Source organism: Rhodococcoides fascians A25f (assembly GCF_000760935.2).
GTDB lineage: Bacteria > Actinomycetota > Actinomycetes > Mycobacteriales > Mycobacteriaceae > Rhodococcoides.
This window is the reverse complement of the sequence record NZ_CP049744.1, coordinates 1,947,844-2,005,185: the sequence shown is the minus strand read 5'-3', so window position 1 is coordinate 2,005,185 and position 57,342 is coordinate 1,947,844. Positions and strand designations below refer to the sequence as shown.

Annotated in this window: 53 protein-coding genes and 1 pseudogene (2 of these 54 cut by a window edge); 27 read left to right on the top strand and 27 right to left on the bottom strand. The window is 61.4% G+C overall.

The window, feature by feature from the left end; genetic code table 11:
* From BH93_RS09600 to BH93_RS09560, 9 genes are all read left to right on the top strand, one after another.
* Positions 1–116, top strand: the 3' end of a protein-coding gene (locus BH93_RS09600) for a VOC family protein (protein ID WP_037171334.1). The gene continues 235 nt to the left of window position 1, outside the view; the window shows 116 of its 351 coding nt (coding positions 236–351); the start codon falls outside the window, past its left edge; it ends in the stop codon at positions 114–116.
* A gap of 169 nt (positions 117–285) precedes the next feature.
* Complete coding sequence (locus tag BH93_RS27795) at positions 286–972, top strand: excalibur calcium-binding domain-containing protein (RefSeq protein WP_037171442.1); 687 nt, start codon at positions 286–288, stop codon at positions 970–972.
* Between the two features lie 86 nt (positions 973–1,058).
* Positions 1,059–2,228: a hypothetical protein gene (locus BH93_RS09590; protein WP_052064808.1), complete on the top strand. Its 1,170-nt coding sequence runs from the start codon at positions 1,059–1,061 to the stop codon at positions 2,226–2,228.
* 91 nt (positions 2,229–2,319) lie between these two features.
* Positions 2,320–3,624, top strand: a complete 1,305-nt coding sequence (locus tag BH93_RS09585; protein WP_052064807.1) for a T3SS (YopN, CesT) and YbjN peptide-binding chaperone 1 — start codon at positions 2,320–2,322, stop codon at positions 3,622–3,624.
* Between the two features lie 92 nt (positions 3,625–3,716).
* A complete protein-coding gene (locus BH93_RS09580) occupies positions 3,717–4,736 on the top strand; it encodes an AurF N-oxygenase family protein (RefSeq protein ID WP_037148333.1) in 1,020 nt (339 codons plus the stop codon).
* Between the two features lie 37 nt (positions 4,737–4,773).
* Positions 4,774–6,372, top strand: a complete 1,599-nt coding sequence (locus BH93_RS09575) for an FAD-dependent oxidoreductase (RefSeq protein ID WP_052064806.1) — start codon at positions 4,774–4,776, stop codon at positions 6,370–6,372.
* 211 nt (positions 6,373–6,583) lie between these two features.
* The gene (locus BH93_RS09570) at positions 6,584–7,393 is read left to right on the top strand and encodes a hypothetical protein (RefSeq protein WP_037171332.1); all 810 of its coding nucleotides are present in this window, start codon (positions 6,584–6,586) and stop codon (positions 7,391–7,393) included.
* A 90-nt stretch (positions 7,394–7,483) separates the two neighbouring features.
* Positions 7,484–8,785, top strand: a complete 1,302-nt coding sequence (locus BH93_RS09565; RefSeq protein WP_155290839.1) for a DUF2786 domain-containing protein — start codon at positions 7,484–7,486, stop codon at positions 8,783–8,785.
* A gap of 20 nt (positions 8,786–8,805) precedes the next feature.
* Positions 8,806–10,422: an AMP-binding protein gene (locus BH93_RS09560; protein ID WP_037171329.1), complete on the top strand. Its 1,617-nt coding sequence runs from the start codon at positions 8,806–8,808 to the stop codon at positions 10,420–10,422.
* A 10-nt stretch (positions 10,423–10,432) separates the two neighbouring features.
* Here BH93_RS09560 and BH93_RS09555 read toward each other — a convergent pair whose 3' ends face one another.
* From BH93_RS09555 to BH93_RS09545, 3 genes are all read right to left on the bottom strand, one after another.
* On the bottom strand, positions 10,433–12,028 hold the full coding sequence (locus BH93_RS09555) for an ABC-F family ATP-binding cassette domain-containing protein (protein WP_037171326.1): 1,596 nt from the start codon (positions 12,026–12,028) through the stop codon (positions 10,433–10,435).
* An 89-nt stretch (positions 12,029–12,117) separates the two neighbouring features.
* On the bottom strand, positions 12,118–12,819 hold the full coding sequence (locus BH93_RS09550; RefSeq protein WP_037171325.1) for an aminoglycoside 3'-phosphotransferase: 702 nt from the start codon (positions 12,817–12,819) through the stop codon (positions 12,118–12,120).
* A complete protein-coding gene (locus BH93_RS09545) occupies positions 12,816–13,493 on the bottom strand; it encodes a SanA/YdcF family protein (protein ID WP_052064819.1) in 678 nt (225 codons plus the stop codon). Before BH93_RS09545 ends, BH93_RS09550 begins: the two co-directional genes overlap by 4 nt.
* Before the next feature lie 316 nt (positions 13,494–13,809).
* On the opposite strand from BH93_RS09545, the gene BH93_RS09540 reads away from it, so the two are divergent.
* A complete protein-coding gene (locus BH93_RS09540) occupies positions 13,810–15,183 on the top strand; it encodes a dicarboxylate/amino acid:cation symporter (protein WP_037171322.1) in 1,374 nt (457 codons plus the stop codon).
* 60 nt (positions 15,184–15,243) lie between these two features.
* Here BH93_RS09540 and BH93_RS09535 read toward each other — a convergent pair whose 3' ends face one another.
* The 3 genes from BH93_RS09535 to BH93_RS09525 all read right to left on the bottom strand — a co-directional run bounded on the left by BH93_RS09535 (position 15,244) and on the right by BH93_RS09525 (position 16,979).
* Positions 15,244–15,639, bottom strand: a complete 396-nt coding sequence (locus BH93_RS09535) for a hypothetical protein (RefSeq protein ID WP_037171321.1) — start codon at positions 15,637–15,639, stop codon at positions 15,244–15,246.
* A gap of 13 nt (positions 15,640–15,652) precedes the next feature.
* A complete protein-coding gene (locus BH93_RS28280) occupies positions 15,653–16,225 on the bottom strand; it encodes a DUF3558 domain-containing protein (RefSeq protein ID WP_080738894.1) in 573 nt (190 codons plus the stop codon).
* Between the two features lie 64 nt (positions 16,226–16,289).
* Positions 16,290–16,979, bottom strand: coding sequence for a DUF998 domain-containing protein (locus BH93_RS09525; protein ID WP_037171428.1), 690 nt, complete (start codon positions 16,977–16,979; stop codon positions 16,290–16,292).
* Between the two features lie 108 nt (positions 16,980–17,087).
* On the opposite strand from BH93_RS09525, the gene BH93_RS09520 reads away from it, so the two are divergent.
* Positions 17,088–17,429 (top strand): ArsR/SmtB family transcription factor, encoded by a 342-nt coding sequence (locus tag BH93_RS09520; protein ID WP_032379688.1) that lies wholly within the window; start codon positions 17,088–17,090, stop codon positions 17,427–17,429.
* Positions 17,430–17,432: 3 nt separating this feature from the next.
* Complete coding sequence (locus BH93_RS09515; protein WP_037171316.1) at positions 17,433–17,918, top strand: SRPBCC family protein; 486 nt, start codon at positions 17,433–17,435, stop codon at positions 17,916–17,918.
* Positions 17,919–17,983: 65 nt separating this feature from the next.
* On the opposite strand, the gene BH93_RS09510 is transcribed toward BH93_RS09515, so the two are convergent.
* The 3 genes from BH93_RS09510 to BH93_RS09500 all read right to left on the bottom strand — a co-directional run bounded on the left by BH93_RS09510 (position 17,984) and on the right by BH93_RS09500 (position 20,847).
* Complete coding sequence (locus tag BH93_RS09510; RefSeq protein ID WP_052064803.1) at positions 17,984–18,811, bottom strand: LppP/LprE family lipoprotein; 828 nt, start codon at positions 18,809–18,811, stop codon at positions 17,984–17,986.
* A 332-nt stretch (positions 18,812–19,143) separates the two neighbouring features.
* Positions 19,144–19,701, bottom strand: a complete 558-nt coding sequence (locus BH93_RS09505) for a hypothetical protein (RefSeq protein ID WP_037171315.1) — start codon at positions 19,699–19,701, stop codon at positions 19,144–19,146.
* A gap of 114 nt (positions 19,702–19,815) precedes the next feature.
* Positions 19,816–20,847 carry an SMP-30/gluconolactonase/LRE family protein gene (locus BH93_RS09500; protein ID WP_037171314.1) on the bottom strand — a complete coding sequence of 344 codons (1,032 nt, stop codon included), beginning with the start codon at positions 20,845–20,847 and terminating at the stop codon, positions 19,816–19,818.
* 87 nt (positions 20,848–20,934) lie between these two features.
* On the opposite strand from BH93_RS09500, the gene BH93_RS09495 reads away from it, so the two are divergent.
* Positions 20,935–21,588 carry a DedA family protein gene (locus BH93_RS09495; RefSeq protein WP_037171313.1) on the top strand — a complete coding sequence of 218 codons (654 nt, stop codon included), beginning with the start codon at positions 20,935–20,937 and terminating at the stop codon, positions 21,586–21,588.
* Between the two features lie 4 nt (positions 21,589–21,592).
* Here BH93_RS09495 and BH93_RS09490 read toward each other — a convergent pair whose 3' ends face one another.
* Complete coding sequence (locus BH93_RS09490) at positions 21,593–21,853, bottom strand: LuxR C-terminal-related transcriptional regulator (protein WP_037171312.1); 261 nt, start codon at positions 21,851–21,853, stop codon at positions 21,593–21,595.
* A gap of 172 nt (positions 21,854–22,025) precedes the next feature.
* Here BH93_RS09490 and BH93_RS09485 point away from each other — a divergent pair, with 172 nt between their 5' ends.
* Positions 22,026–23,273 carry a TetR family transcriptional regulator C-terminal domain-containing protein gene (locus BH93_RS09485; RefSeq protein ID WP_037171425.1) on the top strand — a complete coding sequence of 416 codons (1,248 nt, stop codon included), beginning with the start codon at positions 22,026–22,028 and terminating at the stop codon, positions 23,271–23,273.
* Between the two features lie 18 nt (positions 23,274–23,291).
* Here BH93_RS09485 and BH93_RS09480 read toward each other — a convergent pair whose 3' ends face one another.
* From BH93_RS09480 to BH93_RS09470, 3 genes are read right to left on the bottom strand one after another with little or no spacing between them, the layout of a single operon-like run.
* Positions 23,292–24,503, bottom strand: a complete 1,212-nt coding sequence (locus tag BH93_RS09480) for a Fic family protein (RefSeq protein WP_037171309.1) — start codon at positions 24,501–24,503, stop codon at positions 23,292–23,294.
* Positions 24,504–24,561: 58 nt separating this feature from the next.
* Entirely contained in the window at positions 24,562–25,341 is a 780-nt protein-coding gene (locus BH93_RS09475; protein ID WP_037171424.1) for a hypothetical protein, read from the bottom strand.
* A gap of 17 nt (positions 25,342–25,358) precedes the next feature.
* Positions 25,359–25,862: a hypothetical protein gene (locus tag BH93_RS09470; RefSeq protein ID WP_037171307.1), complete on the bottom strand. Its 504-nt coding sequence runs from the start codon at positions 25,860–25,862 to the stop codon at positions 25,359–25,361.
* Positions 25,863–25,977: 115 nt separating this feature from the next.
* On the opposite strand from BH93_RS09470, the gene BH93_RS09465 reads away from it, so the two are divergent.
* Both BH93_RS09465 and BH93_RS09460 read left to right on the top strand, forming a co-directional pair.
* Positions 25,978–27,480, top strand: coding sequence for a type I restriction-modification system subunit M (locus tag BH93_RS09465; protein ID WP_037171306.1), 1,503 nt, complete (start codon positions 25,978–25,980; stop codon positions 27,478–27,480).
* Positions 27,481–27,542: 62 nt separating this feature from the next.
* Positions 27,543–27,878 carry a hypothetical protein gene (locus BH93_RS09460; RefSeq protein WP_155290837.1) on the top strand — a complete coding sequence of 112 codons (336 nt, stop codon included), beginning with the start codon at positions 27,543–27,545 and terminating at the stop codon, positions 27,876–27,878.
* Here BH93_RS09460 and BH93_RS09455 read toward each other — a convergent pair.
* Positions 27,862–28,104 (bottom strand): ArsR/SmtB family transcription factor, encoded by a 243-nt coding sequence (locus BH93_RS09455; protein ID WP_371128986.1) that lies wholly within the window; start codon positions 28,102–28,104, stop codon positions 27,862–27,864. The genes BH93_RS09460 and BH93_RS09455 overlap by 17 nt on opposite strands.
* Positions 28,105–28,270: 166 nt before the next feature.
* On the opposite strand from BH93_RS09455, the gene BH93_RS09450 reads away from it, so the two are divergent.
* The 3 genes from BH93_RS09450 (at position 28,271) to BH93_RS09440 (ending at position 31,535) form a co-directional block, all read left to right on the top strand.
* Positions 28,271–29,317 (top strand): SDR family oxidoreductase, encoded by a 1,047-nt coding sequence (locus BH93_RS09450; RefSeq protein ID WP_037171304.1) that lies wholly within the window; start codon positions 28,271–28,273, stop codon positions 29,315–29,317.
* A gap of 81 nt (positions 29,318–29,398) precedes the next feature.
* Complete coding sequence (locus BH93_RS09445; protein WP_037171423.1) at positions 29,399–30,688, top strand: MFS transporter; 1,290 nt, start codon at positions 29,399–29,401, stop codon at positions 30,686–30,688.
* A 55-nt stretch (positions 30,689–30,743) separates the two neighbouring features.
* On the top strand, positions 30,744–31,535 hold the full coding sequence (locus tag BH93_RS09440) for an acyl-CoA thioesterase (RefSeq protein ID WP_037171302.1): 792 nt from the start codon (positions 30,744–30,746) through the stop codon (positions 31,533–31,535).
* Here BH93_RS09440 and BH93_RS09435 read toward each other — a convergent pair.
* The 4 genes from BH93_RS09435 to BH93_RS09420 all read right to left on the bottom strand — a co-directional run bounded on the left by BH93_RS09435 (position 31,523) and on the right by BH93_RS09420 (position 36,004).
* The gene (locus tag BH93_RS09435) at positions 31,523–33,001 is read right to left on the bottom strand and encodes a mannitol dehydrogenase family protein (protein WP_052064801.1); all 1,479 of its coding nucleotides are present in this window, start codon (positions 32,999–33,001) and stop codon (positions 31,523–31,525) included. The two genes, BH93_RS09440 and BH93_RS09435, sit on opposite strands and share 13 nt — an antisense overlap.
* A 102-nt stretch (positions 33,002–33,103) precedes the next feature.
* The gene (locus BH93_RS09430) at positions 33,104–34,075 is read right to left on the bottom strand and encodes an ABC transporter substrate-binding protein (RefSeq protein ID WP_037171300.1); all 972 of its coding nucleotides are present in this window, start codon (positions 34,073–34,075) and stop codon (positions 33,104–33,106) included.
* A 55-nt stretch (positions 34,076–34,130) separates the two neighbouring features.
* Positions 34,131–35,228: an ABC transporter permease gene (locus BH93_RS09425; protein WP_052064800.1), complete on the bottom strand. Its 1,098-nt coding sequence runs from the start codon at positions 35,226–35,228 to the stop codon at positions 34,131–34,133.
* Positions 35,225–36,004, bottom strand: a complete 780-nt coding sequence (locus tag BH93_RS09420) for an ATP-binding cassette domain-containing protein (RefSeq protein WP_037148364.1) — start codon at positions 36,002–36,004, stop codon at positions 35,225–35,227. Before BH93_RS09420 ends, BH93_RS09425 begins: the two co-directional genes overlap by 4 nt.
* Positions 36,005–36,409: 405 nt before the next feature.
* Between BH93_RS09420 and BH93_RS09415 the strand changes: the two genes are divergently transcribed.
* Both BH93_RS09415 and BH93_RS09410 read left to right on the top strand, forming a co-directional pair.
* Positions 36,410–37,135, top strand: a complete 726-nt coding sequence (locus BH93_RS09415; protein ID WP_037171418.1) for an SDR family oxidoreductase — start codon at positions 36,410–36,412, stop codon at positions 37,133–37,135.
* 31 nt (positions 37,136–37,166) lie between these two features.
* Positions 37,167–38,174: a LacI family DNA-binding transcriptional regulator gene (locus BH93_RS09410; protein ID WP_032379702.1), complete on the top strand. Its 1,008-nt coding sequence runs from the start codon at positions 37,167–37,169 to the stop codon at positions 38,172–38,174.
* On the opposite strand, the gene BH93_RS09405 is transcribed toward BH93_RS09410, so the two are convergent.
* Entirely contained in the window at positions 38,159–38,713 is a 555-nt protein-coding gene (locus BH93_RS09405) for an AAA family ATPase (RefSeq protein ID WP_165712677.1), read from the bottom strand. The genes BH93_RS09410 and BH93_RS09405 overlap by 16 nt on opposite strands.
* A 101-nt stretch (positions 38,714–38,814) precedes the next feature.
* Between BH93_RS09405 and BH93_RS09400 the strand changes: the two genes are divergently transcribed.
* From BH93_RS09400 to BH93_RS09380, 5 genes are all read left to right on the top strand, one after another.
* A complete protein-coding gene (locus BH93_RS09400) occupies positions 38,815–39,819 on the top strand; it encodes a LacI family DNA-binding transcriptional regulator (protein WP_037171297.1) in 1,005 nt (334 codons plus the stop codon).
* A 10-nt stretch (positions 39,820–39,829) separates the two neighbouring features.
* Positions 39,830–41,185: an FGGY-family carbohydrate kinase gene (locus tag BH93_RS09395; RefSeq protein ID WP_037171294.1), complete on the top strand. Its 1,356-nt coding sequence runs from the start codon at positions 39,830–39,832 to the stop codon at positions 41,183–41,185.
* A 70-nt stretch (positions 41,186–41,255) separates the two neighbouring features.
* The gene (locus tag BH93_RS09390) at positions 41,256–42,140 is read left to right on the top strand and encodes a tagatose-bisphosphate aldolase (RefSeq protein WP_037171293.1); all 885 of its coding nucleotides are present in this window, start codon (positions 41,256–41,258) and stop codon (positions 42,138–42,140) included.
* A gap of 71 nt (positions 42,141–42,211) precedes the next feature.
* Entirely contained in the window at positions 42,212–43,291 is a 1,080-nt protein-coding gene (locus BH93_RS09385) for an alpha/beta hydrolase (RefSeq protein WP_037171292.1), read from the top strand.
* A gap of 68 nt (positions 43,292–43,359) precedes the next feature.
* The gene (locus BH93_RS09380; RefSeq protein ID WP_037171291.1) at positions 43,360–44,985 is read left to right on the top strand and encodes a long-chain fatty acid--CoA ligase; all 1,626 of its coding nucleotides are present in this window, start codon (positions 43,360–43,362) and stop codon (positions 44,983–44,985) included.
* Positions 44,986–45,020: 35 nt separating this feature from the next.
* Here BH93_RS09380 and BH93_RS09375 read toward each other — a convergent pair whose 3' ends face one another.
* The 4 genes and pseudogenes from BH93_RS09375 to BH93_RS09360 form a co-directional block, all read right to left on the bottom strand.
* Positions 45,021–45,452 carry a hypothetical protein gene (locus tag BH93_RS09375; protein WP_155290836.1) on the bottom strand — a complete coding sequence of 144 codons (432 nt, stop codon included), beginning with the start codon at positions 45,450–45,452 and terminating at the stop codon, positions 45,021–45,023.
* A 217-nt stretch (positions 45,453–45,669) separates the two neighbouring features.
* Positions 45,670–46,758 carry a TerD family protein gene (locus BH93_RS09370; protein ID WP_242459172.1) on the bottom strand — a complete coding sequence of 363 codons (1,089 nt, stop codon included), beginning with the start codon at positions 46,756–46,758 and terminating at the stop codon, positions 45,670–45,672.
* A 128-nt stretch (positions 46,759–46,886) separates the two neighbouring features.
* A complete protein-coding gene (locus BH93_RS09365) occupies positions 46,887–48,971 on the bottom strand; it encodes a hypothetical protein (protein ID WP_155290835.1) in 2,085 nt (694 codons plus the stop codon).
* 412 nt (positions 48,972–49,383) lie between these two features.
* A pseudogene (locus tag BH93_RS09360) lies at positions 49,384–49,770 on the bottom strand (exonuclease domain-containing protein); the annotation flags it as partial.
* A gap of 838 nt (positions 49,771–50,608) precedes the next feature.
* Between BH93_RS09360 and BH93_RS09355 the strand changes: the two are divergent.
* Entirely contained in the window at positions 50,609–50,986 is a 378-nt protein-coding gene (locus tag BH93_RS09355) for a DUF6941 family protein (RefSeq protein WP_037171288.1), read from the top strand.
* 137 nt (positions 50,987–51,123) lie between these two features.
* On the opposite strand, the gene BH93_RS09350 is transcribed toward BH93_RS09355, so the two are convergent.
* The 4 genes from BH93_RS09350 to BH93_RS09335 form a co-directional block, all read right to left on the bottom strand.
* On the bottom strand, positions 51,124–51,618 hold the full coding sequence (locus BH93_RS09350) for a Pycsar system effector family protein (protein ID WP_242459171.1): 495 nt from the start codon (positions 51,616–51,618) through the stop codon (positions 51,124–51,126).
* The gene (locus BH93_RS09345; RefSeq protein ID WP_242459170.1) at positions 51,618–52,346 is read right to left on the bottom strand and encodes an adenylate/guanylate cyclase domain-containing protein; all 729 of its coding nucleotides are present in this window, start codon (positions 52,344–52,346) and stop codon (positions 51,618–51,620) included. The genes BH93_RS09350 and BH93_RS09345 overlap by 1 nt, the downstream gene beginning before the upstream one ends.
* Before the next feature lie 728 nt (positions 52,347–53,074).
* Complete coding sequence (locus BH93_RS09340; protein ID WP_037171286.1) at positions 53,075–56,185, bottom strand: type I restriction endonuclease subunit R; 3,111 nt, start codon at positions 56,183–56,185, stop codon at positions 53,075–53,077.
* Positions 56,182–57,342, bottom strand: the 3' portion of a protein-coding gene (locus tag BH93_RS09335; RefSeq protein WP_037171283.1) for a restriction endonuclease subunit S. 9 nt of this gene lie beyond the right edge of the window; 1,161 of the gene's 1,170 nt are visible here — the last part of the coding sequence; the start codon falls outside the window, past its right edge; its stop codon occupies positions 56,182–56,184. Before BH93_RS09335 ends, BH93_RS09340 begins: the two co-directional genes overlap by 4 nt.

The following is a 57,342-nucleotide window of genomic DNA, read 5'->3' as shown; positions in this document are numbered from 1 at the left end:
GAGGGGTCGAGTTCGGCGACATCGTCGACGCGAACAAAGGCGTTCGACTGAGCACCGTTGTCGATCCCGACGGCAATTCCATCACCGCGATCGGCGGCTTTCGCGAGCGCTATTGATCGATGCGGTTGTCGTTGTGCAGTCGGGTGTAACGACAAACACCGTGAATGCGACATGGTGAGCGGAAATGCGACCGACCGGTTCGGACGGAATCGAGTGGTTGCTTCCGGTCTCGCGGCACATCGTTTCCGCGGTATCGACACCATTCGCGACCCGAGGACGAACCCCATGACCAGCGCCTACCCGCCACCCTTCCAGCGCCCCACACCCGAGCCCGAGACTCCACGCCGCCCCCTGTTCGGGAAGGTGTTCGCCTGGGTTGCAATCGTTTTCGGCGCGATCTTCTCGATCGGCGCACTCGTATCGTTCGAGTTCGGTGCACTGCTCGTGGGCGCACTGATGGCCGGGGCGGGTGTCGCATATCTGTACCTGTCGCCCAGTCGAGGTCGCCGAGGGTGGGCGGTACCGGCCATCGCCGTCCTCCCTGCCCTGATCTTCATGGGACTGACCACCACCACCGAACCCGAGACCCCTGCCGTCGCCCCGGTCGCGGCCGTGCCCGCCTTGCCGACCGTCACGACGACGTCCGCGCCGCCGTCGACAACCACACCGACGCCGACCACGACGACCACCGTCGCCCCGACGACCGAAGCAGTAGACGCCATCGTCGTGGTTCCGACGACATCGGAGTACATCCCACTGCCCGATCCTGAGCCCGTGTACACCCCTGAGCCGGTCTACACACCGGAGCCCGTCTACACCGCTCCCGCACCGTTGGCCGTAGTACCCGAGAGCGTGTACTACGAGAATTGCAAGGCTGCAAGAGCCGCGGGAGCCAGCAATATCCGAATCGGTGAGCCCGGCTACCGACCGAAGCTCGACGGCAACAGCGACGGCGTTGCCTGCGAAAGTTGAGCTTCGGTGGGGTGATAGGGCCCTTCCTGCTCGACTGAGGGCATGGACCGACGAAACCGGACATCCCAGCAGATAAGCTGCCACTCATGGGATCGAAGCGGCCTGCCAACCGCGGACAGAAACGTGCAGAAAAGACCAAGGCCCGGCAACGGCGTCATCAGCAGTCCCGACCGGCGCCGTCCGGTGTCGACAGCGAACGGATCGCCGATCTGATCGACGGGTTCGTGGAGTGGCTGGACGAGAGCGAGATGTCGGAACAGTCGGAGGCGATCTCACGGCTCGTCTCGTCGACGCTGACCCAGCTTTCCGGAGCCCGTCACGGCTTCTCCCCCAGCGCCTGGCTGCCGGCCGATGCGCACCTGCTGGTGGACGCAGCGGAACGCATCCTCCAGGAGGAGTCCGACACGGCCGAGGACACCGCGGTCAATCTTGTGCTCACGTCTCTGCAGTACCTGACCTTCCTCGACGAAACCGATCTCTGGGACGGCACGCCCGAGGACTACGCGCACTGCATGGAAGATCTCTCGGACTTCCTCGAAGGCGACGAGCCCGACATGCTCGACGCCGACGACATCGACCTTCCCGACGTCTCTCTCGCACAGGAACTGGCGGCCATCTCGGCGCTGCCACTGTTGCCGGCATTGGACGACATAGTCGCTCGGGTCGCCGATGGGCTGGCAGTGTCCGACGATGTTCATCTGCAGCGCGCAGTCGGTGCGGCTCCTTTCGATCCCACCGAAGTGGGCGTGGGCGTCGCCACGGTCGATTACTGGTCGACGGCCATCGCGACCGAATTGATTCGCATCGACGGTGACACTGCGAGGCCGGGCGACAATGCGCATTCACTGGCCGGCCGCGGCGCGGAGACCGTCCACGAACTGGTTGCCGAGCATGTCCGGGTGCAGCTGTCGGGAGATGCCGACGACCCCGACGTGTCGCGGTCACTGGCCAATACCTTTGCGGTGCAGACGTTGCTCGCCGCCATGACCGAAGAGCTACCCGTCAACAACGAGGGCGAGGACTACGCCGATCTGGAAGGCGAGGATCTGCGTACGGCCCAGTTGATCGATCACCGTGTTCGATCGCTGATCGAACAGGGCATTCTCGTCAGGATCGAGGAAGTACTGGCCGTTCCGCACGCTCTACGTCCGGCGGTGTTGGACGGCGTGGCCGAGGCACAGCCCTTCGGTGCGCTCGACGACGATTCTCTCGATGACCCGCTGCCACGATCGCCCGAGGATTCGGCATCGTCGTGATCGCCCCCGCGAGCGCCGAGATCGTGTCGGTGGTCGCCGCTAGCGTGATCGAGTCCGCGTTACGTCAGCGCGATCTGGGTAAGGAGCCGACATGAGCGATTCACTCGAGTTCGACTTCGACGTCGATGCCGCTTGGATGCAATTCCAGCGGACGCTCGGCGACTACGTCAGCGCCATGCGCGACGGCGATGCGTTGGTGATCGAATCGCGATACGACACCACCGACGGCGTCCCCGACACCGCCGCCTGCGTGCAGTTCTATGCCTGGGATCTCGATATGGTCCGCTGCGAGATACCGGCGAACGAACACCTGCACAGCAGCCGAGCCATCACCGCCGATCAGCGAGACGCGTTGAGTGCGTTGGGGTTCCGCATTTCACACAACGACGAGCCGGCGGCACCGCACGTGGACCGCAATCGCTCGTGGTCGGACGATCTGGCGAAGAAGACCGTCGCGGTGTTCCGTGACATCTGGGGCCTGCCACACCCGTCGTTCCTGAGCTCACGCGCCACCGGGCGCTACGACGTACCGAGCTTCGACATCGCTGTCACAGAGCCCGACGTCTACGTGGTGCCGCTGTGCGTTCAACCCAAGGGGAAAGAGCATCTGCAGCAGCTCGTCGATCGCGCTCTCGAGCCGTGGTTCGGCTTCCCGCCGGATCATGACCCCGACGGCGACATTCCGCTGCGGTTCGTCGGCGGCACCGCCTACGTATCGGTCAAACCCACCGAACCGGTGGTCGAGATCAATTCGACGCTTGTCCATGCCGTGTCCGGCCGCACTCGCGCGGCGGAATTGTTGGTCGACCTGAACCTGCAACTGCCGGATGTGATGCTGCACCTGGTTCAGGACTGCATCGTCGCTCAGGTACGAGTCAGCGGGTCACCCTTCGTCGCCGATCACCTGTTGTGGGCGGTGCGCATGCTCAGTCACGTGTGGGAGCAGGTCGACGACAAGTTCGCCGAGGATTTCGGAGGCGTGCTCGGGGAGCCGACGCCGCCCACGGTCGACGCGGACGACTTTCCTGACGGTTTGCTCGAATTGGTCGATCTGCTCGCCGCGTCCGAAGAGGAACCGCTCGACCCGCATGCGGTTCTCGAGTGCTGCTCGTCCGATCGCGATGTCGTCGTGTCGTATCTGCGGATCAGCGCTGAACAAGAAGCGTCGTGGCGTGGGATGGCGGTTGCCGCGGATCTGGGCGACGAGCACTGCGACGTCGACGAGGCAGATCGGGAATCGGCCAACTGGGGCCGTGCCGTCTCTGCCCTCCGTGAGGTGCTGCGCAGCACTCCCGACCAGGTCACGCCCGTGGTCGATCCTTCCGCGATCCAGCTGCAACTGTTCGAGACCGACGAAGTAGCCGAGGTGTCCGAAGAGCGTTCGGAGGACCAGTAGACGACCGCCGATCAGAGTCTCCCCAACACGCTTCCCTTTTGTGTTAACTCGGGTTACATTAACCCTATGTTCGCACTTCGTTTGGAGAAGCCATGACACTGACGACAAGCAATACGTCCGTTTCGGTCGACGCCGACACTGCGGACGAGCAGCAGTACATCGAGACGCTCACATTGCTGTCCGAGGGCTCGGTGCACAAGCACTTCGACCCCTACGTGGACATCGACTGGGAGTCCGAGAAGTTCGCAGTACCCGCGAACGATCCTCGTTGGGTCCTGCCTGCCAAAACCGATCCGATCGGCGGCCACGCCTGGTATCAGGCGCTTCCACTCGACAGGCAGATCGAGATCGGCATGTGGCGTCAGGCCAATGTCGCAAAGGTCGGTCTCCAATTCGAGAACATCCTGATCCGCGGCATGATGCAGTACGTCTTTTCACTGCCCAACGGCTCCGCCGAGGCGCGCTACTGCACCCACGAATCGATCGAAGAGTGCAACCACACCCTGATGTTCCAGGAGATGGTCAATCGCGTCGGTTCCGATGCGCCCGGCATGAGCCGGCCCATGAAAATGCTGTCTCCGTTCGTTCCACTGTTCGCCACGCTGCTGCCAGAACTGTTCTTCGTCGGCGTTCTCGCAGGCGAAGAGCCCATCGACCACATTCAGAAATCGGTCCTGCGGTCCGGTGACGACATTCACCCGATCATGCAGAGCGTCATGGCCATTCACGTTGCCGAGGAAGCGCGACACATCTCGTTCGCGCACCAACTGCTACGTCGCCGAGTCCCCAAGATGTCCAAGGTCGGACGGTTCTTGCTTTCACTGGCCTTCCCGATCACGATGCGCATCCTGTGCGACGTCATCGTCATTCCGCCGAAGAAGTTCTGGACGAAATTCGACATCCCGAAGCAGGTGAAGAAGGACCTGTTCTGGGGTACCCCGGAATCGCAGCACGCGCTGCAGGACTACTTCGGCGACGTCCGCATGCTGGCCACCGATACCGGCATGATGAATCGTGCGGCTCGCCTGATGTGGAAGATGTGCGGAATCGACGGCAAGGCCTCACGTTTCCGTAGCGAGCCCGATCGCAGCTCGAGCCAGTTCGCCGCATAGCCCTCTCGCCTCTTGCCACTGCCGTCAGGAACCCCTCATGCCCCACGTCGTCACCCAATCATGTTGTAGCGACGCGTCATGCGTCTACGCGTGCCCCGTCAACTGCATTCATCCCACCCCCGACGAGCCTGACTTCCTGACGGCGGAGATGCTGCACATCGATCCGCAATCGTGTGTGGACTGCGGCGCATGTGTCTCGGCCTGCCCGGTCGATGCCATTGTGCCGCAAGCAAAACTGACCGAGGCTCAACTGCCGTTCCTGACGATCAACGCGGACTTCTACAAGCAGGAACGCCCGCCTCGGCCGATCTTGGCACCGGTCACGCCTGCGGCATCGGTCTCGCGTGATCGTCAACCCCTTCGAGTCGCGATCGTCGGATCCGGACCGTCGGCGATGTACGCGGCGGACGAGCTGCTCACGCAACCGGGTGTGAAAGTCGATGTCTACGACAGACTCCCGCAACCACACGGCCTCGCTCGCCTCGGCGTCGCACCCGACCATCAGAAGACGCGTCAGGTATCGCGCTTGTTCGAAACCATCTCTGCGCAGGAGGGGTTCACCTTCCACCTCGGTGTCGAGGTCGGCAAGGACATCACCCACGACGAGTTGATGGACACCCACCACGCAGTGATCTACGCCGTCGGGGCGTCCTCGGACCGGGAACTGCGCATTCCCGGTGCCGAATTGCCGGGCCGCAGTTCGGCAACCGACTTCGTCGCCTGGTACAACGGCCACCCCGATCACGCACACCGCACGTTCGATCTCTCGCACGAGCGCGCCGTCATCATCGGAAACGGCAACGTGGCACTGGACGTCGCCCGCATCCTGACCATGGATCCGAACGCGCTCGCCCAGACCGACATCGCACCCCACGCCCTGGACGCCCTGCGCCACAGCTCTATTCGTGAGGTGGTTGTCGTCGGCCGCCGCGGCGTCGCCCAGTCCGCATTCACCGTTCCCGAGTTCGCCGGATTGCTCACCGTTCCCGATATCGATCTGGCCATCGACCGCAGCGAACTCGCGCTCGACCCGGTAACGGTCCGCCTCGCCGCTACCGATGACCTACCCCACGCTGTGGCGCAGAAGCTACAACTTCTTCGCCACGTCGACGAATCCCCTGAGCACAGCGACGACCGTAAGCGCATCACACTGCGATACCTGCTCTCCCCCACCCGCATCCTGGGCACCGATCGAGTGACGGGCATCGAGTTCGAGCGGATGGGTCTGACCGCCGACGGTGACGACGTGGTGCGCAGCACTCCTACCGGTGAAGTCGACACCCTCGATGCCGGACTCGTCCTCACATCCATCGGCTACCGCGGAGTTGCGCTGCCCGGGGTTCCCTTCGACGATCGCCGCGGCATCATTCCCAACACCGGCGGCCGTGTATTGCAGGAGTCCGGTGGGCAGACTTCGGTCGGCAGCTATGTCACCGGTTGGATCAAGCGCGGCCCCTCGGGATTCATCGGCACCAACAAGTCCTGCGCCCAGGAAACCGTCGGACATCTGGTCGACGACTTCAATGCCGGTCGCCTGACCGACCCGATCGAGTTGCCCAGCACCTGGCCCGCCGAGTCGAGTCGGGGGCCACTGCGACGCTCGAGAGAGATGCTGTCGACACTGCGCCGGTCCTGACTGCCCGCCCCTCTTGTGTCCGGCGGTATCACGCCCGCTGACTGGATCAATGCGCCCGCCAGTCACTCCAACTGCAAGAAAGCCGCATTCATGCAGGTGACGAAGGCCGCAGAACTGGGGAAAGCGGCGTGAGGTTGAAGCGTCTACTATCGGGGTAGCCACAGTCATCGGTCACCGATTCACGGCGGGCCAACACCTCGAGGAGCACGAGATGCCGGCCCTGCGACGCATCTTCACCAGGACTGCTGTCCCAATTGTCGGCATCGCGTTGGCGCTGACCTGCGCTGCACCTGCGCAGGCCTTGCCAACACCGGCTGACTTGGCCGATGTGCCATCCCGCACCTCGATCTCGTACGAACACGTGCCGACGGGCACATATGTGGGCAGCGCGGAGGATAATTCCGCACGTCCCGGACTGTCGACGGTCAAGCTCTACATGGCCGACTACGTCGTTCGCTTCGGAGACGGTTCTGCGCGTGATCGCGACCTGGCCGCTCGAATGGTCCAGGTCAGCGACGACGGTGCCGCCTCCGTCCTCGACAACAAATATCCCCAGGCCATCGATGCGACTGCGGCGGAGTTCGGGCTCACCTCCACCTCGCGAGGCGGTTTCTGGGGAAGTTCGTACACCAGCACTGCCGACACCGTGCGATTCCTGGCGGCGAAGAAGCGCACCGATCCCGCCAGCCCCGTCCTGGCCTGGATGAATTCCGCCGCCCCGGTGGCAGCGGACGGAACCGTCCAGGACTGGGGCACGAAAACCTTGCCCGGCGTGACCGGTAGCAAGTGGGGATGGGCCGACGACGGCTCGAGCGTGGTGGCGTCGGCGTCGATCGGTGACGAGTTCGTCGTAGCGTCGAACACGTACGGCCCGCGCCGCACCCAGACCGACGACGTGCTGGCAGCGCTCGGCGGCGTCGAGTTGACGGCACCGCCCGCCCCCGCTCCTGTTCCGAACCTTCCCGCGATTCCCGGCCTGCCGTCGGTCGAAGAACTGCTGCAGATGCTCGCACCTCGCTGACATGTTCGAATAACTTGTCGGACCCCTCCCCTACTCTGCGATTCACCGAAAAGTTCAGGAACCACACCGGGGGACGTGGAGGGGACGACGATGAGTCGTATCGATCTGGACAGTTTTTTCAAGTACTCGCGCGCAACCACTGCTCGGGACAGTGCTGACCCGAACGAATTGCTCGACAGCGGAATCGGTTTCGCCCAGTTGGGGGCCTCCGCGAAGGACATGACCCAACTGATCGCGGAACGCCTGTCGGCTGCGGAAGACATCAGCCGAACGTATTCGGTGCACGATCGCGCGGCGAATATACTCGACGACGCACTCGACGTTGCCTTCGAGAACGGTTGGCAGCCCGCCGAACTGGTACACGTCACCCGTCAGAGCGCTGGAGGCGACGGCACCGTGGTCATTGTCGAGGCCATCGGTGCTCACGCAGCGCGAAGTTCCGCCGACAGCGTTGCTCCGGAATCCTGGCGGGATCAGTTGTCCGAGCTGAACGTCGAATCTGCAGGTGGCACCTCTGCGGACCGTCTTCGTCGATGGCGTTCGTACAACCGGCGGTCGTCGGCGCAGTCGTGGTACACCCTTTTACTCGTACTCGGCTGCGCAACATGGTTGTTGCCCCTCGAGACACTCCTACCCCCTCCCACTCGATGGACAACACGCACCACACCTGCCGGTCCGCGGCAGGCCGTGGACTCGAAGATGCTCGGCAGGATACGAGGGCTACTGGCGAAGGCCGAGTCGACGCAATTCCCCGCGGAAGCCGAGGCATTTTCGGCCAAGGCCCAAGACCTGATGACGCGATATGCGATCGACAGCGCACTTCTCGATGCAGGGAACTCTCGCACCTCGATCGACGATGTCATCAGTCGTCGCATCATGGTGAGCAACCCGTACTCGAAGGCCAAACTGCTTCTGCTGCACAGTGTGTGCAAAGCCAACGGTGCCAGAACAGTATGGAAGAAGAAGTATCTGCTGGCCACCGTGATCGGTCTGCCCGTCGATCTCGATCTGTGCGAGCTGCTGTACACCTCGTTACTGGTCCAATCGGCACGCGCACTCGACGAGGCCGGCCAATCGGCGACCTCGCGGACTCGCAGCTTCCGTCACGCATTCTTGATCGCCTACGCCCACCGAGTCGGCGAACGATTGCAAGACGCACGCACGCGAGCGACTGCAGCGGCGACCCAACAACACGGATCGGCTCTGGTGCCGATCATGGCGGAGCGATCCGATGCCGTGGACCGTGTCTACGCTGCCCGGTACCCGTCGACGAAAACGATCAAGTTCGGCAGCGACAATACTCAGGGGTGGCTTGCCGGCCGGGCCGCCGCCGAACGCGCCGACCTGACCGGTGGGCGCGAACGTATCGACAAATCCGATCTGGCCTCGTAGTGCGGGCTACATTGGCTGACATGACCGGTCTGGATACTCCGCTGACGCCACTTCGCTTCCTCGAACGCGCTGCGGAGGTTCATCCCCACAAGACCGCCGTGGAGGATGGTCCGCGGTCCTTCACCTACGAACAATTCGCCGCCGCCGTCACCCGGCTCGCGCATGCACTGCGCGCGTCGGGGGTCGGCCACGGCGATCGGGTGGCCTACATTGCGTCGAACTCGGCGGAGCTACTGTTCGCACACTACGCGGTGCCGCTGGCCGGTGCCGTTCTGGTCGCGATCAACACCAGGCTCTCACCGGACGAAGTTCGCTACATCTGCGATCACTCCGGTTCGGTTCTGTTGGTGGGTGATTCGGCGTTGCTGGCCGGCCTCGGAACAGATCCCATCGCAGATTCGGTCACCGAGATCGTCGAGACTCCCTCGGTGGACGGCACGTACGAGAAGCTGCCGCACACCACTCGATACGACGCATTCCTCGAACGGGGCACGGACGAACCGATGGAGTGGGAGGTCGACGACGAGACGTCGACCATCACGATCAACTACACCTCGGGCACCACCGGTCGACCCAAGGGCGTGATGTACACCCACCGCGGTGCTTACCTCAATTCCCTGGGCGAACTGCACCACCAGGGATTCGGTGTCGACACCCGCTATCTGTGGACGCTGCCGATGTTCCACTGCAACGGGTGGTGCACCACGTGGGCGGTCACGGCCGCGTCCGGCACACACGTATGCCTTCGCGGAGTGCGCGGCGACGCCATCTGGTCGGCCATCGACAACGGCGTCGATCACCTTGCCGGTGCGCCGACCGTGTTGACCACTCTCGCCACTGCTGCAGAGGCACATTCACTCGATCGACCGCTGACCATCGTCACAGCGGGAGCTCCTCCGAGCCCGACGATCATCGCCAAGATTCGAGCATTGGGAGCAACGCTCGTACACGTCTACGGCCTCACCGAAACCTACGGTCCCTATTCGGTGTGCGAGGCAAAGCAGGAGTGGCTCGAACTGGACGCCGACGAACAGGCTCGTCGTTTGGCCAGACAGGGAGTCGGCATGCTCACTGCAGACCGTCTTCGCGTGGTACGCGACAAGCCCGGTCCCGGTGGAGTGTTGATCGACGTCGAACCCGACGGCGGCGAAATGGGCGAGATCGTCATGCGCGGCAACAACGTCATGAAGGGGTATTACAACGACACCGCCGGAACGACACAGGCTTTCGCGGGCGGCTGGTTCCATTCCGGTGACCTCGGGGTGATGCATCCCGACGGCTACGTTCAGCTACTCGATCGCGCCAAGGACGTCGTCATTTCCGGCGGCGAGAACATCTCGACCATCGAGGTGGAGCAGGCGCTGGCGAGCCATCCTGCCGTCGCCGATGTTGCGGTCATCGGGGTGCCCGACGAGAAGTGGGGAGAGCGGCCGAAGGCATTCGTGGTGCTGGTGCCCGGCGCGGACGCCTCGGAAGCCGAGCTCGTGGCGCACGTGAAGTCGGCCATCGCGTCGTACAAGGCCCCGCGCAACGTCGAATTCATCGTCGAGCTGCCGAAGACATCGACCGGCAAGATCAGGAAGAAGGAGCTGCGCGACGCCGAGTGGGGCACGTCCGCGTCGAAGATCAACGGGTAGCCCACTCTGGTCACGCCATCTGCACACCGGCGATTTCGGTGACGCCGCCCTTGCCGTCGAACGACAACTGCCGAAATGCCACCTTCTCGACGAAGAACCTGTCGTGGCTCACCAGGATCACCGCGCCGGGAAACGCCATCAGTGCGCGTTCGAGCACCTGGGTGCTCTGCAGGTCGAGGTGGTTGGTGGGCTCGTCGAGCACGATGACGCCTGCGCCGAACAACAGGCACTGCGCCAATGCAACTCGTGCCTTCTGCCCTCCGGACAGCACGCCGATCTTCGACTTGAGATCCATCTCGGAGAATTGCAACAACGTGAGAAAGCGGTGGACTTCCTTCTTCGTCGCCGTCAGAGCGAGACTGCCCGGCATCGCGTTCACCGAATGCGACACCGTGTCGTCGAGATCGAGATCGGCCAGCACCTGGTTGTAGTAGATGAACGACGGCGCTTTGGTCTTCCATTTGATCTTGCCGCTGTCCGGCTGCTCGGCACCGACGAGAATGTCGACGAGAGTGGTCTTTCCACATCCATTGGGTCCGGTGATGGCGATGCGGTCACCGCGGTGAACAGTGAAGGAGATGTTCTCGAAGAGTCGTTGCTCCCCATAGCTTTTGGCGATCCCGTTGATCTCCGCCAGGTTGTCGTGCACATGCAGACCGCCGTAGATGGCGGTGACCACCGTGTCGACCGGCCGTGGACTCTTGCTCTTCTTGATGTTCGCCAGTCGACGTTTGAGCACCCCGCTGGGGTTCTTCACTGCTTCCTTGCGATCACTGATCGCTTCTTGCTCGTAGGCAAGCAGCTGCTGTTCGTTGCTGAACTCACGTTCGAGGTTCTTGAGTCGAAACTGCTTCTGCTGAACGTATTCCGAGTAGCTACCGTCGTACGTCTGCAAGTGATGGTTCTCGATTTCGACGATGCTGGTGACGACCTGCTCGAGGAATGCGCGGTCGTGCGAGACAACGAGAAGCGCGCCGCGGAAATCTCGTAGCCAACGTTCGAGCCACGCGATTCCGGCAACATCGAGGAAGTTCGTCGGCTCGTCGAGGAGCAGGACGTCCGGGGCCTCGATGAGGATCTTGGCCAACGCTGCGCGGTTGCGCCAACCACCGGACAGTCGATCGACAGGAAGCTCACGTCGTTCGGCGTTGAATCCGAGCATCGACAGCACCGTGTCGATCTGCTGGTGGTAGGTCCAACCACCGCTGTTCTCCATGGCGTCGAGCAGTTCGGCTTGGCGGTCGACGAGCTTGTACATCTGCTTCTCGTCCAGGTCACCGCCCAATGCGGCCTCGACCTCGGCCAATTCGGTCTCGATCGCGTGGACAGCGCCGAACAGCGATTCGAGCTCCGCTTGAATGCTGCGATCGCCGTCCAGTTCGGAGAACTGCGAGAAGTACCCGATTCGTGCGCCCTCGGTGACGTCGACGGTTCCGGAATCGGGTGTCTCACGCCCGAGAAGAAGCTGCAGCAGGGTTGTCTTGCCCGTTCCGTTGCGGCCGATCAGCCCGATGCGATCACCGTCGGCGAGACGAAAGAACACCTCGCGCAGCATCACCTTCTGGTCGTATCCCTTGGCAACGTCGTTCAAGCGGATCCAGCTCAAGCGTTCACTTCTCCTGAAACACGGGTCCGCTGAGTCGTCGAACCGGGCTCGCCCACTCTAGCCGCGCGCAGCATCGTCCGATTCGCTGCTCACGTGGACTCCCACAACCACAGGTAGTAGTCGAGGCGTTCACGGTCGAGTTCGATGCCGTACGCGTCCAAGAATGCCTTGCAGTAGCTCCGGCCGTAGTTGTACTCGGTGCTCCAGATTGCCGGTGCCAGGTCTGCCCAACGATCGGCGACACCCATGCTGCCCATGTCGACGTGTGCTGCCCACGATCCGTCGTCGGCGATCAGGGTGTTCGGCATGCAGGCGTCGCCGTGGCACACCACGAGTCGATCGACCGCTGGTGATTCCGCCGGCAACTCGCGGTCACCGATACGAGTGACCACCGACCAATCGAACGGGCACTGCGCGACGGGGACTGCATCGTGAAAGGCACGAAGTCCGGTTGCCGCCGCGCGGACCGCGGTGGCCGGGTCTTCCATCCAGCGATCGGCGACGGCGTTCTCCCACGGCAGGGCCTCTGTCACCATCCAGGAACCTGTCGCGTCCGAACCGGTGTCGATCACCTTCGGAACCGGGCTGTACCGACTCACCCAGTCCAGACGACGCCGCTCGTCTTCCAGGTCGACCGAGCTCTCGACCGGTGTCCATTTGACGTAGCGTGCCTCACCGATACGAAAAGTCAACCCGCCCAGTTCATTCGACCACACAGGTTCGATGTCGTCAGGTCCCGCCAACTCTCGCACCACGGCAGGGACGGCGATATCGCCGTCGGGCACGCTCATTTACCGGTGATGGTAGCGAGCGAATCGACGGGCGGGGACACGACGACGGGATCGCGTCCGGACCACAGATCGAGAACTGCTTTGGGGCGCGCCAACAGCTCTCGCGCATAGTTGCGAACCACCGCGAGTGTATTGCAGTCGATGCAATCAGCAGTCACACCGTCGACCTCCAGATCCATGTCCTCGCAGAGCGCCACGGCACGCGAGACGTGAAGGGGCTGACTGATGATGAGTCCACGTTCGACGCCGAACGTCTCTTTCGCACGAGCGCACGTGTCGTAGGTGTCGATCCCGTGATCGTCGCCGATGATCACGGCGGGGTCGATGCCGTGCTCGATCAGGTAGTCGGTCATGGCCTGAATTTCGTTGCCCGAGTTGCCGTCTGCATCGCCGGAGACCAGGATCGCTTTGATCTTTCCGGCTTGCATCAGCGCGATTGCGACGTCGAGGCGGCCGGCGAGAAATCGCATCGGCTTACCGTCGCGCACCTGCGCGCCGAGAACGATCGCCACGGGCGCATCCGGTGCATCGTCGACGTCGTAGACCTTGCCCGCCGTCGCATACGCAACCCAACCGGCCGATGCCAGAACGACTGCCACCAGTGCTGCAACGAGGGCAGACACCGCCTGTAGGAGTCGCCTAACCAGTCCTCGGGGTTTTGCTTTCGTACTCATGATCTCGTTTCGTCGGCGGCAGAGAACCCAACGTAGCCGATGAAAACGGCGCATTATCGACACCGCAGCGCACCCGCATCGATTCCACAGTGAACCCTCAGAAGAACCCTGCCCCGCTGCCCCGGATGTCCGACGAGTACCGTCTTACCAGTGAATCCGCTGCTGACCTCTCGACGCTACGTCGACTTGCGTCTGCAAGCCAGCGCTACCTGTTGACGGTCCTCTAGACCTCAACCTCGCCGTCGGGCACGTCGGCCCGATGAGCATTCTGTCGCACACCTCTGTCGACACTTCTTCGTTTTCGAAAGGCATAACCATGTCTGCGCCCAGCGCTACCCGTACGCGCCGTGTCCCTACCTGGGCAACCGCGTTCGGTCCACAAATCGTTGCCGGTCTCGTACTCGGTGTCGTATTCGGGCTGATCGCCCGATCCATGCCCGACGCGGCCGACGGCAACGAGAACTGGTTGGTCGGCACCCTCTCGACCATCGGTTCGAGCTACGTCAAGCTACTCACCGTCGCGGTCATTCCGCTGGTCTTCACGGCAATCGTCAGCTCCATCGCCAACCTCCGTGAAGTCACGAACGCCGCCCGCCTCGCCATTCAGACGCTGTGGTGGTTCGCCATCACGGCGTTCATCGCCGTCATCATCGGGATCGTCATCGGACTGGTCGCCCAGCCCGGATCGCGAACCAGCGCGGGAGCCGACTCGGCGGGAGATCCGTCGAGTGTCGGGTCGTGGTGGTCGTTCCTCACCGGTTTGGTGCCGAGCAACTTCCTGGCACTCGGTGCCAAGACCACTGTCCCCGAGAGCGGTACCGCAACCACATCGTTGAGCTTCAACATCTTGCAGTTGCTGGTGATCGCCGCTGCTATCGGCATCGCGGCACTCAAGGTCGGCAAGAAGGCCGAGCCATTCCTCGCGTTCAACGCCTCGTTGCTGGCGATCGTGCAGAAGGTGCTGTGGTGGATCATTCGCCTGGCACCGATCGGCACCGCCGCCCTCATCGGCAACGCTGTCGCAACCTATGGCTGGGACGCGATCGGTTCGCTGGGCGTGTTCACCGTGTCGATCTACATCGGACTGGCTGTGGTGTTCTTCGTCGTGTACCCGTTGATCGTTCGCGCCCATGGCCTTTCGGTCCGGAACTTCTATTCGGGAGTGTGGCCGGCCACGCAGCTGGGCTTCGTGTCGCGCTCGTCGATCGGAACTCTCCCGCTCACCGAGCGTGTGACCGAACGCAACCTCGGCGTGCCGCGTGAGTACGCATCGTTCGCGGTGCCACTCGGGGCGACGACGAAGATGGATGGTTGCGCGGCAATCTATCCCGCAATCGCAGCACTGTTCGTGGCTCAGTTCTACGGCATCGACCTCACCATCACCGACTACCTGCTGATCATCGTGGTATCCGTGATCGGTTCTGCTGCAACAGCAGGAACGACAGGCGCGACGGTGATGCTCACCCTCACGCTGTCGACACTCGGGTTGCCTCTCGCCGGTGTCGGTTTGCTGCTCGCGGTGGAGCCGATCGTCGACATGGGCCGCACCGCGGTCAACGTGACCGGCCAGGCGCTGGTACCGACCATCGTGGCCAAGCGCGAAGGAATCCTCGACCTCGAGCGTTACAACGCTCCGCGAAACGGCGATCCTTTCGTCGACGAGGAAGCAGAAGTGGAACTGGCCCGCTAGCAGTACGTTTCGAACGATCGATCCCGACGACCGAGCAACTGGGTCGTCGGGATTTTTCGTCTATCGCGGTGGCGACAGCGCTTCGACTGTTGCCGCGGTGGCACTGTCTGCGGCCTCGACACTCGCAAAATAGTGTTGAAAAAACTCGCGCATCGTCTTGATGATCTCGATCTGCTGCTTGATCGCGAAGCGAGCGGAGCCTTCTTCGCCGACTGCAAGACGATGGAATTTGGCACCGAGCATCTGGGCTGACGGCAGGTCGCCGAACGATTCGGGCGACGACAGGCCGACGGTCATCTCGAACATTTTGTCCAGTTTTTCAAGGTAGTCAGAACACGCCTTGTCGCAGGCCACCGCAACATCTGCCTCGATGTGGAGTTCGCCGGCATCGGCCTGATCGCGCAACGACCGCCAATAGGCAAGGTTGTCGGCCAGACCTAGCGTCTTGTCGGTCACTGGGGCGTGCCTTTCACTTCGGCAAGTAGGACTGAAGGTCCTCGGCATGCTTGTTGACTTCGGCGCAGGGGTCACCCAACAGGTCTTTCGACCCAATTTTGTGAAGGATGAAGATCAAGAGGTTGCCGCCTGCATCGAGCGCAATCCTGCACCCCTCTGGCGGATCACCGTCCTCGGAGAGGTTGTACTGGACTGCAGCGCGGGGGCCTATGTGGACTGGAACCTGATTTACATTCTGCGGACTGCGCAAGAATTGATCGAGCGAGTTGATCGATGACTGGACAATGAGGAAGTACCACGGAGTTTCGGTCGGCCCATCCCACGCACAGTTCTTCCAACCGGGGTACGTCGTGATGCCCGCGAAGTCCGGCCTCTCCGTGCTCACGTCCAGCCCACTTGCCGTCACCGCAGATTTGGGGATAGTGCACGGATCGAATGGCTCTCTCGGTCCCGACGCCACGGTCGTCGATTCCGTCGACGAGTTTCCACTCGCGACAGGGCTCCCCTGCGTCGAGGCGGCGCAGCCCGTCAGCAACAGCGCCGAAGCGCAGGCTGCCGCAAGCAGATGCCTACCCGTTGACCGCATACGTTCGCCCTCTCGCCACCGATGTCACTCGATGGTTGGACGCGACGCCGGCCGGATCGGTTCCCTAGACGGGCTGCGAGGCTCTGATCTCCTGTGACTCGGCAGAAGCAAGACTCCTACGTTCAGCTGCCCACACCCACAAGGCGAGCGAGATCAACGCGATCACTTCGGCGACGACGAGCACTCGCTCCACGTATCCGAGGGTGACCACGCGATACCAGGGTCGCGAGCCTGTGGCACCGACCGCGAGTGCGTACACGATGGGCAGCAGCGTCACGACCGACAGCATGCTCAGTCCCTGTGTGATTCGGGCGCGGGCTGCCCATACGCCGTCGCGAATCCAGGGCCGAGAGAACGCGAAGACTGCGATCGGGATACTCACGAACGCCACAGCGGCACCGAGCCGGTGGATCGACCCGCCGAGGCTCAGTGAGGCGTTGTTCGACCAATCCTGTTTCGGCACAGCGACGACGGCCACGAGCCCTACTGTCCACAGCGTCAGGCAGATCGATGCGGCCGACGCGGGCCGAGTGAGTCGATGCCGAAGCGCGGACGCGAGAGTGAGCGCCGAGCCGAAGGCGAGCAGGACGACCCCGATCGAGAACACCCACTGCTGCGCGCCGAGTCCGTATTCACTGATCGTGCGACGCAGATGCGATGGCGTCTGCCACGCGGTGTGGAGATCGAGAACCAGCACCACCAGCGCCCCCAACACGATCGACAGCGCGCCGATCATGGCCGGTCGAATCCGCACCTTGGCACTCCTCTCGGCCGACGAGGGTCGCCGTCCACACTCCATGTTGCCCGACAAATCGATGTGCCCCCTTGACGAAGGACCGAGGCACGAATAACGTACAACCACATGGTTGTAGATCAGTTGAGTGATGCGGAGGTCGATCGCCTCTTCCAGGCGTTCGCAGACACGACACGTCGTGACATCGTCGCGAAGGTCACCGTGGGCGAACAGTCGGTGTCGGACTTGGCATCTCACTACGCCATGAGTTTTGCCGCAGTACAAAAACACGTCGCGGTTCTCGAACGCGCTGCGGTGATCACCAAACACAAGCGTGGCAGGGAGCAGATAGTGCGAGTTCGGTTGGACACAATCGCGAAAGCTCGTGAACTGCTCGATACCTACGAGGAGATCTGGCGACACCGGGTCGACCGAATCGACGACCTTCTGTCCACGGACGAGAAAGGCTGAATCATGCCGTTCATCAGCTCACACAAGGATGCGGAGAACTTGACCATGACCGTGGTCGCCGAGTTCGACGCGAAAGTCGAACGGGTCTGGCAGATTTGGGAGGACCCACGCCAGCTCGAGAAATGGTGGGGACCACCGACGTGGCCCGCGACATTCGATAGCCACGACTTCGTTCCGGGCGGCAGGGCGTCGTACTACATGACCGGGCCGGACGGCGAGAAGGCCGCCGGCTGGTGGCTTTTCACCAATATCTCCGCGCCGACGACGCTCTCGTTCGACGACGGATTCGCCGATGACTCGGGCAATCCGTCGTCGACGATGCCCGTCACCCACGCCACTGCCACTCTCGACGATCTCGACGGTCGGACACGGATGACCATTCGCTCCCGTTTCGACTCCCTCGAGCAACTCGAACAACTCGTCGAGATGGGCATGGACGAAGGTATGGCCCTGGCACTGGGCCAGATCGACGCCATTGTCGCCGACTGATTGTGGTGCGCGGAAACTCGGCCTCTGCGACGAGTTTTCGTGCACATGCGGCGGAGCCGCTCAACTCACCCCGTCACCTCGACCGGAATCGCTCCGATTGTCTCGACGGAGGATCCGTTCAACTGGTAGCGCACCAAGGCCGGCCCACCACCCGGGGAGATGGCGTCGTCACCTGGGACTCGCCAGCGGTACGCGATGGTGACGAAGTCGTAGCCGGAGTCCGCGACACTCATATTCGGATACGGAACGTCATCGGCCTTGCCCAAATACTGGCCGTCGTGAAAGAAGAGCAAATACGACGGGTCGTCATACATGTTGCGGCTTTCGGGTCGCGTCAGAAAGGTGACCAGAGGTAAGCACGGGTATGAGCTCGTGCTGTCGACCCAACCTCTGCCCTCGAAGGGTGGGAGCGATGCAAGAGCCGCATCTCGCGCCGAGTTCTCCACGCACACCGATCCTGTCGCCGGATCCACGGTGCCACCAGGTGCAGGACCGGGTGCTGGCCCTGGCGCAGGAACGGGTGCAGGCCCTGGCGCAGGACTTGGAGCCGGGTTCGCGCGCGGCGGGTTCAGCACTTCCGGCGGCAACTGGTCGAGCATGTCGACCGACAACCCGTTCCACCGGTATCGCACGAGCGCGGGTCCGCCGGTCGGATTCGCGTTCGCGTCACCAGGGTTGATCCACTTGTACGACACCGCGACGGTGTCGGGGAGCTGATCGACCACGGTCGTGAACGCGTACTGCTCGGCCGTCGCGGTTCCGAGGTAGGTGTTGTCATGAAAGAACAGCACGGTTTCCGGGCTGCTGCTGGTTGCATCCGCGATGCGCGCGGTGGCCCAGGCCAGCGTTGCGCAGGGGTCGCCTTGCTCGTCTAGTTGCCAAGCACTGGCCATGAACGGAGTGAGGCCGCTGATCGCGTCCTGAACTACGGAGTCTTCGAGACAGGTGGACGACCCTCCCCCGACCGGCGTGCCGGGAGTTGTCGACGATCCCGGTGACGTCGTCGGGGCGGCGGACGAGGTGGATGTTGCTGTTGTGCCGGACCCAGGAAGTTCAGCCCCTGGAGTGTCAGAGTCCGGGCTCGAACACCCACTCACGATCAACGCCACCAAGGCCAGCCCCGCACACACTCGTAGTTTCATACCCGGGTGTCGAGCGTCACGAACCGACCGTTACTTCAGATCACGATCCTTCACCGAGTCGAGATCCAATCGAGTCGTATCCGCTACCGGTGAGTGCTGCCGACCAACGCTCGACTGCTCCCCCACAGGGCGAAGCCGAGCAGCAGGAAGCCGGGCAAAATTGCACCGATCGCGTCGATAGAGCTGTCGGCTGCACCCGCAGCGGCGAGAATCAGGGCGAGTACGCCGAGCGCGGTCAACGCCACGCCGAGGCCGGTGAAGAAACGTAGCTTCCACACCAGAGCGAGGGCGACGAAGTGCACGCCGACCACCGTCGAAATCCACGCAACCGCAGCCTGCGGTGCATCGAGTGGACCGTTGATGATCGCGAGACCGCCGAAGATTGCAACCACCTCGACGGCGACCACAACCCAGTACCCGCGGCCGAAGCCGCCGCGGGCACCGTCCTCAGGAGCGGGGGCCGGCTGGACTCGCCACACCGCGAGAAGCACAACGACCAACGCCACCACTGCGACGACGCGCACCCCAACGGTCAGCGTCGTCGGAAACGTATCCGAATTGACGAAGACGAAGACCAGTCCGAAAACGGCTCCGATGATCGAGCCGATCTTTTCGGGAGCCATGCGTGCGCCGGGTTTCATGTGGCCCACCGTCGCACAGTTACACCGCGTGTACAGCGAATCCGGCCGATCGATCGTCGTGCGCGGAACCTCGGTGTCTTTTACGACTTTCCGTGCACGTGCGGCGACGCCGCCCTACTCCGGAACGGAGCTGACGGTGAACGGCTCTACGGGTTCTCCCCCACGCTTGTCGAACTGACTGTTCACCACGAGCAGCCGATCATCCACTGCGGCAACGGTTGTGGGGTAGGCGAACGATGCGTCGGTGATTTCGCCGGTTACCGCGCCGGTTCTGCCGTCGTCATCGAGGTCGACCTTCGCGATCAGACCGTCGCGATTACGGACGACGTACAGCGTGTTGTCGTCCATCTCCATCCCGTCGCCGTTCATCAGCGTTGCTCCGCCGAGATCGACCTGCGTGATCTCCTTTGAGGTCTTGTCGATTCGGTACAGGTTGCCTGTTCTCGACTGCACGACGATCAACGCTGATTCATTGTCGTTCTCGACGATGCCGTTGGCGTTGAAGCCCTCGCCGTAGACGAACGGGCTGCCGTCGAAACTCACGAATGTCTCCAGCGGACCGTCTTGCACGCCGGCAATCATCTGCCCAACGGGAATGCGATACAACGCGGGGCTGCGTGAGTCCGTCACGAAGACATCCCCGTTGTCGGCAATCGCAACATCGTTGAGGAATGTCGCATCGGTGCCGAGACCGTTGGTGAACGTGGCCACCAGATCACCGGAGTTGGCGTCGTACACCCACACCTTGCCTGTCGCTCCACCGGCGATCACCAAGTAGTTGGCGCGATCGTTCAGGTCGTCCTCATCGGTCACATCGATGCCGGCAGCGCCGGTGCGTCCGTCCGCGCCGCCGGGCAAGAACACAGAGACATCCGGGGATCCGACGGTTCCGCGGAACACCGCGCCGTCGGAGGTAGACGTCACGTAGAACGTGTCGTCCGCGGCGGTGATGCCTTCGGGGAACACTCCTGTGCCCGGCAGGTTGTAGATCGTCGCGGTGCTCGAACTTTGCGACGCCGACGCCGCCGACGAGGTCGAATCGGTCGTGGTGCTCGGTGCGGGTTCCGCCGTATCCGAGGACCCGCAGGCACTCAGCACTAGTGTGGCGACGGCGACAACAGGGACTACTCGAGCGACTCGGTTCACACGTTCGAGTGTTCCATATGTCTCAATTTCCGGGCATTTGTCCTGGTGAGCAGATTTCCGGTCGATACATTTCGTACAGTCGTTGTCATGAGTGAGCTCTCCACCCTTGCCGCGACCAGCACCGAACTCGGCGGAATCGCCGGTTGGGCGGTCAGCTTGATGGAGGCCATCGGTGGCCCCGGCGCCGGAATCGCGGTGGCCGCCGAGAACTTCTTCCCGCCGCTACCCAGCGAGATCATCCTGCCCCTTGCCGGGTTCACCGCATCGCAGGGCGGGATGACTCTGTTCGGTGCGTTGTTCTGGACTACGGCGGGCTCGGTTGTCGGTGCCTTGGTTCTGTACTGGCTCGGGATCAAGCTCGGTCGCGACCGGATGTACGCCATCGTCGAGAAGATGCCGTTCGTCGGAACCGAGGATCTGACCAAAGCGGAGGACTGGTTCACCCGTCACGGTCGGTCGGCGGTGTTCTTCGGCCGCATGATCCCGGTGGTCCGCTCGGGCATTTCCATTCCGGCAGGAGTCTCACGGATGCCGATCCTGCAGTTCACGCTGTACACGACTCTGGGCAGCCTGATCTGGAACTCGATCTTCGTGCTCGCCGGTTACTTCCTCGGCGAGAACTGGCACTACGTGGAGAATTACGCCTCGGTGTTCCAGTACATCGTCATCGGCATCGTTGTCGCGCTGATCGCCTGGTTCGTGGTCAAGAAAATGAAGTCCAGGCGCGTCGAGGTTCGGTAGACCCTCACAGGTCTTCGATGTCGATGAAACCGTCCTGCAGAGCACGGGCAAGCAACGTCGCTTTGGTGGGTGCCCTGCGCCCCACCGCGGAATACTTGGCTCGGATCCGGGACAAGTGGGTGTTCACGGTCCCCATCGCCAAATAGAGCGAGCGCGATGCCTCCGCTTTCGAGTCCGAGATGAGCCATGCGGTGAGTACTTCGATTTCACGAGCACTGAGCCGTGGATCGGGGGCATCGCCGATGCGGATGTCGAGAACTGTCATGGAGATCCTTGATTTCGGGCACCACCGCTGTCCCGGCGGTGCGATACGGCCAATGACACCGCACTCGATCCGTGGCGTCACTCCGTCGAATGACCGAGGTAGCTCTCAACCGAGAGTGAATACTGTCACCGGCACCGTCGCGGTCAGTCTCACCTCGGTAAAGTCCGTCCCCATGAACGAGCTCGACGCGACTGCCACCCATTTTGTCGAGGCAGCTGTCACATTGTTGGTCGCGGATCCTCGAAGGATTCTCGAACGCGGTGTGCGTGTCGAGGACGTCGTCCACTCCTCCGACTCGTCGACGGCGACATTCTTCCGGAAGTTCAGCACCAAGGCCGACTTTCTCGACAAGGTGGTCGAGCATCTGTCCCATACGCCGCTGCCCACCGACGTTCACGAGACTGTTCGCACGCAGGCGACGGCCAGCGGTGCATCGATTCGCGGGACGGTGTCGGCGCTCGTTGCGCTTTACTTTCCAGCACTCGTCGACCGGAACAGAGTCACCGAGTCACTTCTCGACCACGTTTTCAGCGGGCCTTCTTCTCCGACACTCGCCAGCGCTTACCGCGTCCGCGACGAAGCCGTGCTGGACGCATTCGAGGCACTGTTCGATCCCGACGGTGGGGCATTTCGCCGTCCCTTCACGGCCCGATCGTTCGCTGTGACGGTCAACGCCATCATCGACGGCTTTCGTATCCGCAGTCAGGTGGGCGACAAATCCGTATCGGCCGATGTGGTGTCCGACGCGGTACTTGCCTTCCTCGGGGCCGTCGTCGACACGTCGGGTCATCATCAGCACCTCGATGACGTCGTGGGGGACGTCGGTGTACAGGTCGAGGACCGCCCACTCCCTCGCGATCCGCGTGCTGCGATCGTCACCGCGGCGCGCGCCGAGTTCGGAAAGCGCGGCTACTTCATGACGCGTATGGACGACGTCGCCGACATCGCAGGAGTGCCGAGGGCGGCCTGCAAGACGCTGTTTCCAACCAAGCCGTCCGTTATCGTTGCAGCACTGCAGAATCGAGTCGATCGTCTTCGCGAGTCGGTAGCCGACGACGAGCTACTGGGCCTGGACGAGCTCGCGATTCTCCGACATCACATGCTGCGGTGCGCGCAGCTCGCCGCCGACGAACTCGAATTCATGGACGCTCTTCTCGTCGCCGTCGCACACGACACGTACGGCGAGCCGGAGGGATTGATCTCGATCAAGGAGAAGCTCAACCTGCCGGCGATCATCGCACCGGTCATCGCGCGGGGTCAGGACAGCGGGATATTCCGAAAGAGCTCGAGCCCAATCGATCTCGCAGCAGGCATCACCAATACCCTGCTGATGCGATGCTTCACACGACGACAGAACAGCCCGCAGGACAACGCAACGTTCGTCGGAGAGCTTCTCCTCGACGGCCTCGGTGCGCACTGAGCATCGACCGAGGGCGGGTCACCGAACCCGCCGGATTCCGTCGGCGAAGCGGTCCAGCGCAGCGAGAATCTCACCCGCCTGCCAGACCCTGTTTCGTCGCCCCTTCGATATCTGGTGAAGTATGTCCGTCTCGGCCAGCTTGTCGATTGCTCGCTGAGCCGCGATCTCACTGACTCCGAATGTGGTTCGTACATAGGCATTGTCGACAACCGGCTGCGCCACCAGCGCGTCGACGAGCTTCCAGATGACCGAGTCGCTGCGAGCCACGATGCGCTCGATGTATTCGGCCCGAGCGGCGGCCAGATCGTCGACCAACCGTCGCCCGCCGGTGACGGCGTGAAAGGTCGCCGCGGTGAGACTACGAACGATTGCCTCCGCATCTCCCCTCCGATAGGCGTCGAGGCACTTGAAATAGCTGGCGGTATCGGTCAGCAGTCCGGCCGACAGCGGAACCGTCACTCGCTCGGTCACCTCGGCCCTCCGGAGCATTCCGTGGATGATCGCGCGGCCAGTGCGACCGTTTCCGTCCGTGAACGGGTGGAGCGTCTCGAATTGCGCGTGTGTGACTGCTACGTGAGGGATGACCGGGAGGTCCGAGCGAGCCGCGAACTCGAAGAGATCGTCCAGCGCATCCGGCAACCGATCGTGATGCGGCGGTACGAATGCCGCGCGGTGCGGGCCGATGTCCGATCCGCCGATCCACACCTGTCGTGTGCGCCATCGGCCGGGCTGAGGGTCGCCACTCGGCTCCATCAGCGCATGGTGGATGGCCAGAACACTCGATGCGTCGATGGACGCACCCACGTCGAGAGCAGCTTCCATCGCGCGGACGTTTCCCGACACGATCGATGCATTCCGTGTTGTGGGCGAACCCAATTCGGCGAGTGCGAGCGCCCTGGCTCCCACGGTCAGGTTCTCGATCTGCGAGGACGCTGAGCTTTCCGTTCGCAGCAGAATCGAACTCATCGGTGCAAGCTCGACCGATGGACCGAGTTGCACCGAGGCGTACTGGTCGAAGCGGACGATTTCACGGAGAGCGTCCTCCGATTCCGCAAGCAGCTGCGCGGGCAACGCCAAATCCGCATCCGCGATACGCGCCGGCACGCACGCGCGATAGTCACCCTGATGCAGCCGACGCTGGGCGCGCGAGGTGTAGGTATCGGACACCTGCCATGGTCGACGCTCGAATTCGACCGCAGGCCATCGGCTCGCGTCCTGAACATCCGTCATCGATGAACCATACCAAACCTTACTGATCTAAAGTTTGGTATGGTAGTCGATACCAACGTCAGCGCTGCCCGGAATCCCCGAGCTTTTCTGCCGCCTCGCGCAATTGCACTCCGATGCGATCGGTCGCCTCGTCGAACAGGTCACGCGCTGCACTGAGATTCAAGGACGCCAGCTCATCGCTCTCGCGCTCCTCGAGTTCGGCGAAGTCCGGAGACCCGTGATGCTCTATCCACCGCATCTTCTCGAGTTCCTTCTCGATATCCATCAGTCCGTCCAGATACGAGCGCAGGGCAGTCAATCGCAGTATCAGGGTGCGCTGGCGATCGGCGAGTGCTTCGGTGCGTCGGGCGTACATCGCTTGCACCTCGGCATCTTTGGCGAGATGACCCGACGGTGGGCCACCGAGACGATCGAAGGCAGCCTGGAGCAGCCCTGCACTGCGCGCTACCGAGGCCACTTCCGCAGACAGGTCGATGCGCACTATCCGATGCGCTACGTCATCCGCCGTCCACGCCGCCAGGCCTTCGATAGCAGTGGCCAGAGCGGCGACGACGTAGACGACACTGCCGGTGACCGTCTTACGGAGGCTCTCGAGTTCGGCGATGTCGGCCTGTCCTCGACTTGCCGGCTCCCGATCTACGACCTTGCGCACTCTGTCGAGCCTGGTCGCAGTCGGGGGATCATGCAGAGTCGAGGTGGCAGCAAGACGCCAGGAGGTGAGTGCATCTCGGACGAAGTGGCCATGCGCACCGCGCCACGCCGGCTTCCCGAGATCGACCAAAACGCCGTCGATCGCGCGCTGATCCTTCGACCGCCGATCGAACGGGTTCCATCCCATGTCCACTCCCCACTCAGTCAGTCCTTCGGAATACGGTATCGACTGCCCATGAACAGGAAGGCCGCATATCCCAGAATCACCACCACATAAAGCACAGTCGGCACCACGAACACCCACGCGCTCACCGACGCACCTGTGGTCGTGCCAGCAACGACGCAGATCCAGGCGAACAGCAGTGTGGTGACGACCCCGATCCAATCGAGGTCCTCGGACATCTTGCGATTCAGTTCGGGTCGATTCTCGGCGGAAGTCCAGTACTCGTGCAGTCGCCGACTCGGCAGATTCACCATCTGAGCCGGAAGCTTCGGCAGCCACCAGCCGACACTGACGAACAACCCGATCATGACGAACCCGGTACCACCCATCGTGAGGAGGAAGGACAGCTTCGAGTCCATTCGGTCCACCTGACCGGATCCGTCGACGTGTGCGGGTATCTCGTCGCCCGCGGTGAGGGCGACCCACACGAGGCTACCGATGAAGACGAGACTGGACAGCAGTAAGGCAACGCGCGAAAGCTTCATCCCTCTTCACTTTAATGCCTCCGGCAGTGGTGTGGTGCTGAGTCTGTGGGTCGCTCCGCAGGCTATGCTCCTGTGCCACAGAAGGCACCCAACCGCACCGCAGCCGGAGGCACCGATGCCCAACAACGAGTTCGGGGACTTCCAGACCCCGATCGAGTTGGCGCGCGCGTTGGTCAACACTCTGCCCTGTCGCAAATGGACCCGTGTTCTCGAACCCACCTGCGGTGTCGGGAACTTCCTGTCGGTGATGGCCCGGAGTCACCCCGAAGCAGAGCGCGTCGGGATCGAGGTGCAGCCCGAGTATGCCTCGTATGCATCACAATTCGGCAGAGTTGTCACTGCGTCGATCTTCGACTTCGACCTGGCGTCTGATGTCGACTGGACCTCGGAGCCAGGCCCGACTCTCGTCATCGGAAACCCACCGTGGGTGACCAACTCGCAACTATCGGTGCTCGATTCCGCCAATCGTCCTACCCGCGCGAACACCAAGAACGCCCGCGGAATCGACGCGATCACCGGCAGTTCGAATTTCGATATCGCAGAATACATCTGGATCAAACTCCTCACCGAGTTCAGTGATAGACCGGTGACCATCGCGATGATCTGCAAGACCCAGGTAGCTCGAAACGTCCTGTTGCACTGTGCGCAGCAGCAGCGGCCGGTGACCGGTTCGAGTCTACGAATCATCGATGCGAAAAAATGGTTCGACGCGGGGGTCGATGCCTGCTGGTTCACCGTGGAACTCGGGCCGGGCAAGACCGACTACACCGCGCAGACATACCCGAGCGTCGACGCGTCACAACCAACCAACAGAATCGGGGTCGTCGACGGTCAACTCGTCGCGAACGTCGATGCGTACCAGCGCAGCAAGCAATTCGACGGTGCCAGCCCTCTCACCTGGCGGCAGGGCATCAAGCATGACGCCGCCGGCGTCATGGAGTTGATCGAAAACGGCGGTCCGCGAAACAAACTGGGAGGCAGCGTGGACATCGAACCCGACTACCTGTTCCCACTGTTCAAGTGCACCGATGTCTACCGCGACAAGCTGGACGTGGTGTCGCGCTGGATGATCGTGCCGCAGTCGCATACCGGTGACGACACCGAGCTACTTGCGCCGACTGCACCGAAGCTGTGGAAGTACCTGACCGACAACGCCGCTGCGCTCGACGGGCGGAAGTCGTCGATCTACCGCAAGAGGGCTCGCTTCTGCATCTTCGGTGTCGGCCCGTACACGTTCGCTCCGTACAAGATTGCGATCTCCGGGTTCCACAAGATTCCGCAGTTCAGGATGGTCGGCCCCTACGACGGCAAACCAGCGGTGTTCGACGATGCCACGTACTTGCTTCCTTTCGAGGATCCCGCAACGTGTGCAGTCGCCCACGCGCTGTTGACCGGACCGGAAGCGACTGATCTCATTGCGGCTCTGGCATTCTGGGACAGCAAACGGCCGGTGACGAAGAAGCTCCTCCAACGCATCGACCTCTCGGCCATCGCCCGGGCGACAGACCCCGATGCCCTTCGTGAGCGTTCCGCCGCGACCGCGGCTACGCACGGTCTACTGTTCGAGACAGCATCGCTCACCCGTGCGGTGGATCATGCGATGGGACGAACACTGTGACTGTCGATCCTCCTCAGCGACAACCCGTCCCGGAACTGGCTCTCTTCTTCGTCGGAGGAGTCATGTTCGTAGCAGCTACCGTGGTGAAGTGGGACGCATTGCTCATCGCATCCATCTTCCTCTGCGTATTCGCCGGATTCGCAGCATTGATCTCGAAATGGCTGGCCCGTCAGAGTCGGCGAACCATCGCGCTTGCCACCGTTGCGGGAGTTGTTCTCACCGGCATCGGTGCCGCCTACATGGTGAAGGACGCATCGGAACCCGTCATCTTTTCTCCCGGGCTACTCCTGTATCCAGGCGGCAGCCTCGCGCTGTCCGGATTGATCAACCTGGTGTCGAGCCGCCGACGAAAGCCCCGGCCGAACCTACAGCCCACAGACTTCACAGATCGGTCTTGATCGTTTCGGCCAGTCGGTCGAGGTATTCGGCGTTGCGTTTGTAATGCACCCAGGGCCCGATTTTGGTGCTCGTCACCAGGTGGGCGCGTTGCAGTACCGCCATGTATTGCGAGGCCGTCGATTGTGAGACACCCGCTCTGGATTGAATGTGTTTGAGGCACACCCCTACCTGTTCGGCCGGTTCGAGCTGCGGCGGAAAATCGCTCGGGTCCTTGAGCCATTGCATGATCGCCAATCGCGCCGGGTTACTGAGGGCACCGAACACTGCCGCAAGCTCCGCGGGGTCCAGTTCATCAGCCACCCTCGAAGCGTACTCCAATATCGCAATATCCCGATCTGTGGTCTACTTGCACGGACATCGTAATATCGCGATATCCGGATAGGAGTAGCTCATGCAGCGAGCAGTAGTCGTGGGGGCCAACGGAGTGATCGGCGGAAATCTCGTCGCCCACCTGCAGCGAAGCGGAGAATGGGACATCATCGGCCTATCACGCCGCGGAGGTATCGACAGCGGACGCGTCCAGCACATTGCCGTGGATCTACTCGATGGTGAGGAGACTCGACGCCAGCTCTCGCACCTGACAGACGTCACGCACATCTTCTACGCCGCGTATCAGGAGCGCCCCACGTGGGCCGAGCTCGTGCCTCCCAATCTGGAGATGCTCGTCAACGTGGTCACGGCGATCGAGGACAGTTCTCCGAACCTCGAACACGTCAGCCTGATGCAGGGATACAAGGTGTACGGCGCGCATCTGGGCCCGTTCAAAACGCCTGCCCGCGAATCCGATCCACCGCACATGCCGCCCGAGTTCAACGTCGACCAACAGCAGTTCCTCGAAACCCGTCAGGTCGGCAAGAGGTGGACCTGGTCGGCTATTCGGCCATCCGTGGTGTGCGGTGTGGCGCTGGGGAATCCGATGAATCTGGCCACCGTCATCGCTGTCTACGCAACCATGTGCAAGAAACTCGGCGTACCGATGCGATTCCCGGGCAAACCCGGTGCGTTCGGATCGCTGTTGGAAATGACCGATGCGTCGCTGCTCGCCGAAGCGACGGTATGGGCCGCGACCACTCCCGACTGCGCGAACCAGGCGTTCAACATCACCAACGGAGACCTCTTCCGCTGGAACGATATGTGGCCTCGCATCGCGGACCTCTTCGGTCTGGATACCGCCACTCCACTGCCGATGTCGTTGGCCGACGTGATGGCCGACAAAGAGTCGCTGTGGAATTCGATCGTTGCCGAGCACGATCTGAAGCCCACTCCCTACCGCGATGTATCTTCCTGGGGATTCGGCGATTTCGTGTTCTCCTGGGACTACGACGTCATCTCCGACGGTTCCAAGGCGCGCCGGATGGGCTTTCATCGTTTCGTCGACACCGACGCGATGTTCGCCGGAATTTTCGCCGATCTGAGGGGTCAGCGCATCATCCCGTGACCACACGCGGGTCCAGATTCCGCACCCAGATGGCACCGGCCGCATAGGCTGCCAGTGTCGGTACGGGATGAGGAGATCGCCATGTCAGTGAAGTCCGAATCGACGTCCACTCGGCACGTGATGCCCAAGAAGCAACTGCTGGCAGTCAGTATCGGCAACGCGGTGGAGTGGTACGACTGGACTGTCTACGCGACGTTCTCGATCTACTTCGCCACTCAGATCTTCTCCGGCGACAACCCTGCTCTCGCGCTATTGAGCACCTTGGCCACGTACTCGGTGGCATTCTTTTTCCGGCCTCTCGGCGGATTGTTGATCGGACGCTTCTCCGATCTGAAGGGGCGACGCCAAGCGATGATCCTGACGATCGCGATGATGTCGGGTGGATCGTTCGCGATCGCCGTGCTCCCCACATTCGCTGTCGCAAGCTGGCTTGCTCCGATTCTGCTGTTGCTGGCCCGGATCGTGCAGGGCATGTCGATGGGCGGTGAGGTCTCCAATGCGTCGGCCTACCTCGCCGAGATCGCCCCGAACGACAGACGGGGCCGCTACTCGTCCTTCTACTACATCTCCACCGGCACAGCCATTCTCCTCGCCTCGCTGCTCGGCGCGTACCTCACCTTCGCACTCGACGACGCCCAACTGAACTCGTGGGGCTGGCGCGTACCGTTCCTCATCGGCGGACTGCTGGGAGTAGTGGGGCTCTGGATGCGACGCGGCATGGCCGAGGCCGACAATCAGGAGCGCAACGCCGTGAAGGCGAAGGCTGTGCAGAACCCGTTGTGGATGACCATGAAACACCATCCTCGTGCTGTTCTGCAGGTCGTGGGATTCGTTCTCCTCGCAACCCTCGCCTACTACACGTTCTTCTCCGCGATGACGCCGTACGCCGTCAAGCAACGCGGAGCGGACGCCAACGACGTGTTCGTGGCCTTGTCGATCGCGACAGCGATGTTCGTCGCGTTGCAGTACCCCATGGGCGCTCTCGCTGACCGCATCGGCCGCAAGCCGCAATTGCTCACCTACGCTGCGCTGTTCGCGATTCTGATCATCCCACTCTCCAAGCTGATCGGGCCGTCGTTCGTCAAACTGCTGATCGTCTTCTGCGTCGGCCTGCTGCTGTTCGCGATGTGCTCGGCCATCATCCCTGCCGTTCTGGCCGAGGCCTTCCCGGCAGAGCTTCGAGGTGTCGGTATCGGAGCTTGGTACAACCTCACCGTTGCGCTGTTCGGCGGCACCGCTCCCCTACTGGTCAACGCATTGTCCGACGCAGGCCACGCCGACTGGTTCTTCTACTATCTCGCGGCAGCCGCTGTGATCTCGTTCCTGACGATGGTGTGGATGCCGGAAAAGCGCGGCCAGGACCTGGACTGAATGCCGGCGACACTACGATCGGATGGCACACACCGTCCGAGGCAGTAGGAGAACCATGCATCCGTTCGAAGAGGCAGTCGCGCTCGACGTGGTCGGCGACGGCACCTACAACGGAAAGACGTCGCCGCCGTACAACAACATGGTCGGCCCGTTCGGTGGCGTCACCGCGGCGACGTTCATCCGGGCCATCGAACAACACCCGGAACGCCTGGGAACGCCGGTCTCACTGACTGTGAATTTCGCCGGACCGGTTGCCGAGGGTGATTTCGAGATCTCCGCCCGCCCGGTGCGGACCAACCGCAGCAACCAGCACTGGTATCTCGAACTGACGCAGAACGGTGCGGTGGCCACGACCGCAACAGCGGTGTTCGGTGCGCGACGTGACACCTGGGACAACATCGAGGCAACGGCCCCGATCGTTCCCTCCCCCAACGACACGAAGCAGGGCGGGTTTCCCGATGCCATCGCGTGGGCTCAGAACTACGAGATGCGGTTCGTGACAGGCGCACTGAGCGATCAGGAATCCGCAGACTCGACGGAAACCCTGTGGATCCGCGATACCCCGCCGCGGCCCCTGGACTTCGCAGCCCTGACCTCGCTCAGCGATGTGTTCTATCCGCGGATCTTCCAGCGCCTGGGCACGTACGTTCCGGCGGGCACCATTTCCCTGACGACCCACTACTTCGCGACGCCCAAGGATCTCGAGCAGCACGCCGACGGATACATCCTCGGCACCGCACGAGCGCGCCGCTTCCACCAGGGCTACTTCGACCAAACTGCGGAATTGTGGACCGAGGGCGGGAGTCTGTTGGCCACGAGCCACCAGGTGGTCTACTACAAGGTCTGACCAGCCGACGACTGCTCCAGCACCCGGCGCACAGCACCACGCGCACCGCTGTCCTGCAGCGAACGCTTGGCTCGCTGGTACGCACCTCGTAGTCTCGGGCTGCCCGCAAGATCCCCGAACACCGCCCGGTTGGTCAGAAACGCTCCGGGGTTGTCGTGGTCTTCCCACGACAATCGTTGCAGTCGTTCGGAATCGGCATCGACCATCGGAACGTCCCCGCGCTCGTGGACTCCGCACCATGCGGCGAGGACCAGAGCGGCATGATCGACGGATCGGTCCTCGGCAAGGCGGTCTCGGATCACCGGCAGAACGAATTTCGGGATTCGGACAGATGCGTCGACGATCTGACGTTCGAGAGTGTCACGAACCGCCAGACTCGAAAATCGTTGCAGCAGTTGCTCGATGTACTCATCCAGGTCGATTCCCGGTACCGGTGCCAGCGTCGGGGCCGCCTCGGCACGCATGTACGACGCGACGAATTCGCGCAGGTCAGGACTGGCCATGACCTCGTGCACATGGGTATAACCGGCGAGGATACCGAGGTAGCTCATGGCCTGATGAGAACCGTTGAGCAGACGCAGTTTCATGTGCTCGTAGGGGGCGACGTCGGTCACGAGTTGCACGCCGACGTCGGCGAAGGGTGGTCGCCCGAACGAGAAGGAGTCTTCGAGTACCCACTGGGAGAACGATTCCGACTGGACCGGCCAGCGGTCGTCGATGCCGAAGTCACGTCGCAGGTCGTCGACGACGGTGGGCGTCGTGGCCGGGGTGATGCGGTCGACCATCGAATTAGGGAACGCGGCTGTGGCGTCGATCCAGTCGGCCAGATCGCTGTCGTGGTGGCGCGCGAAGGACGTCAGCGCGGTGCGAGTGACCGTTCCGTTGTGGACGATGTTGTCGCAGGACATCACGGTGAACGGCGGGATTCCATGGAAGCGACGGGTGGCGAGAGCAACGGTGAGGAAACCGAAGACACTCGACGGCGTGGAGAGGTCCTCGAGGTCGGCGAGCACCGCGGGATCGGTCGGCTCGAACACCCCGGTCACATCGTTCACGCCGTAGCCGGCCTCGGTGATGGTCAGCGACACGATCATCGTGGCGGGTGAGCTGAGCACGTCGAGCACCCCCTGCGGATCCTCGGGTGCGAAAACAAAATCTGCGACCGAACCGACAACCTGCGCATCGCGTCGGCCATCGGGGTCCACGGTCACGACCGTGTAGAGATGATCCTGAGCGTCGAGGACCTCCCCGATTCGCTTGTCTCCCGGCAGGACTCCCACTCCGCACAGCGCCCAGTCGAGATGACCGGCGGAGAGCAAGCGATCGAAATAGACGGCCTGGTGCGCGCGGTGAAACGCACCGACCCCGAAATGCACCACGCCGCAGTGCAGTTCGTCCGCGTCGTACTCGGGCTTCGCTACGCCCGCAGGCAGATCATTCGATGTGGTGCGACGAAGCTCGATCATGACAGGTCCTCGCGGTCGGATGAACGTGGTGAGCGGTGGCGCTCCCGGGCATGTTCTGCCACCAGGAGCACCACCGCAGTTCAAGGGGTTACACGTCAGGGATCAGCAGGACGACTTGTAGACGTACTGAGCGCCCTCGCCGTCGATGTTGTCGGCGGTGATGACGTGGAAGCCGGTCGAGATCTCGGCGGTCACCGGCTGGTCGTTGATGGCGGCCATGGCCTGCGCCACGCCGTCCGTTCCGATGGTGTCGGGCTGCTGCGCGATCAGAGCCTGGACTGTTCCCTCACGAAGCTGCTTCACCTGTGCGGGGCCTGCGTCGAAGCCGATGATCTTGACCTGATCCTGCTTGCCCGCCTGCCGAACTCCGGTCGCGGTGCCCTCGGCTGCAAACGTGTTCGCGGCGAAGATGCCGGTGATGTCGGGGTCCTTGGCCAGGGCAGCCGAGACCAAGCGGGCAGCTTCGGCCGGATCGTTGTGGCTGTACTGCACGCCGAGGTAGTCGAAGGCAGGGTTGGCCCCAACGGCTTCCTCGAAACCTTCCACTCGGGCGTCTGCGGTGGAAATGCCGGGATCGGTGGAGATGACGAGCACCTTGCCGCCGGAGGGGTTGAGACGCTCGATCGCATTGAACGCTTCTGCTCCACCGCCCTTGTTGTCGGACGAGATGGAGGAGACCGCGATGGACGGGTCTTCCAGAGTGGTGTCGACGAGGACGACCTTGATGCCCGCTTTGGCGGCTGCCGCGAGGGGCGCCTGCATGGCGGCGACGTCGGTGGGTGCGATCAGGATCGCCGACGGCCGCGATGCGACAACCGAATCCACGATCGGCTTCTGCAGGGTGGGATCGAACTTCACCGGGCCCTGGGTGTCGACGGTGACGCCCGCATCCTTGGCCGCAGCTTCGATTCCGCACTGCATGCTGATGTAGAACTCGTCGCCACTGACGCCCTGGATGAAGGCGATGTTGCCGCTGCCGCCACCACTTCCGGAGTCGGACGAACAACCCGCCAGGAACATGGCGGAGACCGAAGCGACACTCAGTGCAACGACGGCGGTGCGTGATGTGATCATGGTCGACTTTCTTGTAAAGGGTTTGCGATAGAGGGATTTTCGAAGCTGGCCGGAGCTAGGGACTTCGGGACCAGAGTTTCTTGAGGGAGCTGGGCGATTGACCTCGGCTAGCTGCGTCGCGTCGACGCTGGTCGAAGTAGACCGCTGCGATGAGGACAGCACCGACGGCGACCTGCTGCCAGAACGGCTGGACTCCGACGATGACGAAACCGTTCTGCAGCACGGCAGGGATGAACAGTCCGACGACGGTGCCGAACATGGTTCCGATGCCACCGAAGAGGCTCGTTCCACCGATGACCACTGCCGCAATGACATTGAGGTTGGTCTGCGACTGACCGGCGATGGCGGTGGTGCCGTACTGGGACAGAGACAGAATGCCCGCGAGCCCGGCGAGAGTACCGGAGAGTGCGTAGACCTTGACCAGGTGCATGTCCACCTTGATGCCGACACGTCGAGCAGACTGCTCTTTGGAGCCGACGGCAAACGTGTAGAGGCCGAATTTGGTGCGATGCAGCACGATTCCGAAGATGACGACCAACACCAGAGCGATGCTCGAGATCAACGGGATGGTGGTGGCCGGAAAGTTGCCGTAGCCGATGGTATCGACCAGAACCGGTGGTACGTCGCGGATGTCGACACCTCCGGTGATGACCTGTGAGAGCCCGAGAGCGCCGCCCAGGGTCCCGAGAGTCACGATCAGCGGAGGCACGTTGGCCTTACCGATCAGGAAGCCGTTGAGCAATCCCCAGCAGAGGCCACACCCCAGTGCCACCACGATTCCGACGGCGGCGACTCCCCATCCGTCGCCGCCGATCGCGGCCATGGTCTTGGCCGAGACGACCCCGGAAAAGACGAGAACGGAGCCGACCGAGAGATCGATGCCGCTGGTGACGATGACGAACGTCATGCCGATGCCGAGAACGGCCAGGATGGATACGTTCTGGATGATCTGGCGGATGTTGCCCCACTCGGGGAAGCTGCCGGGAGCCATGATCGAGAACACGATGCAGATCGCAGCCAATACGAGCACGATCTGGAACACCTGAACTCGGGCCAACTTACGGAGCGCTACGACGAGATCGAAGGAGTGTCGAGACGGTGTGTCTCCGGGCGGCATCGGCTCGAGGGAGGGGCTGATGGTTTGGTTCGTCATCGTGTCGCTCCGGTGGTTGCGCCGGTCATCGCGCCGACGAGTTCTTCCATGGTCGTGTTCTTGGCGTCGAGGGTGGCCACGCGCTTGCCCATACGCAGCACCTGAACCCGGTCGGCAACTTCCATCACGTGCGGCATGGAGTGGCTGATGAACACCACGGCCACTCCCCTGTCCGCCACGCGGCGAATGGTGTCGAGCACGTTGCGGGTCTGTACCACTCCGAGCGCTGCGGTCGGCTCGTCGAGAAAGACGACGCCCTTGGCCCAGGCGACGGCTCGCGCGATGGCAATGGCTTGTTGCTGCCCACCCGACATCGCTCCGACCGGGACGGTCAGGCTACGCACGGTGGCTCCGAGTTCGTTCAACGCGTCCTGCGACTGCTTGCGCATCGTGGAGACGTCGAGAAAACCGAGATGGCCGAGCAGCCCTTTCGCCGGCAGTTCGCGTCCGAGAAACATGTTCTGCTGCGCGTTGAGGTGCGGCGCGAGAGCAAGATCCTGGAACACCGTCTCGATGCCGAGTTCTGCTGCAACGGTGGGACTGTCGAGATCGACCGCGGTGCCGTCGAACAGGATCTCGCCGGTGTCGACGGCCAGGCTGCCCGAGAGCGCCTTGACCATCGTCGACTTGCCTGCGCCGTTGTCCCCGATGAGGGCGACGACCTCACCCGGGTAGATGTCGAAGTCGGCATCGTCGAGGGCGCGCACGTTTCCGAAACTCCTCGACAATCCCCTCGCTTCGAGGATCGGTGTCGCAACAGGTGCAACGCTGGCCATGGATACTCCTAGGTCGAATCGAGAAAGCTTCGAGTGCGGGATGGACACCCCCACCGGCGCCCGCAGTACGGTCCGAGGACGTGGTCTGCGAAGCAGGTCGAGCTCCCTTCGGGGCTCGCTGTGTTAACGAGTGTGACCCACACAACTCGCATTGTCACGCGTTTCGCGAAAATTCATGTCACCGGTGACATGGACACGCGCCACACCTTCCGTTTCGTGCCTGCGGGAGGCCGATATCGGACCGGCAGGTACCGTCCCTGAACTGGGTTGATACGCAATATCGCGATTTTCGACGCTGATGCAACCGGGCTGGGGTACCGTCCATGACACCGGTGACATATACGGACTCCATAGAGTCGATGACATCGATGACATGACCATTCGGAGACAGTGAAGGTAGACCCCATGGCGAAGTTCGACGGCCGCAAGATCTTGGTGACAGGTGCCAGCGGAGGCATCGGCTCGGCGACCGTGCGGCGGTTGGTGGCCGACGGTGCCGAGGTCGTCGCGGCCGGCCAATCGGTGGATGCCCTGGACAAGCTGGCCGACGAGACCGGCGCAACGCCTCTGGCTTTCGATCTCACCTCCGAGGACAGCGTCCGCGAGGCTGTCGAAGGCCTAGAGCTGTACGGCGTGGTGAACTGCGCAGGATTCGGCGGCGAGATCGCCACACCTCAGGACACCGACATCTCGATCTTCGACAAGGTCATCGCCATCAATGCGCGCGGCGCACTGTTGGTCATCAAATACACCGTCCCGGCCATGATCGCCGCGGGTGCCGGTGCCATCGTCAACGTCTCGAGTCAAGCCAGCCTGGTCGCCCTCACCGGCCATATCTCGTACGGCTCCTCGAAAGCGGCCCTGGACAACATCACTCGCGTCTCCGCACTCGAGCTCGGCCGACACGGAATTCGAGTCAACGGCGTCAACCCGACGGTCGTGATGACAGAGATGTCTGCGTTCTACTGGGGTCGCCCCGAGATCGAGGAGCCGTTCCTGGCTCAGATGCCGCTGGGAAGGTGGGCCACCGAAGACGAGATTGCCGCGCCGATTGCCTTCCTGCTGAGCGATGATGCTTCCATGGTGACCGGAGTGTCGTTGCCAGTCGATGGCGGCTACACCAGTCGCTGACGAGACGATGACGAACAGACGGGCGTAGATCATGACCACCATGCAAGACGTCGCCGCGCTGGCCAAGGTCAGCGCCAAGACCGTCTCACGGGTGTACAACAACGACCCTCACGTCGACCCCGATACCCGTGCCCGCGTCACCGAGGCCTTGAATTCGCTGAACTACGTGCCCAATACGATGGCCACGTCGTTCCGCAACGGTCAGGCGGCAGCCATCGGAGTCGCCGTCCCTGATATCGACGATCCTTTCTTCTCCTCCATTGCACGCGCGGTGGAGGAACGAGCGCGACAGGACGACATGGCCGTTCTGGTCACCAGCCTCGGTCACGACGGCGATCAGGAGCAGGCTCTGGTGGAGTCGCTGCTGCGTAGACAGCTGAGCGGCTTGATCATCGCGCCGACCGGTGCACACCACTCCTATCTGGAGCGTTGGATCGACAAGACCCCCACGGTGTTCGTCGATCGGGCTCCCGACGGACTCAAAGCAGACAGCTTCGTCGACGACGATCACGGCGGGGCGGTGTTGGCCACCGACCACCTGCTCGATCTGGGACACACCCGCATCGCAGTCATCGGCGACAGTGCCGGCATCCCGACCAGCCGAAACCGGCTCGAGGGGTATCGGGAGTCGTTGCAGGCGCGCGGAATCGACTTCGACGACACTCTCGTCGCTCTGGGTGTGTTGGACCGCGAGGATGCCCGGGTGGCACTGACCGACCTGACTGCACTCGAAAGTCCGCCTACCGCATTGTTTCTGTCCAACGCGCGAGTGGCGATGGCATGCGTGCCTGTTCTGCAGCAGATGAATCTGCTACATCTGGCGTTCGTCGGATTCGGCGACTTCCCCCTTGCCGATGCAGTGATGCCACCGGTGACGGTGATCGATCAGAATCCCGCTCGCCTCGGCCGGTTGGCCATCGAGCGACTACTGGGACGGATCGAGAATCCGAGCAAGCGCTACAAGCGCCGCAACATCCTCGGCGTCGAGCTGATCGAGCGTCGATCCTGCACGCCCGGAACCGATCACCGCTGCGACTGATCCTCTAGAGCGTGCGCAACCAGATCGACCTGCTGTGGGGTCGACAGTTCGGCGTCGACCCGCAGATGGGGAACGAGCGGCTTGGCCGCCGGAGCATCCACCGGCCGATGGGCATCACGCTCCGCCCCACGCGCAGCACGCCTGCGCGCCAACAGCTCCGGCGACCCGTCGACGTGCACGACCAACGATGCAGCGGGGGCCAGGTGCGCGACCAGTCGTTCCCACTCCGTGCCGGCAGTCAATTCGCGGGTGAACGGTGCGACCAGAACGGGGCGCTGACCGATCTCCACGAGGTCCCGCGCAGCAGCGAGCAGTACGGCGTATCGGCCGACTCGGATGCGTTCCGAGTGTGGGCCCGCACTGTTCCAGTGTGGGCCGTCCAGCAACGAATCCAGTTCGTCGAGAAGCGGATTGGTGAGCGTGTCCAAGTCGAGCAGAGCGGTACCGAACCGTCTGGCAAGCTCTCGACCGAGAGTCGTCTTGCCACTTCCCGCAGCACCGGCAACCACCAGAACCGGCAGCCGTTCGCGATCGATCACGGAGACGTCTTGACAGACATGAGTCATAGAGGGAATCATACAAGACAACGTTGTCTCGCACTGTTGATACCGCGAGCACACTCCTCCGATCGAGAGTTCACGTGACCGAGCGCGCAAGCATCAAAGACGTCGCCGCATTGGCAGGCGTCAGCTTCAAGACCGTCTCACGCGTCGTCAACGGCGTGGACACGGTCTTGCCGGAGTTGCGTGAGCGCGTCGAAGCCGCGGTGCAGACGCTCAACTACGTTCCCAATTCTGCTGCTCGGTCACTGAAATCGGGGTCCGGCAACACGATCGGCATCATCGTCGACTCCATCGACGACGTCTTCTTCGCATCCCTGGTCAGTGCCGTGGAGGATCGTGCGCTCGAACACGGTCTCGCGGTCATCGTCGGCAGCACCGGGTTCGACGCCCAGCGCGAGCGTGATCAGCTGGCCCTTCTTGCCGGGCAACATGTGCGAGGGATCATCCTTGCGCCGGTCGGCGATCACAGCGATTTCCTCGTGCCGCGGCGTCGAACGTTGCCCACGGTGACCATCGACCGCTCGATCTCGGGATTCGATTCGGTCATCGTGGACGATTACGGTGCTGCCAAGCGCGCCGTCGAGAAGTTGATGGCAAGCGGGCACACCCGAATTGCGTTGCTCGGCTTCGACGATCGACTGCAGACCGCCCAGTTGCGCCGGCAGGCGTACCTCGACGTGCTCGCGGACCTCGGCCAGAAGCCCGAGGCCGCACTCGCTCCTCCGGTGTCGCATGCCGCGGATTCGGTGCGCCCCGTCGTCAAGAAGCTACTGGCACTGCGCAATCCGCCGACCGCCTTCTTCGTCGCCAATGCGCGACATGCCACGGCCGTGGTGTCGGTGCTGCACGAAATCGACCGCACCGACGTGGCGATGGTCTCGTTCGGTAACTTCTCGCTCGCCGACGCCGTCAGCCCGTCGGTGACCTGCATAGACCAAGACCCGTATCGCATCGGCACACTCGCATTCGATCGCCTGGTTCAGCGGTTCGACGATCCGTATCTCGAACCGGAGCAACAAGTCGCGCCCACCACGCTGGTGGAAAGACTCTCGCACGCCCTCCCCCTACCCGTACAGAAATGAGACCAACTCCGTGAACCCCAGACTTGTTGCGGGACTGGACCTCGGGAGCACCGGCGTCAAAGTACTCGTCACCGACGATGCCGGCACCGAACTGCTCATCGAGCAGAGCCCCACACCGTGGCGGCACGGCCCGGGCGGAACCACCGACCTCGCCGCAGAGGACTTGCTGGCCACCATCGGGCAGCTGCTCGACGCCGTCGCGCGTCGACTGCCCGACGTCACCGGCGATCCGGCCGCCCGCATCGCCGCCATCGCAGTGTCCGGGATGGGCGAAACGGGCTTCCTTCTCGATGAAGACAACGTTGTCCGCGCGCCGGCCTTCGCCTGGTTCGATCCGCGCGGTCAGCAGCAGGTCGACAACCTGCCGGCCGAATTGCGCGATCAGTTCGCCGGCAAGACGGGCCTTCCCGTCGGCGTGCAGGTCTCCGTCGTCAAGATCGCACACCTTCGCGACAACGGACTGAGCTTGAACGGGCTTCGCTGGTTCAACCTGCCGGAGTTCGTCGTACTGTCCCTCGGCGGCCGCGCCGTGGCCGACTACTCGCTGAGTTCGCGCACCGGACTACTCGATCAGGACAGCGGCGAACCCTGGTCGGAGATGTTGACGCACTTGGGCGTCGGAGCCGATTTCATTCCGCCCTTGGTCGACGCCGGAACAGACCTCGGAACCGCCGACGCGGCAACTCTTCCCGAGTCCATCGCCGGCGCTCGCCTCACTGTGGCCGGTCACGACCATCTCGTGTCCGCAGTGTCCGGCGGAGCGATCCCTCACGACCGGTACCACGTGTCGATGGGCACCGCCGAGGTTCTGCTGCGGGTACTCGACGCTCCCTTGACCACGGCCGCGCGGAGCAGACTCGCCGAGCATCTCATCAACTCGGTCCGCCACGTGGTGCCGGGCCAACACGTACTCGTTGCCGGAGTCAAGACCGGCTTGCTGATGCGACGGGCGTTGCAGCTGTGCGACATCAACGATCGAACCGGACGCGATCTACTGGATCAGCGAGTGTGCGCTCTGCCTGAAGGTGGGCCGTTCACCGACGGCGGTATCGACATCGCGGGTGCCCGCAACGACGACGGCGTTCTGTCCATCACGGTCCGCACCGACGGTATCGATTCAGCGGAGCTGTTCCGTTCGATTCTGTTGCACGGCAACGACGAAGTAGCTCGACTCATCGAGGCACTCGACGCCGAGGTGCCGCCTGCCAAGACGACATTGCTCACCGGCGGCTGGGCCGGGATGGCCAGCGTGCGAGACGCACGAGCTCAGGTACTGCCCGGCGTTTCGGTCTCGACCCGCTCGCAGGACACCGCCTACGGTGCAGCACTGTTCGCCGCCCGCCTACTGACGCTCATAGAAATCTGAGCCCACATTTCTGCAGTGAGACAACGTTGTCTTGACTGCGCTCGACCCCAACACCCACCAGGAGAAGAAGATGAACGAACTCACCACCCTCGAACGTCGTGGAATGGCTGCCATCTCCACCGCAGACGGCAACATGCTCATCGTCGCCGGAGATCAGCGCAACGGGATGAAGGCCGTCATGAAGGACGCCACCGACGGACCGGGCTCGATCACCGTCGAGCAGCTCGCCGAGGCCAAGGCCGATCTGGTTCGCTACCTCGGCAATCACGCGCCTGCGATCCTGCTGGACCCGGAGGTGGCACTGCCGAAGATCGTCGACGACGGTGTGCTCTCGCGCAACACCGCGTTGGTGGTCGGCATGGATGCCTCGGGCTTCGAGGAGACCGACGGTCTGCGCTACACCCGCTTCGTCGACGGCGTGACCCCCCGCGTCGTGCGTGATCTCGGCGGAGACGTCGCCAAGATGCTGTTCTACATGCGCCCTGAGCAGCAGGGCGTCGATTCCCGTGTTGCCGAGGAGATCCGCGACCTCGTCAAGGCCTGCTCGGCCGAGGGTCTGCTGCTCATCGTCGAGATCCTGACCTACCAGCTCGAGAACGAGTCCGACGAGGACTACAAGGCCGGCTTCGGCAAGATCATCGCCGACTCCACCCGCATCTCGGTCGAATGCGGTGCCAAGGTACTCAAGCTTCCCTACCCCGGTTCCGCCGAGGCATGTGCCGCGGTGACCGAAGCAGCACAGGGTGTTCCGTGGGCCGTGCTCTCGGCGGGCGTCGATCACGAGACGTTCATCGAGCAGGTCCGCATCGCCGTCGCCAACGGTGCCCGCGGAGCGATGGCAGGGCGGTCACTGTGGAAGGACAGCATGGCTGTCTCCGCCGAGACCCGCGAGGACCTGCTCACCAACCGCGCACTGCCCCGTCTGCGTGAGCTGAACGAGGCTGTCGACGCCTAATTCGCGTCGTTCGACCGAGCCCGAACTCGCCGTTCGGGCTCGGTCGACGCCAGGTGGGTAGCGTGAAACCCATGAACGACGTCTCGAAGCACATCGACATCATCGCCGCGCCCGGTGTGTTCGCCGATCTCGCCACCGCGCAAGAACTGGTGGCCAGGGCCCTCGACGCACGCGGGCTGTCCGGCGGAATCGTCGACGCCGAAACCGGATCCGATGAGGTAATCGTTGTTCCCGGCGACAGAATTCCCGTCGACACGTCGTCGTACAGCAGTGTCGTTCGAGTCGACCTCGGGCAGTGCGCACCGGATCGATCCGATGGAATTCGCACTCACATTCGCGGCCGCGGACTCGACGGTCTGCGATTCGCGATCGACAGCGTGTATTTCCACCGCTTCCACCCCGGCACGATCCTGTCGTACGGGGATCACCCGGAGCAACGCGGCGAACTGCGCGTGCCGGTCGGTGATGGCCCCTTTCCCGTTGCCGTGCTCATTCACGGTGGGTACTGGCGTGCGCGCTGGGAGTTCGATCTGATGGACGCGATGGCCGTCGATCTGACGGAGCGCGGCTTCGCGACCTGGAACGTCGAATACCGTCGCCCCGACGAACACGGGTGGGATGCGACGACCGGCGATGTCGCATCCGCGCTCGCAGCGTTGGAGACGGCACCCGGTGATCTGGATCTGTCTCGAATAGTTCTGTTCGGCCACTCAGCAGGCGGTCAGCTCGCACTGCGAGCCGCGGCCGATTCCGTGGGAAAGCCCGTGACACCTGCTCTTGCGGTCAGCCTGGCCGGTGTACTCGATCTGCGGGTCGGCGACGAGCGCTGGCTCGGCGAGGGCGCGGTGTCGAATGCGATCGGTGCCCGATTCGCCGGAGCGCAGGAGACGTACGAGGCATCGTCTCCGATCTCGAGGCTTCCGCTCGGTGTGCCGCATCTGGTGGCGAGTGCGGAGTCGGACGACCCCAACCTGCTCGAGATCAGTCGGGCGTACTACGCCGCCGCTGTTGCCGGCCCGGATTCGGTCGACTATGTCGAAGGGCCGGGTGGCCATTTCGCGGTCATCGATCCCGCGTCGGACATCTATCGAGACACCGTTCGCGAGGTCGACGCCCGAATCCGAGGTACCCGCGACCACGCGTCCGAGTAAGTCCGTATCGTGCATGGTGTGACGCGGAGCACAACGACGTGTAAGCCGAGACTTCAGGAGCGAGATCGATGAAGAGCACCATGCAGGACACCCCACTGTCCATCGGCCAGCTGGTTCGATTCGGGACGTCCATTCACTCCTCGGCCGAGATCACCACCTGGACCGACGGCGGCCCCACTACGGTCACCTTCGGGGAGTTGGGCAGGCGGGCAGCGCAACTGGCGCACGGTCTGCGGTCGATCGGCGTCGACGACGATCAGCGCGTCGGCACGTTCATGTGGAACAACGCCCCGCACATGGAGGCCTACATGGCGATTCCTGCGATGGGCGCGGTGCTGCACACGCTGAACATTCGGCTCTTCCCCGAGCAGCTCACCTACATCGTCAACCATGCCGAGGATCAGGTGATCATCGCCGACGCGAGCCTGCTGCCGCTGCTGACACCCTTGCTGCCGACGTTCGAGACCGTGCGGCATCTCATCGTGGTCGGCGTCGACCCGGCACAGGTCACTGCACCCGACGGCATCGAAGTACTGGGCTACGAGGACCTGCTGGCGGGTCAGCCGGAGGGGTTCGACTGGCCCGAGCTCGACGAACGATCCGCTGCCGCAATGTGTTACACCTCAGGCACCACCGGTGACCCCAAGGGGGTCGTGTATTCGCACCGCTCGATCTACCTGCATTCGATGCAGGCCTGCATGACCGACGCGATGGCGATTGCGCAGTCCGACAAGGTCTTGGCCATCGTGCCGATGTTCCACGCGATGTCGTGGGGCTTGCCCTATGCAGCGCTGATGGTCGGTGCGTCGCTGATCATGCCCGACAGGTTTTTGCAGCCGGCTCCGTTGGCGGAGATGATGTCGACGTTGCGTCCCACGGCGGCGGCCGCGGTTCCGACGATCTGGCAGGCCCTGCTCGCTCACCTGGACGAGCACCCAGCGGACCTGTCGAGTCTGCGTGACGTGGTGGTCGGCGGTGCGGCGTGCCCGCCGAGTCTGATGAAGGCATTCCACGAGAAGTACGGCGTGCACATCTCGCAGGCGTGGGGCATGACCGAGACCTCACCACTGGGCACCTCCGGCAAGCCCGACGCCGGCCTGTCTCCGGAGGACGAGTTCGACTTGCGCTGCACACAAGGCAGATTCGTGGCCGGAGTGCGAGCACGCCTCGTCGGCGATGCCGGTGAGGTGTTGCCGTGGGATGGCAAGACCGTCGGCGAACTCGAGGTGCGTGGCCCGTGGATCACCGGTAGCTACTACCGCGCCGACGCAGACGACAAGTTCGACGACGGCTGGCTGCGGACCGGCGACGTGGGCACGATCTCCGAAGGCGGCTACCTACGACTGACCGATCGCTCCAAGGACATCATCAAGTCCGGTGGCGAGTGGATTTCCTCGGTGGAACTCGAGAACCAGGTGATGGGACACCCGGCCGTGCGGGAGGCCGCGGTCATCGGTGTGCCGGACGCCAAGTGGGACGAACGGCCTCTGGTGGCTGTCGTTGTCCGCGAGGGCGCGTCGGTGACGGCCGAGGAACTGAAAGAGTTCCTCGACAGTCGCGTCGCGCATTGGCAATTGCCCGAACGTTGGACCTTCATCGACGAGGTCCCGAAAACCAGTGTCGGCAAATACGACAAGAAGCGACTGCGTAGCTCACACGCCGACGGAGCGTTGGAGGTCATCGAGTTGGTGTAGGAGAACACTTCTCCCACGTCGACGTTCGCTGCGTCTCAGCGCGACACCCTTAAACCGCACACCGATGCGAAATCCGTGACCAACGCTTCGATTCGAGGCTTGGTTCGTCGAACTTCACGAAACGCAAACCACCCCCACGCTACGTAAGCCACCGCGGCTACGCAGACCAGGCCGGCTGAGAGGACCGATGTAAGTAACGACCGAGGAGCTATCAGTGCCATGCCGACACCCAGGAGAACGGCCAACCCTCCGGCGAAGGCGGCTACGAACTCGGCCGGATTGGACTGCCGATAGCTCCATTGCACACCGACCCGGTAGAACGCATAAAGTCCGTCGTAACGAGACCTGGCTGCCTCGTTGGGCAAACCCATCGCTTCCAGGTTCTCTGCGAAGACGAATTGCCGTTCCTTCCGCTCGTAAGCCCTGGCGAGCGTCCTCGCGCGGCTGCTGAGATTCTCATCCCGCATTCGCCACAGAGTGGTCGCGATGAGCGGCACGCAAACCGCTACCAGTGCTGATACTGCAGACAGAGTCACCATGTTGTCCCCCTACGCATTCGGCCGATCAATTGGTGACGAGCGTAGACACCTCCACTGACAGCTTGATCGTCTGAGACCTATGAGACGGCGAATGCCAGCGGTGCGGCCCACCGCGTGGACAGCGCTTATAAGTGAGGAGGGTCAGCTAGCTGTCGACCTCGACGCCGTATCTGACGGCGAGTTCAGCCAATCCGTCGTCGTAGCCCTGACCGATGGGTCGGAAGCGCCAACCAGCCCCTCGGCGATAGATCTCTGCAAGCAGCATCGACTGTTCGGTCGTGGCTGCGTCGAGCACTGCCGTGGCGACCGTCGAATCGACTCCATCGAGCGATACCGAGACGGCACCGACGTCACCGAATGTCTTGTCGCCGTCTATGGCTGCGGCGATGACGATACGGGCGCATTCCACGGGAACGAGTGCCAGATCGATCCGCACACCCTGCTCACTGTCCCCGTCGATCGACATCGAAACGGCGCCGTCCGAGGTAGCCGGAGCGTTGTAGAAAACGAAATCCTCGTCACTGGATACCAATTCGTCGCCGTTGACCAAGAATGCGACGACGTCGACGCCCACCCGCTCGGACTCGTCGGCCCGCCACGAACTGTTCAAGGTCAGTATGGTGACGCTCGGATCCAGATCGACGACACCACCACGCGGCACCAGCGGGGCGATTCGCGACCGCCGCACCGGAAGCGGAGCAGGCTCCTCGATCTTCAATTCACGGTCGATCGATGCGGGTGTCAGCAGTGTGAGGTCCCGTTCTTTCACCTTCGGTATCCGGGGATCTCCGTCGCCGCCGTCCAGGATCAGGATGTCGGTGACGCCTGCGCTCAGATTCACAGCCGGTGTGGCCCCGAGTTGGATGAGGCGAGACCGCATCAGTACCGACTCAGCATGCGAACCGCCCATGACCAAGACCCTTCTTGTCTGCCAGGGCTCGGCGACTGGATCGGGCTGCTGCACGGGTGGCTTTGGCTGGGTCTGCGGCCGAGTACCTTTCGGCGTTCCTGGCTGCACATCCCGGAGTAAGTCGAGCAACTCGGACTCCGAGATGATCCGAAAACCATGGGCGCGAGCCCGTTCGATCTTTCGGCTTTCCGTTGTGGGATCCGAACACACCACCACGCTGGTGAACCGGCTGACGGAGTTCATCACGTCCAGGCCCGCTTCGGTGAGCTGTGCGGCCAAACGCAATCGCGGAATGTGCGTGTCGCCGCTGATCACGACTCTCATGCCCTCTAGTGGTTGCCCAATGGCACCCACCCCCCGGCCTCATTGAACCTGCGCCGGCCGCATTGTTAAGTTCTCCGCAGTCACGTAGTAGGGATTCGGGGCAATGCTCACCACTCACCACTGGTGTCCTACATTCTTGATGCCGTCTCGGATCCAACAACGAAGATCACCAAGGACGTCATTGCTGAAGTAACCAATTTTCTGATTTTAATTTTCGGAAACGCCAGATCCCGATATGACGAATTGCGAAAGAATTCGTGAACCAACAATGGACACACGAGGGCGCAGACAGAAAGTGAGGATCTGACGACCATTGCCGGAAGCGACAGTCCTATTGACTCTCCATAATTCCATACAAGAGGCCAGCTGCCATTTTGGGATTTGACTATGACCAGAGTCGATAGAATGAACATTAGCCAGATCGTCGAGCGCAGTTTCCGACTCTTAGTTTTCAAGAGAAGAATGGCGAGAGCGGTGATAAAGAATAAACCAACGGACAAATAATACTCAAGCGAGAATGCATTCGCCTGCCAGATGGAGATAACGTAGCCTAAACCAAATAAACAAGCACTGATCGAGGCAACATTCCAAATTGCAAGTGGACGACTTTGATACTTCATCCATTGCACCGTACGACCGTCAAAAGATACTAGCAGGCCGGAGGGGGGCGTCGGATCTCCAAAAACATGAGTCTCCCATTCGGTATGACCGAACATGGCCAGCAGGTGGGGCTTCTTGCCAATATCCCGATCAACAACAATATTCTCTTTTCCGCCTGAAAGGTAGAAATTCGAGCTGAAGGATCCTGCTTCCAAACACCAGGTCATGGATACAAATACAATACCTACCGAAAACAATAGCAGCAAAACTAAGACAAGAGGTGCATTGAAGTCCAGAGCCGTAAAGTAAGGTGCATCGAGTTCCCAATACTTCGGCCACTTCCAATCCCAAGGAACCTCACGGTCCGAATTTACGGCGCTTCCGCCCATGAAGTACCCAATAGCGGCTCGGAGGGGATAGCCGAGACCCACCACAACACATACCGCAAATATGGTTGCTCCACGTGCTGCAGTAAGCGGGCCAGCTACCGTTGGGATATATGACACCCGCTCGCGATTTCGAAGATATTCGTAAATTGCTCCTAGACCGAAAACGCCAATGACCATTGGTACCACATGTTCCGAGAATGAGACAAAATCGAAGGCGCATGCCATAAAAGCTACAAATAGCCGGAGCCCCATAGCGGCCAGCACAATAGACACCGTCAAACTTAGAGATCGGCCCGTCGTCGGTATTCGACCGCGTTGCACTGCAGCAGGGGCTGCGGCGTCCTCACCCAGACCCCGTAAGTCGTTCCACTGATACCTGCATTGATAGACGACAATTTCCAACACAAGGAACAGAACAAGTGCGCGTTGCCAAAAGTATTGCTCACGAGCCACTTCCGGATTCACTGACAGGAGGGTAAGAATTCCCAACACAAAGAATACGGATTTCGCTAGATCAGCCGGCCGTGGCAAAAGAAGATACGACAATAACGATCGCTCGCCGGATGGAGGTGCAATAGGCGGCGGAAGCGGCGTTAAAGGTAGCGTCTTACGGAGAACTGTGTGGTTCACAATCGACTTAAAATACGCACGGCCAAACACAGTTGCCCGAAAAGCTTCAACCAGCAACATCAACGTTGCGGTGCCATAGAATGCTAACATAGCAATTTTCAGATAGAAATCGAACTCGCGAGCCATATAGACAACTAAACCAATAAAGACAATTGCCACAGACGAAAAAACAATGATAGTTAAAATTCTTGGGATTCTTCCTCCGCGACTAAGCGAATTCAACGTGTCCATCAGTTCTCGATACGAGATTGCGTCGAGTCGTGGGTATGACCCCAATGCGCCGTTTACAGGTAGTAGCGCTCGAATCTCGCGCTCTACTGATCGAGCGTAAAAGCTCCTGACCGTCGCCTGCGATCCAACAATCTGTAAAAGGCAGATTAGAGACAGCGGTACCAATGGGGAAACAGCAGCAATCTCGTCAGGTAGATTTATGCTCTCACCCAAACCAACTACCAGCGCACCAAAGAGGGTAAGAGTAGCCACCACGGCACCGAATAGAGTTACTTGCTGATTCAAAAGCTCGCGTTCGTCATCGCGGACCGCCGTGTAGTCGGCCAACAGGGCGTCAAACTGGTTTTGCGACAAAGCTTCCATCCCCCCAAGGACGAGAATTTTATATTTCCAGCTTCAGATAAAATTTGAACAGACTACGGAGGCCCGGAAGGCTAGGCTGCACCTCAGTACAGACAGAAAACAGAAGTAGGCATTTCATCAGCTCGCAGCTACAGTAGCTCAATCAGGACAGTCGGACGAGGCCGAGGCACAAACTCGAATCAGATATCATCCGACTGAATGATGCTCAAGCCGGTCAGAGCACCCTGGCGCGACCTGGCTAGCCTGCTCCGAAGTTCCCTCGGTTTGCAACACCACGAGTGATGCGTGTCCTGCGACCTCCAATGATCGCCTGACAGTTAATCGACCACAGAGCAGGGTGTAACGCGATGCGATTTTCAGCACCAGTCTACGGCGTGTGGATGTAGGTCACCAGCTCGTGGCGCTGCGTCAACAATCTTCGACAGAGCGACAGCCACAGCCGTTGATTCGTCGGAATGTCGATGCCCGCACGCATCGATTCGAGCTTCAAGAAGCCGTGGTCGAAACTCGCGTTGTGCGCGACCATGGTTCGACCGTCCAGCAAATCCATGAGTCGCGGGGCGATCGTGTCGAACGTCGGTGCACCGGCAAGTCGTTCGGGCGTCAGTTTGTGGATGTGCACCGGACCGGGATCGCAGCCCGGGTTGACCAGAGTCGACAGTTCGCGTCCGACCCGTCCGTCCTCGTCGACCGTCAGAGCGGCCACGCTGAGTACCCGATCACGGGACGCCTTCAGACCCGAAGTCTCGACATCGACGACGACCCACTTGTCGCTGCCGCTTCTCAGCGCGTTCCTCACAGAGCTTCCACCTTCGACCGCGTCGGACAGTGGTGGTCACTATGCCGTACGGGCGAACCTCAATACGGAAAATGCCGATCGCGGGTCGCTCTATTGACACTGCGGACCGGTGATGTAGCCCTGCTCGCAGCCATGCTGGGTTTGTATGTCTCCGCTGGTCGGTTCCTCTCCACACAGAACTCCGCACCGCTCATATCCATTCACGACGCCATCACCGTTTCGATCTTCGGACTCGTTGTACGGATACCCGGACTCGGGCGACGGCGCGGTCGCAGCACATCTCGGGTCGTTCACCGAGTACGAGCCATCGGTGAAGACTGCAGTGCCGCCGTAATCGCAATATCTCAATTCAGGAGCCGCAGGCGCGACGTACGTGTCGCATTCGGCTTCGTACCCTGTTGTTCCGTCCGAATACAACGCAGTGCCGGACTGGTACAGATCCAAATCCCCACACTCGAACGTGACCGGTTGAGGCTGAGGAACAGGCGGCGGCTCAGGTGCAGCCGGAGCGACCACGGTGGAGCTAGGCACTACCGACACAGTAGCGCTCGAGCTGCTCGTCGCAGAAACAGCATCGCTCGGTGTCTCGGTTGGGTTGCTGGAGCAGCCGACGCAAGCGAGAGCTATTGCGGTGATTGCAATGAACGTTCTCGTGGACATGGCAACTCCGAACCGGTCGAGAATGCTTGGACCCGCCCCCGGCACAGGCCATGTCGGCTCAGTATCGCAGGGAACTCCGCGCGAAAACGCATGATTCGATGTTCGGACCGAGACTGTTGACCCCGTGTGTCGCGAACACTCAGAAGCCAGTGTCGATCGAAGGAGGTAGGCGAAGCCGATGATCATCACCGGCTTGTTCTTCGCCGAGTACGCGCGCGCCTCCAACGACATGCTCGACATTCTCGGCGGTGTATGGGATTCCTGCACAGTCCCGCGCGATACCCGCATGCTCGAATGCCGTCTGGTAGCGCTCCTACAGACCGGGCCCGACGACATCGGTAAGGACTTTCCTGCGACTCTCGAAGTGCTCGACGCGAACGGGGAACACATCGTCAATCAGCGAGGCTTGCAGATCCCCGGTGCCGGCTTCACCGGCGAGAATCGATTCTGGTTCCTGTCGATGCAAATGGTGTTCCGCGACGAAGGACGACACAACTTCATCCTCAGCGCCGGTGGGGCCACAGCGAGCGTCGGGCTTCGCATCGCCTTCGGGTGACGTCAGTTGACCTGTATGCGAAACGCAAGACCGGTAGGGACGAGCTACAAGACTTCCGAGGACCGAGTCGATCCAGGTGGGCGGGTATCGCGAATATTACCGGACCATTTGCACGAAGATAATCAATCTTGGCTTATTTAACTGGATAGGGCAGCAGCGAAGAGCAGCGCGACAAGGCCGAGCGGTGCGATCGTCATCGACCGCTGCACCATCTTGTGCTTGTCCCATGCGATCTTGCTCATCTCGACTAATTGTTTCGACAACACCGGCAGAACCGGCGTGTTCTCCAGGTGGTCGCGCACCAAGGACGGCTTACGTTCACGAAGGTGTCCGAAGTAGATGTAGTGCTGACGCGCTTCGGCCGTCAGGTTCTTCGAGCGAAGCCGTGGCCGAACGACCAGCACTGCGTAGCAGACCGCCACGACCAGCAGGCTGATACCTACCACGTATAGGAACGCGGGAAGGCCGCGCAAGTTGCTTAACGCCCGGTTTTCGCCTGACAAGGCCATTACCCCAGCTAACAATGCGCTTTCGATCGTGAGTGTGAATGAGGCTTTTGTGTCGACCTTGCCTGTCCAGTCGACCAGAGCGGCGTGGATCTTCCAGGCGTTCTCGATGGGGTTGTCGTTCACTATATTCCCCAGTACACGCTAGAACCGTAGACCGTGTTGTAGGTACCGCCTATCTCGACACGACTATTGAGTCGTTCGAAGCATCGCAGGCGTAGCCGGTTGTTCTCGTAATAGAGCAAGTCATCGCCGTCAAGCGCATCGATAACGCGGTCGGTGGCGTACGTCGAATGGCCGAACTTTAAGTCGCTGAGTTTGGCAGCGATGTTGGGTGCTGCGCCAACTGAGATGAGGTCGCTGTTGTCACGAGCACCACCACGAACGATCAGAGACTCACCTGTGTCAATGCCGACACGGTGGCTGATGTTGTATAACCCGCCCGGCGTGGTGGACCAATCCCAGTGTTCTTTGAGTTTCGGACGGATGACGTCATGTACGGCCCAGCTAATCGCGTAAGCCGACCGAACAGCATTCCAGTTCTTCTTCTCACCGATAAAAATAGCCATCACGCGGTCGCCGTCGAATGACCGAATCTCGCCATCGTAGAAGCGGAAGATGCGAGTAGCGCTGTTAACGAAAGAGCGGATTATCTTAGCCGCGACCTCTGGATTGAGAGCTTGAGCGATCTTGCTTGAGTCCGCGAGGTCAGCATAAGCGTACGTCGCCTCGACTCTTCGTCCGCCGTTCTTCATTACGATGTCATCGGTTTCTGGGACCACGGTGCCCTTCGAGATATTCCAGCTGGCCGTGATGATGTCGCTGACGCTAGTTGAGATGGTCGGGTACATCATTGTGCCCCCTAGCGGTTGAAGTCTGACCGGTCACTTTCCCACGAACTACTGTATGGCCCGACCTGGGAGAAAATCACGCGACACGCTTGCCGAACCCCAACATTTGGTAGTGATGGTTACCCAGATCCCCAACATCTAGCAGGCCGGATGGGCGGACCGTCCCGGGTTTGACGCCACTTCGTTCTTTGTGAAAGTTGAAGCGCATGTCGAGGTGTTACCCGGCCGAGCGAGGCGAGCGCGCACTGCAATGGTCCTCGACCGCCTCCACGAGTACAAATCCGCCTGCGGCACGCGCGAGGCAACCGGGACTGCCCACCACTTCGGCAAACTGGTGGGGTTCAGTGATTCAGGCTGCGTGCGCGGCCCGGTTGATTGTCTTAAAGTCGATCGGAGTAGGGTGCCGAGACGTCGTTGACGGCGTTTGCGGTGTTAGGTCTTCTCGATCCAGGTCACGGCCGCCAAGTCTAGTCACTTCCCGTCGATCGAGAAGTCGAACAAAAAAGTCGTTGCCCACACAGCCTTCGGAGCACCGGCTCGATCTGCGGGCAGGAGCTGACACAGGGTGTCTGAGTGGAAGGTAGATCTGCACCTGTAGGCCTTCCTCTTCCACGCGTGGTCGACCTTCTTCTTGTCCACAACCATGCCCTTTGTCATGATTCAGGCGCGCTCAAGCGCGACGGAAGCAGTGCAGCAAGTCGGTCCGTGTTCACTCACGCTCACTGGACACCTCAGGCACTCAAGCCGAAGAACCTCTCGAAGAACGCGGACAGCTTCTGGATCACGCGTTGCTTTTTCTCTCCGTGACCGCCGCCTCTCGCGAATCGGGAGACCGGCGGCAGTACCTTCGTAATCGCCGTACCACTTGTGCGCAGTGCTCCATCGCGGAACGCCGTATGGACGAAGGCGCGCGTGTTGTCGGCGTGGAGATTCTCATCCTCAATGATCTTGGCCAGCTCAGCTTCGCTCTTGACTGCAATGAATGCCTGCCACTCTTCGTCGACAGCCTCATCGACGGACACGGAGTCGACAAAGTCCTCGATGAGATCCTTCTTGTTGCGCAACGTGGGGCTGGCATCAACCGCACGGGAGATCTCAGCACGGATCTCCTTGTCCTCGTCATTCCCACCGTGATCCTCGCAATACTTGGCGACGAGCATGAGAATGTAATCGACGTTAATCTCGACCTGCTTGATCAGCTCGACCTCGAACACCACATCGTCGTTGATCAGCTCTTTGTCGGCGTCGGTACCCTTGCGGAACTCGGCGTAAAGGTCGAGGTAGACACTGCGGTAGTCCTGACCCTGGCGTTCAGTCAGGATCTCGTTGCCAGCGAAGTCGTCAAATGAAGTGAGGATGTTCTCGAGCCGCAGAATATGACCGAAGAGCGCGATAAACTCTCTTTGAGCTTGCTCCCCGATAATTGGTTGTCCAAGTGGGAACTTTGATAGCGTTTCATTGACCCTGTCGGAGTACTGCTCGTAGTAGTCGCCGAATGGCTTGAGTACCACGACACCTCGGGCGTCCTTGTTGCCGAAAAGCTCTAGCGCATTGTTTGTGGCGTCTTCGAGATCACGGAACGCCACGATGTTACCGTAGGTCTTCACCGAGTTCAGGATGCGGTTGGTCCGCGAATACGCCTGGATCAGTCCATGTGCGCGCAGATTCTTGTCCACGAACAATGTGTTCAGCGTCGTCGCATCGAATCCGGTGAGGAACATATTGACCACGATCACCAGATCGAGCTCGCGGTTCTTCAGTCGCTGCGAGAGATCCTTGTAGTAGTTCTGGAACTTGTCGGCGCTCGTGTCGTAGCTGGTACCGAACATCTCGTTGTAGTCGATGATCGCATCTTCCAACGCGGAGCGGGCGTCGATCGGCAAATCCTCGGTCTCAAACCCTTCATCATCGATGACATCATCGTCGACGGCCTCATTCGCGCCGTAGGAATAGATCAACCCAATTTTCAGTCGCTTACCAGCTGGGAGCTTCTCCTGCTCCGATGTCAACACGTTGTAGTAGATCCGTGCCGCCCTTATCGACGCAGTCGCAAAAATTGCGTTAAAGCCGCGTACACGTTTGCGTTCACGCAACGCTTCGGCTTGGCGTCGCGTACGTGTCGACTGCGGGACGTTGGTCACCACGGAATGCTCGTAGGTTGATGCTCGTTTCGTCTTCTGTTCGAAGTGCTCCAGTGTGTACTTGACGATCTCATCGATGCGGCGAGGATCGAGCAGCGCCTTTTCACGGTCGATCGCCGATACTTCTTTGTCGACGACGTTACCGACCTTGATTGTGTTGATGTAGTCGATCCGGAAGGGCAGCACATTCTTGTCGGTGATCGCGTCGACGATCGTGTAGACGTGCAATTTCCCACCGAAGGCTTGTTCAGTGGTCTTGAACTGTGGGTTGCCTCCGCTGCCGCTGTTTTCGGCAAAGATCGGTGTTCCGGTGAAGCCAAACAGGTTGTAGCACTTGAACATTTTTGTGATGTCGGTGTGCATGTCACCGAACTGCGAACGGTGACACTCGTCGAAAATGATTACGACGTGCTCGTTGGCTATCGCATGATTCTTGTTGGCTTTGACGAAGGTCGAGAGCTTCTGGATCGTCGTGATAATGATCCGCGCGGTCGGGTCTTCGAGCTGCTTCTTCAGCACTGCCGTCGAGGTGTTGGAGTTTGCCGCACCTTTCTGGAAGCGGTCGTACTCGCGCATCGTCTGATAGTCGAGATCCTTGCGGTCCACGACAAACAGCACTTTCTCCACACTCGGAAGTTTGGAGGCAAGCTGTGCTGTCTTGAACGATGTCAACGTCTTGCCCGACCCTGTGGTGTGCCACACGTAGCCGCCGGCTGCGATGGTGCCGAGTTGCTTGTAGTTGATGGCGATGTCGATACGCTGCAAGATTCGTTCGGTTGCAACGATCTGGTAAGGCCGCATGACGAGCAGCAGACGGTCGGCGGTCAGGACGCAGTAGCGGGTAAGGATGTTAAGTAGCGTGTGCTTAGCGAAGAAAGTTTTCACGAACGACGTCAGGTCTTGGATCGGCTTATTTTGCGCATCCGCCCACCACGACGTGAACTCGAATGAGTTCGAACTCTTGCGGCCCTTCGTCGCCTTCTTTTGCTCGTTCAAGTGCGCGTTGCGGGTGGTATTAGAGTAGTACTTCGTCAATGTGCCGTTACTAATGACAAACAACTGCACATATTCGAAAAGACCTGTGCCTGACCAAAAACTGTCTCGCTGGTATCGATCTATCTGATTGAACGCCTCACGAATATCAACACCGCGCCGCTTAAGCTCGACATGCACCATCGGCAACCCGTTGACCAGGATGGTCACGTCATAGCGGTTCGCGTACCGACCACCCGCACCCTCCTCGTCGGCAGAGTCGGCACGATCGACCTCGTATTGGTTGATGACCTGCAATCTGTTGTTGTGGATGTTGTGCTTATCCAGAAATGCGATGTTCTTTGTAGAACCGTCGTCGCGCTTGAGGATCTGCACATGATCTTCCTGGATACGCACCGTCTTCTCGGCGATGCCGTCGCTCTTCCCGGCAATCTTGTTGTCCAAGAAGTCGGTCCACTCCGCATCCGAGAACGTGATGTAGTTCAACAGCTCAAGCTGCAGCCGCAGGTTCGCAGTCAGCTGCTCATCCGAGGCGATCGGCAGGTATTCGTACGCCTGCGACTCCATTAGCCTAATTAGCTCGTGCTCAAGCGCAGCTTCCGATTGATGCCCAGCCTCCGACGCCGCACCCGGCACGTACTCGGCGACCACCGTACTCTCTGCCGAAACGGCAATCGGGTCGTACTTGCGTGGCGTTGCCTCACTCATGCTGTGGACTCCTCGAAGGTAAGGAGCTTGTCGCGGTAGTACTTATACTGCTCGCGGCGGGCTGCGAGCTCTGCAGGAAGGCCAACACCTGAGTCATTTACAAGCGCATCGAATCTATCGAGAGCCGCAACCGTACGGAGCTGCTCATCGATAGCAACCACCGGGACAAGAACTTTTCCGAGATCCGATTTATTTACTGCGGGAATACTTCCCACTTTCCTCAAGGCAACTATCTCCTCTTGTATATTTTTCAAAAAGTAGTAGAGAAACTTGTCTAAGACCTCAGGATTGGAGCTGACTACTCGGTAACAGAGAGGCCCACACCAGAATTCTGCATTCTGGAAACCGACATGCCCGGCACTGCCTTGTCCTCGTGAAGGAATGGTCACCGCCCCACCGTGCGTGTTGGCAGACTCGGTAAATCCAGACGGTTCATTACCTGCGTTTATGTACGGTATATCGCCCACGTGACTGATTGATTCCGGCCTATTCCCAGCCCGGATCGAAGCCACGTTTTCGAGCGGAACCCAATCACTTAACCGGAACCTGCTCTTGGTTACCATACTGTTGCGATAGTACCCGTACTGGCGGCGGCGGGCTTCCAGCTCCGCTTCCAGCTCCGCTTCCAGCTGAACAAACTGATCCAGTATTCGTGCAATCTCCCGCTGAACCTCGCGAGGCGGCACGGGGATGCGAACTTTAGCCAGACTTGCACCCGATACTCGTCGCACCTTGGTTCCCGATACGTATCGCCGCTTCTGACTCTCGAATTGTTCGGATTGAAAAAAATACGCAACGTATTTCGGTTCGAGCGTATGACTGTATATGTATGCGTCGCCACTCAATACGACATCTGATTCGCCCAGCCAGGCCGTTGCCTTCGCGACAGCGTGGTCGTCTTCGCTCGTCGTAGCAATTAGCAGATCACCTGGCTTCGCATGGCGCAGCTTTGCCGCGAGGCCTTTTGAAGTGAATGATTTCGTCTCGGTCGCCCACACCCCATAGTGGGTGTGGATTTGGCCATAGTGGACGGCGGGAACACCTTCATCGGTAAGATCCTTCTTCTGGAGACCATTACCCCGGACAAACGTCCCGACGTCACCAAGCGTCTTGAATGGAACGCCGTCGAGTTTTAGCCTGCCGATCAGCTCATTGAA

What these genes read in the sequence shown, in the direction of transcription:
- BH93_RS09345 (WP_242459170.1), bottom strand. Translation starts at nt 52,346, where the DNA reads ATGATGTACCCGACCATCTCAACTAGCGTCAGCGACATCATCACGGCC.
- BH93_RS09580 (WP_037148333.1), top strand. Translation starts at nt 3,717, where the DNA reads ATGACACTGACGACAAGCAATACGTCCGTTTCGGTCGACGCCGACACT.
- BH93_RS09515 (WP_037171316.1), top strand. Translation starts at nt 17,433, where the DNA reads ATGCCGTTCATCAGCTCACACAAGGATGCGGAGAACTTGACCATGACC.
- BH93_RS09415 (WP_037171418.1), top strand. Translation starts at nt 36,410, where the DNA reads ATGGCGAAGTTCGACGGCCGCAAGATCTTGGTGACAGGTGCCAGCGGA.
- BH93_RS09430 (WP_037171300.1), bottom strand. Translation starts at nt 34,075, where the DNA reads ATGATCACATCACGCACCGCCGTCGTTGCACTGAGTGTCGCTTCGGTC.
- BH93_RS09545 (WP_052064819.1), bottom strand. Translation starts at nt 13,493, where the DNA reads ATGAGTACGAAAGCAAAACCCCGAGGACTGGTTAGGCGACTCCTACAG.
- BH93_RS09490 (WP_037171312.1), bottom strand. Translation starts at nt 21,853, where the DNA reads ATGACAGTTCTCGACATCCGCATCGGCGATGCCCCCGATCCACGGCTC.
- BH93_RS09370 (WP_242459172.1), bottom strand. Translation starts at nt 46,758, where the DNA reads ATGAGAGTCGTGATCAGCGGCGACACGCACATTCCGCGATTGCGTTTG.
- BH93_RS09495 (WP_037171313.1), top strand. Translation starts at nt 20,935, where the DNA reads ATGAGTGAGCTCTCCACCCTTGCCGCGACCAGCACCGAACTCGGCGGA.
- BH93_RS09390 (WP_037171293.1), top strand. Translation starts at nt 41,256, where the DNA reads ATGAACGAACTCACCACCCTCGAACGTCGTGGAATGGCTGCCATCTCC.
- BH93_RS09450 (WP_037171304.1), top strand. Translation starts at nt 28,271, where the DNA reads ATGCAGCGAGCAGTAGTCGTGGGGGCCAACGGAGTGATCGGCGGAAAT.
- BH93_RS09375 (WP_155290836.1), bottom strand. Translation starts at nt 45,452, where the DNA reads ATGCGGGATGAGAATCTCAGCAGCCGCGCGAGGACGCTCGCCAGGGCT.
- BH93_RS09410 (WP_032379702.1), top strand. Translation starts at nt 37,167, where the DNA reads ATGACCACCATGCAAGACGTCGCCGCGCTGGCCAAGGTCAGCGCCAAG.
- BH93_RS09505 (WP_037171315.1), bottom strand. Translation starts at nt 19,701, where the DNA reads ATGAAACCCGGCGCACGCATGGCTCCCGAAAAGATCGGCTCGATCATC.
- BH93_RS09385 (WP_037171292.1), top strand. Translation starts at nt 42,212, where the DNA reads ATGAACGACGTCTCGAAGCACATCGACATCATCGCCGCGCCCGGTGTG.
- BH93_RS09470 (WP_037171307.1), bottom strand. Translation starts at nt 25,862, where the DNA reads ATGAAGCTTTCGCGCGTTGCCTTACTGCTGTCCAGTCTCGTCTTCATC.
- BH93_RS09485 (WP_037171425.1), top strand. Translation starts at nt 22,026, where the DNA reads ATGAACGAGCTCGACGCGACTGCCACCCATTTTGTCGAGGCAGCTGTC.
- BH93_RS09380 (WP_037171291.1), top strand. Translation starts at nt 43,360, where the DNA reads ATGAAGAGCACCATGCAGGACACCCCACTGTCCATCGGCCAGCTGGTT.
- BH93_RS09520 (WP_032379688.1), top strand. Translation starts at nt 17,088, where the DNA reads ATGGTTGTAGATCAGTTGAGTGATGCGGAGGTCGATCGCCTCTTCCAG.
- BH93_RS09475 (WP_037171424.1), bottom strand. Translation starts at nt 25,341, where the DNA reads ATGGGATGGAACCCGTTCGATCGGCGGTCGAAGGATCAGCGCGCGATC.
- BH93_RS09560 (WP_037171329.1), top strand. Translation starts at nt 8,806, where the DNA reads ATGACCGGTCTGGATACTCCGCTGACGCCACTTCGCTTCCTCGAACGC.
- BH93_RS09570 (WP_037171332.1), top strand. Translation starts at nt 6,584, where the DNA reads ATGCCGGCCCTGCGACGCATCTTCACCAGGACTGCTGTCCCAATTGTC.
- BH93_RS28280 (WP_080738894.1), bottom strand. Translation starts at nt 16,225, where the DNA reads ATGCGGTCAACGGGTAGGCATCTGCTTGCGGCAGCCTGCGCTTCGGCG.
- BH93_RS09365 (WP_155290835.1), bottom strand. Translation starts at nt 48,971, where the DNA reads ATGGAAGCTTTGTCGCAAAACCAGTTTGACGCCCTGTTGGCCGACTAC.
- BH93_RS09435 (WP_052064801.1), bottom strand. Translation starts at nt 33,001, where the DNA reads ATGATCGAGCTTCGTCGCACCACATCGAATGATCTGCCTGCGGGCGTA.
- BH93_RS09465 (WP_037171306.1), top strand. Translation starts at nt 25,978, where the DNA reads ATGCCCAACAACGAGTTCGGGGACTTCCAGACCCCGATCGAGTTGGCG.
- BH93_RS09510 (WP_052064803.1), bottom strand. Translation starts at nt 18,811, where the DNA reads ATGGCCAGTGCTTGGCAACTAGACGAGCAAGGCGACCCCTGCGCAACG.
- BH93_RS09460 (WP_155290837.1), top strand. Translation starts at nt 27,543, where the DNA reads ATGTTCGTAGCAGCTACCGTGGTGAAGTGGGACGCATTGCTCATCGCA.
- BH93_RS09425 (WP_052064800.1), bottom strand. Translation starts at nt 35,228, where the DNA reads ATGACGAACCAAACCATCAGCCCCTCCCTCGAGCCGATGCCGCCCGGA.
- BH93_RS09585 (WP_052064807.1), top strand. Translation starts at nt 2,320, where the DNA reads ATGAGCGATTCACTCGAGTTCGACTTCGACGTCGATGCCGCTTGGATG.
- BH93_RS09455 (WP_371128986.1), bottom strand. Translation starts at nt 28,104, where the DNA reads ATGCAATGGCTCAAGGACCCGAGCGATTTTCCGCCGCAGCTCGAACCG.
- BH93_RS09480 (WP_037171309.1), bottom strand. Translation starts at nt 24,503, where the DNA reads ATGACGGATGTTCAGGACGCGAGCCGATGGCCTGCGGTCGAATTCGAG.
- BH93_RS09355 (WP_037171288.1), top strand. Translation starts at nt 50,609, where the DNA reads ATGATCATCACCGGCTTGTTCTTCGCCGAGTACGCGCGCGCCTCCAAC.
- BH93_RS09540 (WP_037171322.1), top strand. Translation starts at nt 13,810, where the DNA reads ATGTCTGCGCCCAGCGCTACCCGTACGCGCCGTGTCCCTACCTGGGCA.
- BH93_RS09565 (WP_155290839.1), top strand. Translation starts at nt 7,484, where the DNA reads ATGAGTCGTATCGATCTGGACAGTTTTTTCAAGTACTCGCGCGCAACC.
- BH93_RS09440 (WP_037171302.1), top strand. Translation starts at nt 30,744, where the DNA reads ATGCATCCGTTCGAAGAGGCAGTCGCGCTCGACGTGGTCGGCGACGGC.
- BH93_RS09590 (WP_052064808.1), top strand. Translation starts at nt 1,059, where the DNA reads ATGGGATCGAAGCGGCCTGCCAACCGCGGACAGAAACGTGCAGAAAAG.
- BH93_RS27795 (WP_037171442.1), top strand. Translation starts at nt 286, where the DNA reads ATGACCAGCGCCTACCCGCCACCCTTCCAGCGCCCCACACCCGAGCCC.
- BH93_RS09340 (WP_037171286.1), bottom strand. Translation starts at nt 56,185, where the DNA reads ATGAGTGAGGCAACGCCACGCAAGTACGACCCGATTGCCGTTTCGGCA.
- BH93_RS09550 (WP_037171325.1), bottom strand. Translation starts at nt 12,819, where the DNA reads ATGAGCGTGCCCGACGGCGATATCGCCGTCCCTGCCGTGGTGCGAGAG.
- BH93_RS09420 (WP_037148364.1), bottom strand. Translation starts at nt 36,004, where the DNA reads ATGGCCAGCGTTGCACCTGTTGCGACACCGATCCTCGAAGCGAGGGGA.
- BH93_RS09445 (WP_037171423.1), top strand. Translation starts at nt 29,399, where the DNA reads ATGTCAGTGAAGTCCGAATCGACGTCCACTCGGCACGTGATGCCCAAG.
- BH93_RS09575 (WP_052064806.1), top strand. Translation starts at nt 4,774, where the DNA reads ATGCCCCACGTCGTCACCCAATCATGTTGTAGCGACGCGTCATGCGTC.